Raw genomic sequence first — 54,610 nt, forward strand, 5'->3', positions numbered from 1 at the left:
CGCGATGCTGGTGCTCGTCCTGCATCTGTTCGCATTGCACTGGCTTCTGCAGCATCCGCGCCTGCCTTCCGCGGCCGCCGACCCGGCCCTGCGTTTCGAGCTGCGGCGGCTGCAACCGCAGCCCCGGGAAATCGCCATTGCCGCGCCGACAGCCGCTGCACCGGCAAGCGGGCCGGCGCACGCAACGGCACGGACCGCCACGCCCGCGGCATCCCCGGCCCGGCCTGCGGATGAGGTGGCATCCGGGCCGGCCGGCGAACACCGTCCCCATGGCCAGTCCGCCGCGCTCGATCTGTCGATTCCCGCGGACGTCGCCGCCGGCGAACCCGTCCAGGCGCGCAAGCTGTGGGAGCGGCCGCCACCGATCGAACATCGTTCCACCCGCTTCGACCGCGCCTGGATGCCCGACGGCGGCCCGGTCCAGCAGACCTGGGCGTTCCGCTCGAAGCTCGCCGCCTTCCTGCTCGGCGCGACCGGCGCGCTCGATCTTCCCTGCTCCGAAGAGGAACGGCGGCAGCTGGCCGAACGCCGCGCCGGCCGGCAATACCCGGGCCAGGACCCGCCCGGCGGTCCCGGCCGGCATTGACCCGTGCCGCGGCCGGGTTGGCGCTATGCTGGCCTGCCGATTCCTGGGAGGGAACGATGAACGCCAGTCCCGCCGCGCGGCCGCTCGAGCGCTACTTCGCCAGCTACTCCGACGACCACCGCAATCCGGTGAACCAGGCCATCCACGTGGTCGCGGTGCCGGCCATCCTGTGGTCGGTGGTGGCGCTGCTGTGGTGCATCCCGGTGTTCGGCACCTGGTTCACCTCCGGGGTGTGGGCCGCGTTCGCCATGTTCGTGGCCTGGACCTTCTACAACCGCCTCTCGCGCCCGCTCGGCTACGGCATGCTCGCGTTCTTCTTCTTCTCGGCCTGCCTGTGCCGGCTGCTGGAGGCGCACATCGGCATCGGCGGCGTGGCGATGCTGGGCGCCGGCGTGTTCGTGGCGGCCTGGATCGCGCAGTTCCTCGGCCACCACCTGGAGGGAAGGCGGCCGAGCTTCCTCACCGACCTGACCTACCTGCTGATCGGCCCGGCCTGGGTGCTGGCCAAGGCCTACCGGGCGCTGGGCTGGCGCTACTAGCGCGGCGCGGGGCTCGCGTGTCGGGCGCCCGGGACCGGCCGGCACGCGGCCACGTCCCGACCGACCGGCCGCGCCTGGCCTGTATCCGCCAAGATCCACCGGCGAGTGGCACACGACACGGGGCACCGGCCACGGTGCCGGGGATCCGGGCCGTGGCCGCGGACCGGAGCCTTCACTGTTGCGCTTCCCGTTGTCCCTCCCGCGCGACGGGCGCCACGGAGACGGCGCCTGCGCGATCGCGGCCGGCGCTTCCCGCCGGCGGACCCGCCGCCGCCCGTGGCCGGGCCGCAAGGGCCGGGCGGCCTCATCCTCCTCCGGTCGTACCGGCACGCGGCACCGCGTCGGCGGCGACGAAGGCGCGCGGGGCATAGCCGAAGTCGGTGCGGGCCGGCGCCAGGTCGAACACCAGGTCCTGGCGCATCCGCGCCAGTGCCGCCCGGTTGAGGCCGCGCAGGCGGCCGCCGGCATGGGCGCCCGCCAGCAGCAGCGCGAACAGCGCGTCGGGCAGCAGGTGCAGCCGCGCCGGCGGCGCCAGGCCGTCCAGCACCCGCGCCACCATCTCGCGGTAGGCCAGCACCTCGCCACCGCCGAGTTCATAGCGGCGCCCGCCGGTGACGGGCGCATCGAGCACCGCCAGCGCCGCCCGCGCCAGGTCCTGCACGTGCACCGGCTGGCGCCGCCCGGTGGCCGAGCGCGGCAGCGCGAAATGCCCGGTGCGCCTCGCCAGCGCCGCGATCGCCGCCAGGGTGCGGTCGCGGCCGGCACCGTACACCAGCGTGGGCCGCAGCACCGTGGCCGCCGCACCGCGCCCGCCGGCCACGCGCAGCACGGTGGCCTCGGCCTCGCCCAGGCGCGCGGCCACGTCGCGCTCGCCGGCATCGGCCGAGCCGGCCTTGACCGTCACGCTGGTGGAGCCGAACGCCACCACCCGCGCCGTGCCGGTGGCCGCCCGCGCGTACCAGCGCGCGAAGTGATCCAGCGGGCCGCAGCTGAAGATCGCATCGAACCGCCCCGGCGGTGCCGGCAACGTGGCCAGGTCGCCGGCCAGCCAGTCCAGGCCCGGCAGGGCGGTCCGCGGGTGCCGCGACACCGCGGCCACCGACCAGCCGCCGGCCAGCAGCTCGCCGACCAGCGGCATGCCGATCTGGCCACTGCCGCCGAACACCAGCGCGCGGCGATTGGAAGGCGGGGGCGACGGGCGGTCCATCGCCGCAGCATAGGCGAGCCGGCGGCGCGCGTGAGCGGGCCGCTCAGGAAACGACTGCTAGACTGGCCGCCACTGCTCGCAGATCAACGGATCTCCTGCATGTCCCCACTCGATCTCCTGCTGGCGTTGCCGTTCCTGGCGGCGCTGCTCGTGGCCCTCGCCCATCGCCTGCCGCGCACGGCCTGTGCGTGGCTGGCCGCGCTCGCGCCGCTGGGCGGGCTGGCGCTGCTGGCCGCGCTCACCCCGCAGGTGCTGGCCGGCGCGGTGCCGCGCAGCAGCCATGCCTGGGTGCCGCAGATTGGCCTGGCATTCACGTTGCGCCTGGACGGGCTGGCGTGGATGTTCGCCGGCCTGGTGCTGGCGATCGGTGCGCTGGTGGTGCTGTACGCGCGCTACTACCTGGCCGCGCGCGATTCGATGTCGCGCTTCTACGCCTACCTGCTGCTGTTCATGGGCGCGATGCTCGGCGTGGTGCTGGCCGGCAACCTGCTGCTGATGGTGGTGTTCTGGGAGCTGACCAGCCTCAGCTCGTTCCTGCTGATCGGGTTCTGGACGCATCGCCGCGACGCGCGCGAGGGCGCGCGCATGGCGCTGGTGATCACCGGCGCCGGCGGCCTGGCGCTGCTCGGCGGGGTATTGCTGATCGGCCGCATCGTCGGCAGCTACGAGCTGGGCGCGGTGCTGGCCGCCGGCGATGCGATCCGCGCCAGTGCGCTGTACCCGGCGGTGCTGGCGCTGGTGCTGGCCGGCGTGTTCACCAAGAGCGCGCAGGTGCCGTTCCAGTTCTGGCTACCGCACGCGATGGCCGCGCCGACGCCGGTATCGGCCTACCTGCACTCGGCGACGATGGTGAAGGCCGGCGTGTTCCTGCTGGCGCGGCTGTACCCGGCGCTGTCGGGCACCGACCTGTTCCTGTACACGGTCACCGGCGTCGGCGCGGCCACGCTGCTGTTCGGCGCCTGGCAGGCGTTCTTCCAGCAGGACCTGAAGGGACTGCTGGCCTATTCGACCATCTCCAACCTCGGCCTGATCACCCTGCTGTTCGGCCTGTCCACGCCGATGGCGGTGGTGGCCGGCGTGTTCCACGTGCTCAACCACGCCGTGTTCAAGTGCTCGCTGTTCATGGCCGCCGGCATCATCGACCACGAATGCGGCACGCGCGACATGCGCCGGCTCGGCAACCTGCGCCGGCTGATGCCCTACACCAGCGCGCTGGCGATCGTCGCCTCGCTGGCGATGGCCGGGATCCCGCTGCTCAACGGCTTCCTGTCCAAGGAGATGTTCTTCACCAGCGCGCTGGACACGGACGCGCCGAAGCTGCGCTTCGTCATCGCCTGCGTGGCGCTGGCCTACGGCGCGCTGGCGGTGGCCTACAGCCTGCGCTTCGTCTACGAGACCTTCTTCGGCACCGGCCCGCGCGGGCTGCGCCACACCCCGCACGAACCGGCGCGCTGGATGCGCGTACCGGTGGAGGTGCTGGTGGTGGTGTGCGTGGCGGTCGGCGTGGCCCCGGCCTGGACCATCGCCCCGGCACTGCATGCCGGCGCCGGGGCCATCCTCGGCCAGGCGCTGCCCGACTACAGCCTGGCGGTGTGGCACGGCTGGAACGCGCCGCTGGCGATGAGCCTGGCCGGCATCGCCCTGGGCGTGGCGCTGTACCTGGGACTGCGGCGCTGGTTCGACCTGCGCGCGGTGGAATACCACTCGCAGGGCAAGGCCGCCTTCACCGCGTTGCTCGATGCCGGCTACCTGGCCGCGACCCGGCTGACGCGCCTGATCGCAGGGCGCGGCCTGCAGCGCATGCTGCTGGCCCTGGTCGCCACCGCGCTGATGGTCGCCGCGCTGCCATTGCTGGGCAGCGACGGCTGGCAGGCCTGGCGCGCGCCGCAGCCGATGCCGCCGCTGGGCTGGGCGCTGTGGGGGCTGATGCTGGCGTGCGCGCTGGCCAGCCTGTTCCTGTACCGGCTGCGCCTGCTGGCGGTGCTGGTGCTGGGCGGCACCGGCCTGGCGGTGAGCCTGACCTTCGTGTTCCTGTCGGCCCCGGACCTGGCGCTGACCCAGCTGCTGGTGGAGATGGTCACCCTGGCGCTGATGCTGCTGGCGCTGAACTACCTGCCCGAGGACTCCCCGCCCGAACCCTCGCGCGCGCGGCGCGGCCGCGACGCGGTGCTGGCGGTGGCGGTCGGCGCCGGCCTGGCGGCGCTGGCCTACGCGATGATGACCCGCCCCGCGCACGACGCCCTGGCCGGCGAGCTGCTGGCGCGCGCCCTGCCGCAGGCCTGGGGCCACAACGTGGTCAACGTGATCCTGGTGGACTTCCGCGGTTTCGACACCTTCGGCGAGATCACCGTGTTCGCCATCGCCGGGCTGGTCGTGCACGCGCTGCTGCGGCGCGCGCGGCTGGCGCCGGAGAAGATCATGCCGGGCCCGCCGGTGAAGCTGCCGGTGCCGGCCGACCTGGCCCAGATCATGTTCCCGCTCACCCTCACCGTGTCGATCTTCCTGTTCCTGCGCGGGCATAACGCGCCCGGCGGCGGCTTCATCGCCGGCCTGGTGCTGGCGGTGCCGCTGCTGACCCAGTACGTGATCCAGGGCGCGGCCTCGGTGGAGTCGCGCTTCGGCTTCGACTACATCCGCCTGGTCGGCACCGGGCTGCTGGTCGCCCTGGGCAGCGGCGCGGCCTCGATGCTGTTCGGGGTGCCGTTCCTGACCAGCGGCCACCTCGCGCTGCACCTGCCGCTGGTCGGCGAGGTGGACCTGGCCAGCGCCCTGGGCTTCGACACCGGCGTGTCCTTGGTGGTGTTCGGCGCGACCATGCTGATGCTGTCCATGCTCGGCACGATCAAGCCCTCGCGCACGCGCAGCTCGCAACGCGGCACGATCGACCCGCGGCAGCGCTCGGCGCGGACCGGGGAGGTGCACTGATGGAGCTGGCGCTGGCCTCGGCGATCGGCGTACTCGCCGCGATCGGCATCTACCTGCTGCTGCGCGCGCGCAGTTTCGACGTCATCCTCGGCATGACCTTCCTGTCCTACGCCACCAACCTGCTGATCTTCGCCGGCGGGCGCCTGCGCGTGGGCGCCGCGCCGGTGCTGCGCGAAGGGGTGGCCAGCGACCTGGCCCACCATGTCGACCCGGTGCCGCAGGCGCTGGTGCTCACCGCGATCGTGATCTCCTTCGCCATGACCGCGGTATGCCTGGTGCTGGCCATGCGCTCGCGCGCGGACAACCGCAGCGACGAGGTCGATGCGCGCGCCAGCGGCGAGGAGGCGCCGCCGCCGGAGGATGGCGACGCGGCGGCGGAGGCGCGGCGATGAACCACCTGCCGATCCTGCCGGTGCTGATCCCGATGCTGGGCGCGGCGGCATCGCTGTTCGTCGAGCACCGCCGCTACGGGCGGCGCACGCGCCGCACCGTGGCCTGGCTGGCGCTGGCCGCGCTGGCCGCGGCGGTGGCCGCGCTGTTCGCCGCCACCGCCGACGGCAGCGTGCACGTGTACCTGCTCGGCGACTGGCCGGCGCGCCTGGGCATCGCCCTGACCGCCGACCGCCTGTCGGCGTGGATGCTGGCGACCACGGTGCTGCTCGCCGCGCCCTGCCTGCTGGCCGCCTGCGCCGGCTGGGACCGGCGCGCACCGCACTTCCACGCCCTGTTCCAGTTCCAGCTGATGGGCCTGAACGGCGCGTTCCTGACCGGCGACATCTTCAACCTGTTCGTGTTCTTCGAGGTGATGCTGATCGCCTCCTACGGGCTGCTGCTGAGTGGCGGGCGCGGCCTGCGCATGCGCATCGGCCTGCACTACGTGGTGGTCAACGTCGCCGCCTCGACCCTGTTCCTGGTCGCGCTGGGCCTGCTGTACGGGCTGTTCGGCTCGCTCAACATGGCCGAGCTGGCGCTGCGCCTGGCGCAGCTGCCGGCCAGCGAGGTGCCGCTGGCGCGGGCGACGCTGGGCCTGCTGCTGCTGGTGTTCTGCGCCAAGGCCGCGCTGGTGCCGCTGCACCTGTGGCTGCCGGAGGCCTATGCGCGCGCGCCGGCACCGGTGGCCGCGCTGTTCGTGATCATGACCAAGGTCGGCCTGTACGCGGTGCTGCGCATCACCACGCTGTGGCTGGGCGCGCAGGCCGGGGCGCTGGCCGGCTTCGGCCGCCAGGCGCTGCTGTGGGCCGGCGTCGCCACGCTGGCGCTGGCCGCGCTGGGGGCATTGGCGGCGGTGCGCCTGCGCGTGCTGGTGGCGTGGCTGGTGGTGTTCTCGGCGGGCACGCTGTTCGTGGCCTTCGCCGTCGGCAACGCCGCCAGCGTGGCCGCCGGCCTGTACTACCTGCCGCACAGCTGCTTCGCCGCGGCGGCGCTGTTCCTGGTCGCCGACCTGGTGCGCCGCCGCCGCGGCGCGGCCGGCGACGACAAGGCCATCGTCGCCGCGCTGCCCGGCCGCGCGCTGCCGGGCGCGCTGTTCATGGTCGGCGCCATCGCCATCGCCGGCCTGCCGCCGCTGTCGGGCTTCATCGGCAAGGCCGCGCTGCTGGCGGCCATACCGTCGCCGTGGACCGCCGCGACGTGGACTGCGCTGCTGGGCGGCAGCCTGCTGCTGGTGGTGGCGCTGACCCGCGGCGGCATCCGCCTGTTCTGGCGCATGCCCGAAGGCTACGACCCCGACGCCCTGCCGCCCGCGCCGGTGCGCACCACCGAGACCGTGGCCACGGTGTGGCTGCTGGGCTACCTGCTGGCGATGACCCTGGCCGCCGGCCCGCTGATGCGCCAGGCCGGGCAGGTGGCGCAGCAGCTGCTGCAGCCGCAGGCCTACGTCGAACAGGTGCGCCAGGCCGCGCAGCAATGGAGGCAGCCATGAGCCGGGCCAGGCCACGCTACCGCCGCCTGCTGCCGTCGCCGCCGCTGAGCATCACCGTGTTCGTGTTCTGGCTGCTGCTCAGCGACAGCTTCGGCCCCGGCGCCTGGCTGCTGGGCGCGGCGCTGGGGGTGGCGCTGCCGCTGTTCGCCGCGCGCCTGGACCGCGAGTTCGCCCGCATCGGCACGCTGCGCCCGCTGCCGCGCCTGGCCTGCATCACCGCCTGGGACATCGTGCGTTCCAACGTGCGCGTGGCGCTGCAGGTGCTGGGCCCGGAGAAGCGGCTGCACCCGGGCTTCATCTGGATCCCGCTGGACATCGCCAACATCCACGGCATCGCCGCGCTGACCAGCATGATCACCCTGACCCCCGGCACGGTGTCGGCGGCGCTGTCGGACGACCGCCGCTACCTGCTGGTGCACGTGCTGCACCTGGACGACCCCGACGCCCTGGTGCGCGAGATCAAGACGCGCTACGAGGCCCCGCTGATGGAGATCTTCCCGTGACCGGCCACCTGTTCATGGAAACCACCATCGTGGCGTGCATGCACGCCGTCGGCCTGGCCATGCTGATGGCGCTGTGGCGGCTGCTGCGCGGGCCCACGGTGCCCGACCGCATCCTCGCCCTGGACACGCTCTCGACCACCGCCATCGCCGAGCTGATGCTGTTCGGCATGCACCTGGACTCGCCGATCTACTTCGAGGCCGCGCTGGTGATCGCCATGCTCGGCTTCGTCAGTACCGTGGTGCTGAGCAAGTACGTCATGCGCCGGGACATCATCGAATGATCGCGCTGATCGAATACCTGCTGGGCGCGCTGCTGATCGCCGGCACCTGCTTCATCGTGCTCGGCGCGTTCGGCCTGGTGAAGCTGGGCGAGTTCTTCAAGCGCCTGCACGCGCCGACCAAGGCCAGTACGCTGGGGGTGGGCTGCGTGCTGCTGGCCTCGGTCGGCTACCACCTGCTGCTGGGCGAGGATGCGCAGCCGCGCGAGCTGCTGATCACCGCCTTCCTGTTCATCACCGCCCCGATCAGCGCGCACCTGATGTCCAAGGCCGCGCTGGCGCTGTACCTGCAACGGCGCCCGCGCCTGCCGCCCGGCCACGAGGCGCGCGAGGGCGGGATGCCGCCGCCGGACCTGCGCGAGAAGCTCGAGGGCGCGCGCGAACGCAATTGAGCGGTCAATCGCAGCCGCTGCGCGCATCCACCTGCGGCACCAGGCCGACTCGCCAGCCGGCCACGCGCCCGTCGGCGCCGACCTCGAACACCAGCGTGCCGTCGTCGGGGCCGCGGCCGGGCACCCGCAGCCGGGCCGCGCCGGTGCCGGCCGGATCGGCGATCCACTGCGCCTGCGGGTAGCGCGCGCGCAACGCCACCACCGCCATGCCGACGCGACCGCCGCCCGGGGCCGGCTCGCGGGCGTCGGCGACCTCGTAGCGCACGAAGTGCCCGGCCTCGACCACGAAGGCCAGCGCCGGCGGCAGGCCGGCCCAGGTCGGTGCCAGCCGCAGGCAGCCATCGGCCGCCGGCCCGTCGCCGGCCAGCGGGCCGCCCCAGGCCGCGCGCAGCTCGGCCTCGGCCATGCCCAGGCGCAACGGCCCGTAGCCGCCGGCATCGGCCAGCGGGGTGGCCGGCGCGGCCAGGAATGCGGGCAGGCTGCCCGGCGGGGCGGTCGCCGGCGGCACCGGCCCGGCCGGCGCGGCGACGGCCGGCGGCGGCGCGGGCGGGACCGGCGCGGAACAGCCGCCGGCCAGCCCCGCCACCACCGCCCACGCCCAAGCCTTCCTCATCGCCGTGCCCCCGCTGCCGATGCCGCAGCCTAGCGGCCGCACGCGTGAACCGGCCGTGGTCACCGCCCTGTCATCGACCTGCGCCAGCGTATGCGCATCGCGCCGCCGTCCCCCGAGCATGCCCCCGCGCAAGACCCCTCTGGCCGTGGATGCCCTGCAGGCCCACCGCGGCCCGCTCGACCTGCGCCAGCGGCGCCTGCTGATCCTGGCCGACGGCCACCGCGAGGTGGCCGAGCTGACCGCCCTGCTCGGCCCGGACACGCCCGCGCGCATCGCCGCGCTGTGCCAGGCCGGCTACCTGGCGCTGGATGTCCCGTCGCCATCCCCGTCGCCCTCCCCCGCGCCGCTCGCCACGGCGTCCGCCCCGCCGGCCTCGGCCGCGCCGGGCACCCCGGGCCGCCGCTCGCTGGTGGCCGCGCGCCTGTACGTGCTGGGCATGCTGGAGCTGCTGCGCCAGTCGCAGGCGCAGGCGTTGCACCGGCAGCTGCAGGCCTGCCGCGACGAGGACGCCACCGTGGCCGTCCTTGCCCAGGTGCTGGCGCAGCTGCCGGCGATGACCTCGGCCGGCTACGCCGACCGCGTGCGCCAGCGCGTGGCCGAGGTGCTGCCGCCGGCGTGCCTGCCGCGGCTGGCGCTGGCCTGAACGCTCAGGCCGGCGGTGCGAAACGGCGGCCGAGCCCGTCCCAGCAGCGCGCGTAGTCGCGCTGGCGGTGCGGCGCCTGCCAGGCCTGGGCGCTGGGCCGCAGCACCGCGCGCGTCTCGAACATGAAGGCCAGGGTGTCGGCGACCACGTCCGGCCGCGACAGGTCGGCATTGCTGGCCCGGGCGAAGGTGGCCGCGTCCGGGCCGTGGCCGGCCATGGCGTTGTGCAGCGACGCCCCGCCGGGGGCGAAGCCCTCGGCCTTGGCGTCGTAGGCGCCGTGCACCAGGCCCATGAACTCGCTGGCCACGTTGCGGTGGAACCACGGCGGCCGGAACGTGTGCTGGGCCACCAGCCAGCGCGGCGGGAAGATGGCGAAGTCCACGTTGGCCGTGCCCGGCACCGCGCCGGGCGAGGTGAGCACGGTGAAGATCGACGGGTCGGGATGGTCGAAGCTGATCGAGCCGATCGCGTTGAAGCGGCGCAGGTCGTAGCGGTACGGCACGCAGTTGCCGTGCCAGGCGACCACGTCCAGCGGACTGTGGTCGATCGGCGCGCGCCACAGCCGGCCCTGGAACTTGGCCAGCAGCTCGAACCCGCCGGCGACGTCCTCGAACGCGGCCACCGGGGTCTCGAAGTCGCGCGCGTTGGCCAGGCCGTTGGCGCCGATCGGCCCCAGCTCGGGCAGGCGCAGCGGTGCGCCGAAGTTCTCCAGCACGTAGCCGCGGGCCGGCCCGTCCGGCAGCGCCACCGCGAAGCGCAGCCCGCGCGGGACCACCGCCACCTGCCACGGCGCCACCTCAAGCACGCCCAGCTCGGTGGCGATGCGCAGCGCGCCCTGCTGCGGCACCAGCAGCAGCTCGGCGTCGGCGTCGAAGAACCAGCGCCCGGCCATGTCGCGGTCGGCGGCGTACAGGTGCACCGCCGCCCCGTCCATGGCCTGCGCCGAGCCGTTGCCGGCCATCGTGTACAGCCCTTCGACGAAATCGGCCGGTGCCTGCGGCAGCGGCAGCGGATCCCAGCGCAGCGGGTCGGGTGGCACCGGCACCTGGTCGAAGTCGTTGTGGAAGCCGGGCGCGCCGGCGAACGCGGCGAACCCGCCGTGTGCCAGCGCCGGGCGGATCCGGTACAGCCAGCTGCGCCGGTTGTGCCCGCGCGGCGCGGTGAAGGCGGTGCCGGAGAGCTGCTCGGCGTACAGGCCGAAGGCGACCTGCTGCGGCGAGTTCTGCCCGACCGGCAGCGCGCCGGCGATGGCCTCGCTGGCGAACTCGTTGCCGAAACCGGTCATGTAGCCGCGTGCGTTGTCCATGGGACACCTCGTTAGCATGGCCCCGCCCGGGGACAGCGGAGGCGGCGCGCTCAGAGCACGCCGCGCTTGATCTGGTCGCGCTCGATGCTCTCGAACAGCGCCTGGAAGTTGCCCTCGCCGAAGCCCTCGTTGCCCTTGCGCTGGATGATCTCGAAGAAGATCGGCCCGACCGCGTTCTGGGTGAAGATCTGCAGCAGCTTGCGCCGGCCGGTCTCGCGGTCGGCGTCGATCAGGATGCGGTTGCGCGCCAGCCGCGGCACGTCCTCGCCGTGGTCGGGGATGCGCTGGTCGATCACCTCGAAGTAGGCCTCCGGCGTGTCCAGGAACGCCACCCCCGCCGCGCGCATGCGTTCCACCGTGGCGTAGATGTCGTCGGTGAACAGCGCCACGTGCTGGATGCCCTCGCCCTTGTAGGCGTCCAGGTATTCGTTGATCTGGCTCTTGGGATCGGAGGACTCGTTGAGCGGGATGCGCACGATGCCGTCGGGCGCGGTCATCGCCTTGGACACCAGCCCGGTGCGCGCGCCCTTGATGTCGAAGTAGCGGATCTCGCGGAAGTTGAACAGGCGCTCGTAGTAGTCGGCCCACTGCGCCATGTGGCCGGGGTAGAGGTTGTGGGTGAGGTGGTCGATGAAGGTCAGGCCGAAGCCCGGCGGCCGCTTCTCCGCGCCCGGCAGGAACGCGTAGTCCGGATCGGCGATGGTGCCGTCCGCGTCGTAGCGGTCCACCAGGTAGAGCATGCAGCCGCCGATGCCGCGGATCACTGGGGCCGCCACCGCCTTGGTCAGCTCGCGCGGGCCGATCGCCTCGGCGCCGTTGTTCAGCGCCTGCACGCGCACCCACTCGGCCGGCTTGCTGACGCGGATGGCGAAGCCGCAGGCGCACGGGCCGTGCGCGGCGGCGAAGTCGGCGGCGAAGGAATCCGGGTCCTCGTTGACCAGGAAGGTGCAGTCGTTCTGCCGCCAGGTGCTGATCGGGCGGCGGCGGTGGCGCGCCACCTCCACGAAGCCCATGCGGGCGAAGCAGTCCTTCAGCCGGTCGCCCTGGCCGGCGGGTGCGGCGAATTCGACGAACTCGAAGCCGTCGATGCCCATGGGATTGTCGAAGGTGGCCGGGGCCATGCCCGGGTCGTGGCGCGGGCCGGTGGCGCGGGGTCGTGCGTTCATTGCGGTGTCCCTCCGGATGGCGGCCGCCCGCATCCCGGCGAGGGGACTAGGCGGGACGGCGCGTGAACCGCCAGAATGGCGGCTCACGTCCGCTTTGTAGTTTCATACGAAACCACCATCAAGCCGCGCCGCAGCATGAGCGAATCCGAGACGACCGCCGTACGCCATCCCGTCCTGATCAACCTGGAACAGTTCCTGCCGTTCCGGATCAGCGTCCTGTCCAACCGCGTCAGCGGCAACATCGCGAAGATCTACGGCGAGCGCTACGGCATGGCGATCCCGGAGTGGCGGGTGATCACCATCCTGGCGCTGTACCCGAACTCCTCGGCCAGCGAAGTCTCCGACCACTCGGCGATGGACAAGGTCGCCGTCAGCCGCGCGGTGGCGCGGCTGCTGGAGCGCGGCTTCATCCGCCGCGAGACCCATGGCGACGACCGCCGCCGCTCGATGCTCACGCTCACCGCCGCCGGGCGCCAGGTCTACGAGACCGTGGCGCCGCTGGTCAACGAGATGGAAGGCCGGCTGATGTCGGTGCTCAGCCCGGCCGAACAGGAGCAGCTCGGCCGGCTGGTGGACAAGCTGGCCCGCGAAGGCGTGCCGAAGATGATCGCGCGCGACTAGGGCACGCACGCCCCGGGCCGCCGGGGCCGTTCATCCCTGCGCCGGCGGCGCCCACTGCTTGAGGAAGGCGGCGAACTTGGCCTCGTCGTAGCTCTTGCCCTTCTCCAGGTCGCCGGTGAACTGCGAGTGCAGCAGCTTGCCGTCGGCATCGAGCACGAACAGGTGCGGGTAACCCTTGATCGGCGGGAACTGGGCGAGGAACGCCTGGTTCTCGTTGTCCTCGCTGTAGTTCACCTTGACCCACACGTAGTTGGCGTCGCGCAGGCGGCGGATGTCGGCGTGGTCGGCGATGAACTGGTCCATGGCATGGCACCACGAGCACCACTCCCCGCCCACGTCCAGCAGGATGTGCTTGCCGCCGCGCTTGGCCTCGACCTCGGCCGTGGCCAGGTCGGCGGCCGGGTCGCGCGCCGGGTCGAAGCTGGCGCTGAGCGCGGCGATGGCGGCGATGTCCGCCGCCGCCGGGGTGTTGCCCGAGGCCACCGGCTCGCTCGGGTCGGCCACCGGCGGCTTCTGCTCGGTGGTGTCCAGCGGCCGCGCCGGTTCCTCGTCGGCGGGCTTGCAGGCGGCCAGCGCCGCGCACAGGGCGATCGTCAGGGACAGGCGGGAATGGGCAGGCTTCATCACTTCACTCCATGCATCAGGCGGTTGACCAGGGGCGCGATCAGCAGCAGCAGCACGCCCGCGCCGATCAGCGACCAGAAGCCGAAGGTATAGCCCTTCAGCGCCGACGCCACGGTCATGCCGCTGTCGCCGCTGATCAGCGCGGCGAAGATGCCCGAGAGGTTGTTGCCGATCGCCGTGGACAGGAACCAGCCGCCCATCGCGAAGCCCACCACCTTGGCCGGCGCCAGCTTGGTGGTCATCGACAGGCCGATCGGCGACAGGCACAGCTCGCCCACCGTCTGGATGACGTAGACCATGAACAGCGTCCAGAACGGGATCTTGCCGGCGTCGTCGACCAGCGAGGACAGCGCGAACATCAGCAGCGCGAAGGCCAGGCCGTTGAACACCAGGCCCAGGCCGAACTTGCGCGGGATCGACGGGTTGGCCGACTTCAGCGCCACCCACAGCCACACGAACACCGGGCCCAGGGTCAGGATGGCGATGGAGTTGACCGACTGGAACCAGCCCACCGGGAAGTTCCAGCCCCACAGGTCGCGATCGACGATGTTCTGGGCGAGGAAGTTGAACGAGCTGCCGGCCTGCTCGAAGAACATGAAGAACAGCACGTTGAACACGAAGATGATCAGCATGGCCAGCGCGCGGTCGCGCTGCACCCGGCCCTCGCGGATGCCTTCCACCAGGATCATCGCGCACAGCGCCACGAACAGCGCCACCAGGATCCAGCCGAGCACGCCGGCATCGATCAGCAGCAGGCCGTAGGCCACCGGGATGGCCACCAGGGTGCCGACCAGCACCGCCAGGGTGCGGCCGAGCCCGGCGCCGCCGGCCGGCGGCTGGCCGATCGCGCCGAGCTGGCGGCGGCCGAACCAGAACCACACCAGGCCGATCAGCATGCCGATGCCCGAGGCGATGAACACGGTCTTGTAGGCCGGCATGGCCTCGCTGCCGAAGATGCTGTCGGAGAGGATGCCGGTCAGGATCGGCGCGATGAACGCGCCGGCGTTGATGCCCATGTAGAAGATGGTGAAGCCCGAATCCCGGCGCGGGTCGTCCAGGCCGTAGAGCTGGCCGACCATGGTGGAGATGTTGGGCTTGAACAGGCCATTGCCGGCGATGATCGTGGCCAGGCCGATCTTGAACACCTCCGGGTGCGGCACCGCGATCAGGAACAGGCCCACCGACATCACCGCCGCGCCGACCAGGATCGAGCGCTGGTAGCCGATCAGGCGGTCGGCGACGAAGCCGCCGAACAGCGCCGAGGCGTACACCAGCGCCAGGTAGGCGCCGTAGAGCTTGTTGGCCGGCGCCTCGCCGGCACCGGAGCCGCCGAAGAACTGCGCCACGATGTACAGGGTCAGCGCCCAGCGGATGCCGTAGAACGCGAAGCGCTCCCAGAACTCGGTCATGAACAGCATCCACAACGGCTTGGGATGGCCGAGCAGCGTGTCGTGGGCGGGCGGAACGGCGGTGGGAGGCGCGGAAACGTCGGCGCTCATGCGGGTGATTCCCTGTGGCAGTGCGTGGAGGCATGGAAGGCGCCGGCAGGCGCCGGCGCGACAGGCGAGGATCACCGAGAGCCGGCATTCACGTCAAATTGACCCGAATTTCCCTCTATGGCGCCCATTGGCAGCGTATGCCGGCCAACGTCGCCGATCAATCGCGCGCGGACGCGACCCCGACCGAGGTCCGCACCTCGAACAGCTCGGGAAAGAAGGTCAGTTCCAGCGCCTGCCTGAGGAAATCCACGCCGCTGGAGCCGCCGGTGCCGCGCTTGAAGCCGATCACCCGCATCACCGTGCGCATGTGGCGGAAGCGCCACAGCTGGAACTGGGTCTCCAGGTCCACCAGGTCCTCGGCCAGCGAATACTCGCGCCAGTAGCGGTCGGTGTTCTCGTAGATGCGCTCGAACACCGGCCGCAGCGCCGGGTCGGACACGTGCGCGGCGCGCCAGTCGCGCTGCAGCTGGGCGGCCGGGATCGCGTGCCCCCAGCGCGCCAGGTAGAGCAGGAATTCGTCGTACAGGCTCGGCGCCTCCAGCACCACGCGCAGCCGCGCCTGCCCGTCCGGGTCGTAGGCGAACACCTTGAGCATCTGCGCGTTCTTGTTGCCGAGCAGGAACTCGATGTAGCGGTACTGCAGCGACTGGAAGCCCGAGGCCGGGCCCAGGGTGTCGCGGAAGCCCATGTACTCGCTCGGGGTGAGCGTCTCCAGCACCGACCACTGCTCGGTGAGCAGGCGCAGCACCTGCTTGGCCCGCGCCAGCACCTTGCGGCACTGCCACACCTGGTCGCGCTGCAGGTGCGCCAGCGCGGCGTGCAACTCGTGCGCCAGCAGCTTGAGCCACAGCTCCGAGGTCTGGTGCTGGATGATGAACATCATCTCGTCGTGGTGCGGCGGATCGGACAACGGCTGCTGCGCGGACAGCAGCCGGTCCAGGCGCAGGTAGCCGCCGTAGGTCAGCCGCCCCTGCAGGTCGGTGTGGATGCCCGCTTCGAGCGGGCGCTGGTTCTTTTCGACGGGCATGGCGGCAGGTCGGCGTCGGGAGTCGGCAAAGGTACCGCAGTGCCGCTGTCACACGGGCGTCAGCAATGCTGACAAGACTCCGGCAGAATGCCGCCAGGTGCTGTCCATCCGCTGCGCGGTGGGCACAGGGGGCGCCGTCACTGCAGTGCCATCCATCGAAAAGACTGGGGAGTCTTCCATGCGATCCATGCAGCTTCGCGCCGCATTGCTGGCCTGTGCGCTGGCAACCGCCGGCCAGGCCCCGGCCCAGGTCGTCGTCAGCCAGATCTACGGCGGCGGCGGCAACAGCGGTGCCGCCTACAAGAGCGATTTCATCGAACTGCACAACAACGGCACCGAGGCGGTCGACCTGTCCGGCTGGTCGGTGCAGTACGCCTCGGCCGCCGGCACCAGCTGGCAGGTCACCGCGCTGGGCGGTAGCATCGCCGGCGGCGGCTACTACCTGGTCAAGCAGGCCGACGGCGCCGCCGGCAGCGCCGACCTGCCCGCGCCCGACGCCACCGGCACCATCGCCATGAGCGCCACCGCCGGCAAGGTGGCCCTGAGCCGCTCCAGTGCCGCGCTGAGCGGGGCCTGCCCGACCGGCAACGCCGACTTCGTCGGTTTCGGCGGCACCGCCAGTTGCGCCGAGGGCAGCAACCGCGCGCCCGCGCCCGGCAACACCCTGGCCATCGCGCGCGGCGACGGCGGTTGCCAGGACGGCGACGACAACGCCGCCGACTTCGCCACCGCCGCGCCGGCCCCGCGCAATGCCGCCAGCACCGCCCGCTACTGCGCCGGTGCCGGCACGATCGTGGCCTCGCTGGCCGACGTGCGCCAGGCCGAGGGCGATGCCGGCACCACGGCGTTCGTCTTCACCCTGCGCCTGAGCGCGCCGGCACCGGCGGGCGGCATCGGCTTCACCGTGGCCACCGCCGACGGCAGTGCCCGCGCCGGCAGCGACTACGGGGCGATCGCCCCGACCGCGCGGACCATCGCGGCCGGGCAGGACAGCGCCGAGATCGTGGTGCAGGTGGTCGGCGACACCGTGGCCGAGGACGACGAGACCTTCGCCCTGCGCGTGACCGGCATCGCCGGCGCGCTGCCGGCCAGCCTGGAAGCCACCGGCACCATCGTCAACGACGACTTCCAGCTGCTGGCCATCCACGACATCCAGGGCCCCGGCGCACGCTCCCCGTACGAGGGCCAGGTGGTGGCCACCCGCGGCATCGTCACCGCGCGCCGCGGCAACGGCTTCTTCCTGCAGGCCCCGGACGCGGAGGCCGACGCCGACCCGCTCACTTCCGAGGGCGTGTTCGTCTACCTGGGCAGCGCGCCGCCCGCCGAGGCCGCGGTGGGCAACCGCGTCAAGGTGCGCGGCACCGTGCTCGAATACGTGCCCAGCACCGATCCGGCGCAACCGCCGCTCACCGAGATCGGCGGGGCGCCGGTGGTGATCCTGGAATCCACCGGCCATGCCTTGCCCGCGCCGGTGGCGCTGACCGCCACGTTCCCGGCCGCCGACGGCGCCTACGACCAGCTCGAACGGCTGGAGGGCATGCGCGTCACCGCCGCCAGCCTGACCGTGAACACGCCCACCGCCGGTACCGTCAGCGAGACCACGGCCACCGCGACCAGCAACGGCGTGTTCCATGCCGTGGTCACCGGCCAGCCACGGGCGTGGCGCGGGCCGGGCGTGCAGCAGCCGGACCCGCTGCCGGCCGGTGCGCCCGGGGCGGTGCCGCGCTGGAACACCAGCCCGCAGGTGATCGCCGTGTCCAGCGCCGCGCTGGGCGGCGAGCGCCTGGACCTGGCCGCCGGTTGCGTCGTCACCGGCGTGACCGGGCCGCTGGACTATGGCTACCGCCGCTACACGCTCTACCCGGAGACCACCCCGGCGGTGACCTGCGGCGAGGACACCCGGCCGCGCCCGGCCCCGCTCCCGCAGGCCGACGACGCCAGCGTGGCCACCTACAACCTGGAGCGCTTCTTCGACGACCAGAACGATCCGGCGGTGGGCGAGGCGGTGCTCGGCACGGCCGCCTACCAGGGCCGCCTGGCCAAGGCTTCGCTGGCGATCCGCGACTACCTGCACGCGCCGGACATCCTCGGCGTGGTGGAGATGGAGAACCTGCAGGTCCTGCAGGCGCTGGCCGAGCGCATCCGCACCGACGCGCTGGCCGCCGGCCAGGCCGATCCGGGCTATGCCGCCTACCTGCTCGAGGGCAACGACGTGGGCGGCATCGACGTCGGCTTCCTGGTGAAAACCGCCGAGGTCGGCGCCGGGCTGCCGCGGGTGTCGGTGGAGGAGGTGCAGCAGATCGGCAAGGACACCACCTGGACCGAGCCGGGCGGCGCCAGCAGCCTGCTCAACGACCGGCCGCCGCTGCTGCTCAGGGCCCGGGTGAACTTCGCCGACGGCCGCCGGCTGCCGCTCACCGCGATCGTCGTGCACCAGCGCTCGCTCAACGGCGCCGAGGCCGACGACGCCTCCGGTGCCCGCATCCGCGCCAAGCGCCAGGCGCAGGCCGAGTTCCTGGCCGGCCTGCTGCAGCAGCGCCAGCTCGCCGACCCGGACGAGCAGGTGCTGGTGATGGGCGACTTCAACGCCTTCGAGTTCAACGACGGCTACGTCGATGCGATGGGCACGGTCACCGGCCGGCCGGCGCCGGACGCGGCCACGGTGGTCGCCGGCGACGGCGCCGACCTGGTCGAGCCGGACTACGCGGACCTGGCCTGGCTGCTGCCGCCGGACCAGAGCTACTCCTACGCCTACGACGGCAACGTGCAGTCGCTGGACCACATCCTCGCCAGCCAGGCGCTGCTGCGCTCCCCGCAGCTGGCCACGCTGGTGTACGGCCACGCGCGCATCAACGCCGATTTCCCGGAGATCGCGCGCAACGACACCGCCGTGGCCACGCGCCTGTCCGACCACGACCCGACCCTGGTGCTGCTGCGGCTGAAGCCACAGACCTTCGCCGACCTGGGCCTGGCCGCCAATGCCGATGCCGACCACGTCCTCGCCGGCGGCACCGTCGCCTACACCGTGGTGGTGGACAACCACGGCCCCGGCGCGGCGGCGCAGGCCGCAGTGGCTTTCGCCTTCGACGCCGCGGTGAGCCCGCAACTGCAGGCCCCGCCCGGCTGGGACTGCGCGCCGGCCGCGGCCGCGGCCGCCTCGAGCTGCACCGTGGCCGAGCTCGCCGCCGGCGGCAGCGCGCGCTTCGTGCTGCAGGTGCCGGTCGCCGCCGACCTGGCCGGCCGCACCCTGTCGATGGCCGCCTCGGTCAAGTCGCAGACGGCCGATCCGCAGCCCGGCAACGACAATGCCGCGGTCAGCGTGGCGGTGGAACCGGCCACCGCCGCCAACCTGGCGGTGCAGCTGCAGGCACCGGCGAGCCTGCCCTGGTACGCGACCGGCGCGGACGTCGCCGTGCGCGTGTCCAACCTCGGCGCGCGCAGCGCCGAGGACACCCAGGTGCGCATCGACGGCAATGTCGCCGCGCTGATGGGCACGCTGCAGGCGCCCAGCGGCTGGCGCTGCGTCAAAGCGTCACTGTCGCTGCTCGCACCGCTTGGCTACGTTTGCCATGCGGCCACCGCGCTGGCTCCGGGCAGTACGACGACTTTCGGGGTGAGGGTCAATCGCCTCCCGTTGCCAGCCGGTGGCTCCCTCCAGGTACGGGCACAGGCCAGTTCGGCCACGCCCGAACAGGACGCGTCCGACAACGCCGGCCAGGCGACCACCCGGGTGTGTTCCTGGCGGGGTTGCTGAACGGGCGGCTGCCGCCGCAAGTGACTGATCGACAAGGACGCGGCTTCGGCCGCGTCCTTTTTTCTTGGTGCGCGCCTGCTGCATTGCAGGAAGGCTTTTGCCGGCGACGGGGCTAGCATCCGATCGTTATCAGTTGAAACTTCTTGCCGGAGACAGGCCATGGATACCGTCGCGCGGTTCCGGATCGACTACCTGCAGTACCTGGACGCGCAGGGCGCGCGCACCGCCGAGCCGCTGCCGCCCGCCTGGGCCGATCCGGCCGCGCTGGTGCCGCTGTTCGAGCAGATGCTGCTGGTGCGCACCTTCGACACCAAGGCCATCGCCCTGCAGCGCACCGGCAAGCTCGGCACCTACGCGCCCAGCCTGGGCCACGAGGCCACCCACGTGGGCATCGGCGCGGCGCTGGCCGACGGCGACGTGTACGCGCCCAGCTACCGCGAGTACGGCACGCTGTTCATGCGCGGCGTGCGCCCGCGCGACGTGCTGATGTACTGGGGCGGCGACGAGCGCGGCAACGACTTCCCGCGCGACACCGCCGCCGTGCGCGACTTCCCGTTCTGCGTGCCGATCTCCACCCAGTGCCTGCATGCGGCCGGCGCGGCGCTGTCGTTCAAGCTGCGCGGCCTGGCGCAGGTGGCGATGGCCACCTGCGGCGACGGCGGCAGCTCCAAGACCGACTTCTACGCCGCGCTCAATGCCGCCGGGGCCTACCGGCTGCCGCTGATCCTCGGCGTGATCAACAACGGCTGGGCGATCTCGGTGCCGCGCGCGGCGCAGACCGGCGCGCAGACCCTGGCGCAGAAGGGCATCGCCGGCGGCCTGCATTGCCTGCAGGTGGACGGCAACGACCTGGTCGCGGTGCTGGAGGCGATGCGCCAGGCGCGCGAGCGCGCGCTCGCCGGCGACGGCGGCACGGTGATCGAGTTCATGACCTACCGCCTGTCCGACCACACCACCGCCGACGACGCGCGCCGCTACCGCGACGGCGCCGAGGTCGAGGCCGCGCGCGCGCGCGAACCGATGCTGCGCCTGCGCCGCTACCTGACCGCGCAAGGCGCGTGGGACCAGGCCCGCGAGGCCGCGTGGCTGGCCGAATGCGAGCGCCGCGTCGCCGCCGAGGTCGATGCCTACCTGGCCACCGCGCCGCAGCCGGTGGAAGCCATGTTCGACTACCTCTACGCCGACCCGCCGCCGGAGCTGCTGGCCCAGCGCGCGGCGGCCCTCGCCCTGGAGCCGCGCCATGGATAAGAGCCTGGACCCGAACCCCGGCCACGACGAGCCGGCCGTGCCGGCCGCGCACGAGGCGCTGCCGACGCCCCCGTCGGCGCTGCCGCTGACCCTGATCGAGGCGATCACCGCCGCCCTGGCACGCGCCCTGGCCGACGATCCGTCGGTGCTGGTGCTGGGCGAGGACGTGGGCATCAACGGCGGCGTGTTCCGCGCCACCGCCGGGCTGCAGCAGCGCTTCGGCAGCGCGCGCGTGCTCGACACCCCGCTGGACGAGACCACCATCGCCGGCCTGGCCGTCGGCCTGGCCGCGCAGGGCATGAAGCCGGTGGCCGAGGCGCAGTTCGACGGCTTCGTCTACCCGATGGTGGACCACCTCGTCAGCCATGCCGCGCGCATGCGCAACCGCACCCGCGGCCGCCTGCACTGCCCGATGGTGCTGCGGGTGCCGTGGGGCGGCGGCATCCGCGCGCCCGAGCACCACAGCGAGGCCAACGAGGCGATCTTCACCAACGTGCCGGGCCTGCGCGTGGTCATGCCGTCCTCGCCGCAGCGCGCCTACGGCCTGCTGCTGGCGGCGATCGCCGATCCCGACCCGGTGGTGTACATGGAGCCCAAGCGCCTGTACCGCCAGTACAAGGAAGTGGTCGTCGACGACGGCGAGGCGCTGCCGCTGGACGTGTGCTTCGTGCTGCGCGACGGCCGCGACGTGACCCTGGTGGCCTGGGGCGCGCAGGTGAAGGAGGCGCTGGAAGCCGCCGACGCGCTGGCCGCCGAGGGCATCAGCGCCGAGGTCATCGACGTGGCCACGCTGCGCCCGCTGGATTTCCCCACCATCGCCGAATCGGTGGCGCGCACCGGCCGCTGCGTGATCGTGCAGGAGGCGCCGAAGACCGCCGGCTTCGGCGCCGAGATCGCCGCGCGCCTGGCCGAGCAGTCCATGTACGACCTGCGCGCGCCGGTCGAGCGCGTGACCGGCTGGGATACCCACGTCCCGCTGTTCCGCCTGGAAATGAAGTACCTGCCGAGCGTGGAGCGCATCGTCGCCGCGGCCCGCCGCGCCGTCGCCCATGGCTGAGCCCGGCATCTCCCGCAGCGGGAGGTGCACACGCCGGCAATGGCCGCCGCGCCGCAGGCCGCCTCCCGGGCAACGGCGAGGCCCGCATGCGGGCACGCCCCGCGCCCGGCTGCGCGGCGATGCCGGTGCGGCCGCCAGCGCCCGCCCGGAGCGCTGCCCCGGCTTCTGCCATCGGCCCGGCGGCCATGCCGCACCGGGCACACCCTGACCGATACCGATACGGAACCGACATGAGCGATACCCGCGACTTCCTGCTGCCCGACCTCGGCGAAGGCCTGCCCGACGCCACCATCGTGGAATGGTTCGTCCAGGAGGGCCAGGACATCCTCCTCGACGCGCCGCTGGTGGCGATGGAGACCGCCAAGGCGGTGGTGGAAGTGCCCTCGCCGGTATCCGGCAAGGTGCTCGCGCTGGCCGGCGGCCCGGGCGAGGTGATTCCCACCGGCAGCCTGCTGGCCCGGTTCGAGGCCGATCCGGCGCTGCCGCAGCGTGCCGAGGCCCACGACAGCGGCCACGGCCATGGCGCACCGGCGCGCGCCACCGAAGCCGCGCCCCCGCCACCGCCCCCGGCCGCCAGGGAGGACGCGGCCGACGCCGGCACCGTGGTCGGCGCGATGCAGAGCTCCGATGCGATCCGCCAGCAGGCGGCGGTGGCGGTGGGCGGCGTGCGCGCCATGCCGGCGGTGCGCGCGCTGGCGCGCAAGCTCGGCGTGGACCTGGCCGCGGTGCCCGCCACCGGCCCGGACGGCACCGTGAGCCTGGCCGACGTGAAGCGCGCGGCCCAGGCCGGTCCCGGCGCGACGTGAAGCGCGCGGCCCAGGCCGGTCCCGGCGCCGCGATCGCAGCGGCCCCGCCCGTTCCCGCTGCCGCGTCCGCGCCGTCACCGCCGGCGTCCGCCGGCGCGGTGGCCGGGCGCCCGGCGGCGGCCACGCCGCTGTCGGCCAGCGGCCGGCCGATGCGCACCCAGCCGCCGGGCGTGGCCGCCCACGGCCAGCCCGAGCCGCTCAAGGGCGTGCGCCGCAACATGGCGCGGGTGATGGCCGACGCGCATGCGCAGGTGGTGGCCACCACGCTCAACGACGACGCCGACATCCACGCCTGGACGCCGGGCAACGACGTCACCGCGCGGCTGGTGCGCGCGATCGTCGCCGCCGCGCGCGCGGTGCCGGCGCTCAACGCCTGGTTCGACGGCGCCGCGCTGACCCGCACCCTGCATGCGCAGGTGGACATCGGCATCGCCGTGGACACCGACGACGGCCTGTTCGTGCCGGCGCTGCGCAACGCGGACATGCTCGACGCGCGCGGCGTGCGCGAGGGCATCGAGCGCCTGCGCCGGCAGGTGGCCGAGCGCAGCATCGCCGCCTCCGAGCTGACCGGCTACACCCTCTCGCTGAGCAACTTCGGCATGTTCGCCGGCCGCTACGCCACCCCGATCGTGGTGCCGCCGTGCGTGGCCATCGTCGCCGCCGGCCGCGCCCGCCACCAGATGACCCCGGTGATGGGCGGGGTGGAGGCGCACAAGGTGATCCCGCTGTCGCTGACCTTCGACCATCGCGCCGCCACCGGCGGCGAGGCGGCGCGCTTCCTGCGCGCGCTGCTCGACGACCTGGCACTGCCGCAGTAGCCCGCGGCGGCGTACCGCCGGCACCGGCCCGGGCGGCGTCGCGCTGCCCGGGCCCTTTAGTTTCAGCAGGGCGCAAGCGAAGAGGCCGGCAAGGCGGCGGCGAGCGGCATCGGGCCCGGATGCTTCAACAGGCGGCGATGCGACGAGGGCATCGCCACCGGCGAAGCGATATCGAAACCAAGGCGTTCGTTCAGCGTGTCGCGTCCGCGGCCAGCGGCGCACCCAACTCCAGCCGCATGTGCTCGAAATCCAGCGTCCACGCGTCGAAGGCGTTGAGCACGTCGCCGCCGAGCACGCCCTGGCTGCGCATGCGCACGTCGTCGGAGTCGCGCAGCGCGACCGGCAGCGCCGGCAGCACGGTGGTGCGTCCACCCGCCTCCACTTCGACCTGCGGCCAGGTGACGACCGCGCGCTCGGTGGCGCCGCCGGCGCCGGCCAGGCGCTGGCGCGATTCGGCCAGGCCGTGCAGCAGCTGCGGGTGCGCCTCGGCAAAGCGCGGCGACAGCGACGTCGCGCCGGCGCCGCTGTCCAGGTGCAGCGGCACCGCGACCCCGCCCACGCGCGCATCGACGAACAGGTCGCTGCCGGCCAGGGCGAGATTGCGCGGCGCGTCGGCATCGCCGGCGCCGGGCTCGGGCACCAGCCGGCCGTCGTGGCCGAAGCGCACGCGCCGCATCGCGCGGAACACCGGGAAGCCGACGATCGCCTCGATGCGGTAGCCGCCGGGCAGCGGCATCTCCAGCTGCGCATCGTCGAGCACCAGGAAGGCGACATGCTCGAGCGCCAGCCCGGCCAGTTCGAGCCGGTCGGCCATCGCCACCCGCACCGCCACCTGCTGGCGGCTGGAGGAGCCGACGCCGGCCTCGCCCAGCATGCGCAGGCCCAGCCGCGCGGCGGTGCTGGCCGAGACCACCGAGAGGTTGGCGCCGGTATCGAGCACCACCTGCTGCGCGTGCCCGTTGATCCTCGCCTGCGCCCGCGGCAGCCCGGCCCGGTCGCGCGCATAGGCCACCGCGGCAGGCAGGAAGCCGGCCACGCGCTGCGCCGGCGCGGTGGCCAGGCGCGCGGCCAGGGTCGCCATCATCGTCGCGCCCTCGATCTCCTCGGCGCTGCCGTCGCAGCGGGCCAGCCGCGTCGCGCGCGCCTGCGCCGCGGTGGCCGCGCGGGCGTAGCGGGCGGAGGCGAAGGCGGCATCGGCGATCACCGACTGCGCCAGCGCGGCATCGCAGTCGGCCTGGCCATGCTCGGCCAGGAAGGTCCCGGCCAGCGCGAGGGCGCGGTCCTCGTCCAGCCGGGCGGCGGCGATGCGCGCCTGCGCCAGCGTCGTCCACGGCGGCGGCAGGCCGGGCAGCGCCGCGACCAGGCCGGCGACGTCGCCATCGGCCGCGGCCTCCAGCCGCTGGCGCGCCTGCGCCGCGGAATCGGAGGGCGGCGCAGCCAGCGCCGGCAGCGCGGCCAGCGCCAGCAGCACGAGCGCGAAACGGCCGCGACGGGCCGGGGAGGTGGAGCAAACGTTCATCTGCAGGTATCCTGATCCAGGAAAATTGTTTTCTGTAAAACAGAAATTAATATGCACAATACGGAAAAGTCAATGCGGCTCGCCCGGGCCGCGCGGCGGTTGCGCTGGGTGCTGTGGCTGGGCGTGGCGCTGGCCCTGCTGCTGACCGCCAGCGGCGTGGCCGGTGCCTGGCGCGGCGGCGGCGGCCCCGGCGGCACGATCCTGGATACCGGCGGCCTGCCGCTGGCCTGGGCCAGCGCACTGGCAATCGCGCAGGGATTGCTGGTGGCCGCCGCGCTGCATCCGCTGGCGGTGCTGCTGGGGCAGGTGCGCGCCGAGCGGCTGTTCCCGCCGCAGGCCAGCCGCCGCTTCGGCCGCTTCGCCACGCTGCTGTTGCTGGCGATGCTGGTCCACGGCGTGGTGCCGGCGCTGCTCGCCGCCGTGCTGGCCCCGCACGGCGATGCCCTCGTGGTGCACTTCGATGCCGCCGACCTGCTGGCGCTGCTGGTCGGCGCCGTGCTGTGGCTGGTGGCACGCTTCTTCGCCGAGGCCGAACGCCTCGAAGAAGACCAGCACGCGATCGTCTGAGGCGCGCATGGCCATCGTCGTACGCCTGGATGTGATGCTCGCGCTGCGCAAGGTGCGCTCGCGCGAACTGGCCCAGCACGTGGGCATCACCGAATCGAACCTGTCCCTGCTCAAGTCCGGGCGGGTGCGCGGCATCCGCTTCGAGACGCTGTCGAAGATCTGCCAGTACCTGCAGTGCCAGCCCGGCGACCTGCTGGCCTACGAACCCGACGACGACGGGCCGGGGGCCGATGTCCCGTGACCGGCGATCCGGCTACCGCGGCGGGGCTTCCAGGCAGGCCGCCCTCGCCGATGCCGGATGACGCCACGTGACGCCGTGGACTTCGTCCGGCTTCCCCGCCTGTTCTTGCGCTGTTCCCGGATCACGGGCGGGCGCTGCGTCGCGGCAAGGGGGCCGGCACGGCGGCGCTACACTCGGCCACGCCTTCGACGGAGCACCGCCATGAGCCACCGCAGCCGCCTGGCCGGTTTCATCATCGACTGCCAGGGCGAGGACCACGAGACCGCCGCCGCGTTCTGGAGCCAGGCGCTGGGCCTGCCGCGCGGGGAAACCTACGCCGAGGGCGCGGCCCGCTACACGGAGCTGAGCGGCGCGCCGGCGGCGCTGAACATCGAGGTGCAGCAGGTCGAGCACCCCTCGCGCGTGCACCTGGACATCGAGGCCGACGACATCGACGCCGAGGCCGCGCGGCTGGAGGCCCTCGGCGCCCGGCGCATCGGCTTCGTCAAGCGCTGGTGGGTGATGGAAGCGCCCAGCGGCCAGCGTTTCTGCGTGGTGCGGATGAAGCACCCCGAGCGCGGCGCCGAGCCCAACACCTGGGAATAGGGACACCGCCATGTCCCTGCCGGCCAGGCGCGGCCGCGACGCGGGCATCTAGCCTCGGCCGGGCACCGGCGGCGTCCGGTTCCACGGAATGAAGGGGCGTGCGGCCGATCGGCACGCCGTGACGATATGTCGGCCGGATCGCACGTTCGACGGCTACGACGCACCCACGCCCGCCCGGAAGCGTCGCCGGGCTGGACCGCGCAAGCCGACGCGCGTTGGCGGACGACCTGCGCCGGCGCAGGATCCGGCCATGCCCCGTCGCGGGGTACGGCATGCCGGCCGCCGCGCGGCGGCGCGTTTCCCGCGGCAGCCAACGCACTTCCGGCAGGGGCCGCGACGGCCCGGCTCAGCGCCCCGGGGCGATCCACAGCCGGTCGCCGGACCGGCGTGTCCTCGCACGCCGACCGCATGTGGCCAGGACGCGGGCGGCCCAGCCACGATCAGGCGGGCGCGGGCGCGCGCCCGAAGGTCCTGCAGCCGGTCCGGACGACGGGGACGATCCGTTCGGACGAACGCAACACGACCGGCTGCCGCGATGCGCCCACCTGCTGTCCGAAGCGCGCCATCCGCATGCGCGCGAGCGCCGGCCCGCCGGCGCAGGCGCAGGGGATCGGCGCGGGAAACCCCGCATCCGCTACGGCCTCCCGGACGTCCGATCCCACCGCGGCCCTTCAGTCCTCCTCGCCGTCGTCCTCACCGTCGTCCTCGACGTCCTGGCTCACCGCGTCCGCCGCCGGGCGCGGCCGGCGCTTGGCGGGGCGGCTGAGGATCTCGACGTAGAACCGGTCGTGGGCCGCGGCCACCAGCGCATCCACGGCCGGGATCAGCCCGGCCACGTCCACCGCACGGGCATCGGCCTCGTCGGCCCCGACGCGCACGTCGAAATCCCAGAAGTCGGCGCCGGCGGGCAGGGCCTTGCGCCGCTCGCGCCGCAGGTACCGGCGGATGTCGTGCTTGCTGGCCTCGAGCAGGCGGTCGCGGTGCTTGCCCTCGATGTCGAGCTGGTAGGTCTTTCTCACGGGATTTCGTCCAGGCAGGAAGTGAAGTGGCCGGTCCGGCGGCGGGCGGCATCGCCGGCCTCGCGGTCCGCATGCGCGCCATGATGAGGCCGGGGCCGCCGGATTGCGCGCCAGTGTCGATCGAACGCTGCTGCCGCACCGCCGCCGGCGCAGAGGACGCGCCCATCCCCGCGGACACGGGATGGATGCCGCGGCGACAGGCCGCGCTGACGAAAACGCGCCGGCACCTCGGGGCGCCCGGACGGCCCGGCCGGGCCGGCGGAGGCCACTACAATCGCGGCTTCCCGGCCGCCGAGGCATCCCATGACCGCGTCTTCCCCGATCCCCGGCGCCTTCGCCGGCCGCCGCGTCCTCGTCGCCGGCGCCAGCCGCGGCATCGGCTACGCCATCGCCGAGGCCTTCGTCCGCGCCGGCGCGCGGGTGTCGATCTGCGCGCGCGGCCGCGACCGGCTCGAACAGGCCGCCGACGCGCTGTCCGCCCACGGGCATCCCGTCCATCGCCTGGCCTGCGACCTGTCCGACCCGGCGCAGATCCAGGCCTATGTCGAGGCCGCCGCCGGCGCGCTCGGCGGCCTCGACGTGGTGGTGAACAACGCTTCCGGCTACGGCAACGGCCGCGACGACGCCAGCTGGCGCGCCGGCTTCGAGGTCGACCTGATGGCCGCGGTGCGCTGCAACCGCGCCGCGCTGGCGCACCTGCGCGGCGGCACCGATCCGGCGATCGTCAACATCAGCTCGATCAACGGCACGCGTCCCACCCCGCGCGCGATGGCCTATTCCACTGCCAAGGCCGCGCTGAACTACTACACGGTGACCCTGGCCGCCGAACTGGCGCGCGAGCGCATCCGCGTCAACGCCGTCGCGCCGGGCTCGATCGAGTTCCCCGGCGGGCTGTGGGAGCGCCGCCGCGACGAGGCGCCGGCGCTGTACGCCGGCATCCGCGCGAGCATCCCGTTCGGCGGCTTCGGCGCGGTGGAGGACGTCGCCCATGCCGTGCTGTTCCTGGCCTCGCCGCAGGCATGCTGGATCACCGGGCAGGTGCTGGCGGTGGACGGCGGGCAGTCGCTGGGCGCCTGACCCTCAACCGGCCAGCTGCGCCGCATCGACCACGTGCACGCCGTCGCGCGGCGCCAGCACCGCCTGCACCAGCGCGGCGGCGACGTGGGCGGCCGGATCGATGCGCAAGCCGCGCGGCAGCAGCGGCCCCAGCGCGCGCAGCAGCGCCGCCGCGGCACGCTCGGCGCGCCGCCGCTCGTGGCGCTCGCCGCCGATCAGCCCCGGGCGCACCAGCGTCAGCGAAGGGAACCCGAGCAGGCACAGGTCGCGTTCGAGCTCGCCCTTGACCCGGCTGTAGAAGAACCGCGACTGCGTATCGGCACCCTTGGCCGAATTCAGGGCGAAGATGCGCGCACCGTGGCGCAGCGCGATCTGCGCACAGGCCAGCGGATAGTCGTGGTCGACATGGCGGAAGGCGGCGCGGCTGCCGGCCTTGGCCCGGGTGGTACCCAGCGCGCAGACCACCGCATCGACCGCCCACCAGGCCGCCTCGGCGGGCAGCGCCTCGAAATCGACCACGGGCGCCAGCAGCTTCGCCTCCGCCTGCGCCAGCGCATGCCGCACCGGCGCCACCACCTGCGTGCAGCGCGGATCGTCCAGCAACTGGCGCAGCACATGGCTGCCGACCAGGCCGGTGGCGCCCAGTAGCATGACCTTCATCGAATGTTCCCGCGTTGTCCCTGGCCCGATGATGCCGCGTATGGCCGTGGCGTCAATGCCCGCGCGCGCCGGCCATGATCACCGCCATGCCGGCCAGGCACAGCCCCATGCCCAGCCAGTCGGTGGCGGCCGGACGCACGCCGTCCACCGCCCACAGCCACAGCAGCGCCACGCAGATGTAGATGCCGCCATAGGCGGCATAGGTGCGGCCGGAGGCGGTGGGATGCAGGGTCAGCAACCAGGCGAACAGCGCCAGGCTCGCCGCCACCGGCAGCAGCAGCCAGGCCGAGCGGCCCTGGCGCAGCCACAGCCAGGGCAGGTAGCAACCGAGGATCTCGGCCAGCGCGGTGGCCAGGAACAGGCCGAGGGTCTTGACCAGCCCGGGCAACAGGACCGTCATCGTTCAATGGCCCCCGCCGGCGCGGCCACGCAGCCATTGCCAGGCCTGCACCGCCAGCAGGACGACGGTGCCGACCGCCAGGCCCACCATCACCGCGCCCAGCGCATCGGCGATGCCGCCCGCGAGCACCCGGCCGAGCGTGTCGCCGATGGCGTGGTGGACCGCCGGCACGCCGTGCACCACGATGCCGCCGCCGACCAGGAACATCGCCACGGTACCGGCCACCGACAGGCCCTTCATCAGCCACGGCACCGCGCGCAGGATGCCGCGCCCCAGCCGTGCCGAGGCCCGCCCCTTGTCCAGCAGCCAGGCGCCGAGGTCGTCCAGCTTCACGATCGCCGCCACCACGCCGTAGACGCCGACGGTCATCGCCAGGGCCACCGCCACCAGCACCGCCAGGCGCTCCACGAACGCGGTGCCGGCCGGGATCACGCCCAGCGCCAGCACGATGATCTCCGCCGAGAGGACGAAATCGGTGCGGATCGCGCCGGCCACCTTGGTCTTCTCCATCGCGACCAGGTCGGTGCCGGCATCGGCCAGCGCCTGCAGGCGTTCGGCGCGGCGGGCCGCCTCGTCCTGCGCCGGGTGCAGGAAGCGGTGCGCCAGCTTTTCCACGCCCTCGAAACACAGGTAGGCACCGCCGACCATCATCAACGGCATCACCAGCCACGGCAGCCAGGCGCTGATCGCCAGCGCCAGCGGCACCAGGATGGCCTTGTTGCGCAGCGAACCCTTGGCCACCGCCCACACCACCGGCAGCTCGCGGTCGGCGCGCACCCCGGTGACCTGCTGGGCATTGAGCGCCAGATCGTCGCCCAGCACGCCCACGGTCTTCTTGGCCGCGACCTTGGTCAGGACCGAGATGTCGTCGAGCAGCGAGGCGATGTCGTCGAGCAGGGTGAACAGGCTGGCGCCGGCCATGGACGAACGTTCCGCGAGGGTGGGGGCCGCGCATTGTCGCCCATCGGCCCGTCCGCCAGGCGCGCAGCGCGCGGACCGGGAACGCGATACCCGTCACGGAAAACATTTCAGTCAGCTTCGTGCAGGCATGCTGCTGTCACGTGATTGTCATGGTGTTGCACACCGTGGCGGCCCCATCCGGCAGGTGACGTGCTCGTGCACGCCTGCCCTTCCCTAACCGGATAGGCGACCGACATGAACTGGATACTGGTTGTTGCATTGCTGGCCCTGCTGGGCCTGACGCTGGCCTCGCGGCGCTGGATCTGGCCCAAGGCCGCGGCCCTCTCGCTGCTGCTGGTGGCGCTGAACTCGTGGTGGCTGCTGGACCGGCTCAGCGGCGACGGCCTGAACGCCGCCACCCTCTACCACCTGAGCGCGGACATGGAGGGCACCGGCCTGGCCGACTTCCGCGGCGTGATCGCCGCCTACGTGGCGCTCCTGGCCGCCTCGCTGCTGCCGCTGCTGGCGCCGCTGCTGCGCCGGCGCCTGCCGCCGGGCCGCGGCGCGCCGGTGGCGGCCGGCTTCGCCCTCTCGCTCCTGGCCGCGATCGGCTGCAGCCCGCTGTACGGCGACGGCAAGCGCCTGTACCACCAGCTGCAGCCGGTGGACTACGCCCCCATCGCGGCCGACTACGTGCAGCCGGTGCAGCCCCTGTCGCGCCGGCCCAACATCGTGTGGATCTACGGCGAGAGCCTGGAACGCACCTACCTGGACGAGGCCACCTTCCCCGGGCTGATGCCCAACCTCACGCGGCTGGCCGCGCAGGCGCTGGATTTCCGCGGCATCGGTTCGGCCGAGGGCAGCGGCTGGACCATCGCCGGGCTGGTCTCCTCGATGTGCGGGGTGCCCTTGACCACCGCGCGCGGCGACGAGAACAGCATGGGCCGCATGGGCCGCTTCCTGCCCGAGGCCCGGTGCCTGGGCGACTACCTGCACGAGCAGGGCTACCGCAACCACTACCTGGGCGGCGCCGCCGGCGAATTCGCCGGCAAGGGCGCCTTCCTCGCCAGCCACGGCTTCGACGAGGTCGACGACGTGGCCTGGTTCCGGCGCCAGGGCGTGGGCCGCACCCATTTCTCGGCCTGGGGCGTGCACGACGACGTGCTGCTCGATGCCGCCTGGCGGCGCTTCCAGCAGCTCTCGCGCCGGGGCGAGCCGTTCATGCTCACCACGCTGACCATGGACACCCACCATCCGGCCGGGCACCTGCCGGTGGCGTGCAAGGGCACGCACTACCGCAGCCGCCACGGCGACATCGGCCTGCTCAACGCGCTCAACTGCAGCGACCGGCTGGTATCGCGCCTGGTGGAGCGCATCCGCAGCAGCCCGTGGGCGGACAACACCGTGATCGTGGTCGCCTCCGACCACCTGGCCATGCCCAACGACCTCAGCGAGGTACTCGCCGGCATGCAGCGCGAGAACCTGCTGCTGTTCCTGGCGCCGGGCGTCGCCCCGCACCAGCAGCGCATCGCGCAGGGCACCACCCTGGACTCGGGCGCGACCTTGCTGGGCCTGATCGACCCGCAGGTCACCGCGCTCGGCTTCGGCCGCTCGCTGCTGCTGCCCGACGCGCAGCGCACCGGCATCAGCGCCGCCGCCTACGCCGCCGACGACATCGGCTACCGCCGCTACCTCGCCTTCGCCCGCAGCCTGTGGACCGGCCCGCCCGACCCCGTGCTGCGCCTGGACGAGAAACAGCGCATCGTCGTCGGCCGCCAGCAGGTACGCCCGCCCGTGCTGCTGGAATACGACGAGCGCGGCGCCATCCGCTCGATGACCCTGGAAGACGCACTCGGCCGCTTCAATCGCGCCGACCACCGGCGACCGCTGGCCTATGTCGACCGCTGCACCGCCTTCGACGACGCCAACGACACCGACGAATGGTGCGCGCTGCTCGCCGACGCGCGGCACGGCACGCGCCTGGTGCACGACGCCGCGCTGCGCCAGGGCGTGCGCGTGGACGCCAATGCGGGCGATGCGGTCAACGTGCCCGCCAACGAGCGCATCCGCCGCGCCCTGGTCGTGGCCCGGCGCGAGAAGAGCATGCGTGCCGGCCAGTACGTGCTGCGCGTGCAGGCACGCGACCGTCCCGCGCGGGCCTTCTGGCTGGAGGCCGTATCCGGCCGCGACCGCGCCGTGCTCGCACGCCAATGGGTCTATCCCGACACCGAGGGCCGCATCGTCATGCCGCTGTCGCTGGACCGCGACGTGGACGACCTGGAAATCCAGGCCTGGCTCGATCTCAACGAACAACTGGCCGTGGACGACTATGCGCTGGTGCGTACCGGCAGCCGTCCGCGCGGGCCGTTGTCGTGATCTTGCGGGCGGCCCGGATCCGGCCGGGCCGCCCGATCGAGCGGCGCTCTACCACCGCCAGGATCGATCCGTCACACCGGTGTTGCTGGCGCCGGGCGAGCGCTCGTCAGGCTTCGCTGGCGAATGCAGGCGCGCACGGTCCCTGCGCATCCCGGCGGCCCACCTCCACCCAGGGACACGTGCGCTGTCGCCGGTTCATCGGGGCGCGCAGGCCGCCTGAATCCCGGGGCGTACCTCAGAGATCGTAGGCTTCCGGGCCCGGCGGTTCCTTCGGCAGCGGCTTGTCGTTGCCGTAGCCGCGGTTGCCGTCCGGGCCGATCACCCCGGCACCCGGGCCGATCGCTTCGGCGTCGATGTTGTTCTCGTTGCAGGAGTATTCGCCCAGGCCGCGGTCGTCGCCGCCGAAGTTCCAGGTGCGGTCGAAATGGATCGGCTCGCGGTAGTACTTCGGGTCGGTGACCGTGACCTGCACGTTCAGATGGTGGTAGTCCGGGCGCGACCAGCGCTCGACCACGGTGGTGGTGCCGCTGGTCGGGTTGCCGTTCTCGTCCAGCCAGATCCTGTCGATGCTGGAATCGCGCAGGCCCTCGGTCTGGACCACCAGGGTGTCGCCGTCCCAGTAGGCGACGTTGGTGCCGAAATAGCTCGGTGCCGGATTCGCGGGCAGCGCGCGCTTCGGGCCGACCACCGCGGTGCGGTGGGTGGTGTAGTGGTAGAACGTGACGAAGCGCTCGGGCGTGGCCAGGATCTCGAACGGCAGGCCGCTGGCATCGTGGCGGGGAATGCCGCCGGGGGTGCAGATCGCCTCCGGGTCGGGCGTGTGGTTCTGGCTGTAGAGCAGCGCGCGCTTGCCCAGTTCGCTGTACGGCAGGATGAAGCCGGGATAGTCCTTGCCGAAGTTGCCGCCGGGCTTGCTCTTGTCACGCTGCCCCTGCCAGTAGCCGCTCAGGTCGGGATGGCCGTCGGCCAGGCGCGGCGCCGGCAGCGGCGGGCCCTTGTAGTCCAGCGGCTTGAACAGGTCCTCGTCGGACGCGTCCGCCGGCGCGCGGCTGCCGCGACCGCTGGTGTCCTTTTCCTGCGCGAGGCCGTTGCCGCCGAGCACGGCGAGCACGGCGAAGGCGAGAACGTTCCGGGTCGTGGTCTTCATCGCCTCGTCCTCACTTGGTCTGCGCGTCGGCCGGCAGGTCCGACGGCTTCGGCTTGTTCTTGCGGTACAGCCAGTAGCCGGTCGCGCGGGTCGGGTCGTACACAGAGCCGATCGGCCAGTCCGGCACGTCCTGCCGGTCCGGGCCGAAATAACGGTTGCCGTCGGCGGCGATCTTCCCGGGGCCGGGCTCGAGGCTGGTCACGACCCACTCGGTGTTCCATTCGCACGACACCTGCGGCAGGGCCTCGCCTTCCGGGGCCAGCACGTAGTGGCGCGTGTAGCGCACCGGTTCGCGGTAGTACACCGGGTCGGTATAGGTCAGCTCCAGGTCCAGGTGGTGCTTGTCCGGCCGCGTGTACTTCTCCACCAGCACCGCGCCGGCGGAAATCGGGTTGGCGTTGTCGTCCAGCCATGCCCGCCCCTCGCTGCTGTCGTGGAAGGCGCTGGAGCGGACCACGAAGGTGTCCCCTTCCCAGTGCCCGACGGCGTTGCCGGTGTAGCGCGGATCGGGATCGACCGGCGGCTCGCGCCCGTCCGTCCAGATCCAGCGGTGCCAGCCGAACAGGTTCAGCGTGGCGACCCGGCGCGGGGTCTGCACGATCTCGAACGGGAACACCTGGGTCAGCGCGCGCGGCAGGCCGGTGATGATGCAGCGGGCCTCCGGGTCGATCTGCGCGTAGTTCGCATCCCGCTGGGCCTTTCCCTTGGCGGTGTACGGCAGCTGCAGCCCGGGCAGGTCCTTGGCGAGGTTGCCGTCGGGCTTGCCGTCCTCGTGCAGCAGCTTCCACACGCCGTTGAGCGAGGGATGGCCATCGGCCAGCCGCGGCGTCGGTTCCGCGGCGCCGGTGTACGGCTGGCCGAGCAGGATCTTCCTGGACTGCGCGGTGATGCCGTCGGGCCTGGCTTCGTCGCGGTATTGCGCCTGCGCGCTGAACGCGAGGGCCAGCAGCACGCCCGCCACGAGCGGCGACCGGGGGGATTTGCACGACATGGGATGCCTCGGCGTGGGTCGGGAGGGAGGGCGCGGGCTCACTTCTGCGCCAGCAACGCCTGGATCTGGTCCTCGAATTCCTTGTGGACGTCGCTGTTGAAGCGGCCCGTGGCCTTGGCCGAGAAGCCGCTGTGCACGTGCGCGACCTTGCCCTGGCGGTTGATGAAGAACGTGGTCGGCCAGGAATCGAGGTTCACCGCCTGCGGCAGCTTCTCCTGCGCCTGGTCGGTGGTGCCGGCCAGCAGGACCGGGAACGGCGGCTTGTAGCGGGCCACGAAGGCGCGCAGCCGCGCCGGGTCGGCATATTCGTCCTCGTCCTCGAAATCGAGGGTGACGATCTCCAGGCCCTGCGCGTGGTACTTGCGGTACAGCTCGTCGAGGAACGGCGCTTCGTCGTGGCAATTCGGGCACCAGCTGCCGCTCACGTCGACCAGGAGCACCTTGTGCCTGAAACGCGCGTCGGTATTGGAGACGAGGTTGCCCTGCAGGTCCTTGAAGCTGAAGGCGAACACCTCGTCCGGGTCGCGCACGCCCGTATGCGCGGCCAGGTCCGGCACGTCGGGCAGGCCGAGCTTCCTGGCGACGTCGGGACGGTAGGCGACGTAATGGACGAACCCGGTGCGGTCCGACAGCGCCACGTCCAGCGTCGCGTTGCCCTGGTCGTCGTGCGCGGGCCTGACCGTGGCCAGCGCCGCGCGGGTGCCGGAGAAATTGGCCAGCTCGAACTGGCCGTCCTTCCATGTGCCGGTGAGCGCGCCGGTATCGCCGCCGACCCGCAACACCGATGCGCTCAGCTTGCCGCCTTCCTGGTGGGCGATGAAGCGCCAGGCGTATTCGTTGGCCTTCCTGGACTGGGCCGGGATCACCCACAGGCCGTCGATGTCCGGCGCACCGCTGTCGGCGGCGACCTCGGCGCCGGCCCGCTTGGCGGCGATCTTCCAGCGCGGCGCCTTGGAATTCGCGTTCACCGCGGCATAGGTGCCGTCCAGGCTGCCGTCCGGGCGGTGGACCAGGTCGAGCACCCGGTCGAAGGCGTCGTAGCGCAGCTGCAGGTGGTCGCCGTCGAGCCTTGCCGCGGTCGAGGCGATCGGCTCGTCGCCGTTGTAGAAGTTGCCGACCAGGCCGTCCTTGCCGTCGACGATCTCGTAGCGGAACGGAATGTGGACGCTGCCGTTGTCGGCCGTGGCCTGCCACCGGCCCACCCAGTCGGCGGCGCCCGGCGTGGCCGCAAAGGCGAGTGTCGGCAGGGCCAGCAGCAACGATGCGAGCGAAACCAGGCGCATGGGGGAGGATCCGGTGTGAACGAAGCTGCAATGCTGGGTACAGGCGCGAGCGGCGACAAATGTCATGCGCTCATGTGCTCATGCCTTCCGGCGGCAGCGGCGGCCGGTGATGGGCAACGCCCCGGAGCGGCGGAAGGCAGGCGGCTGGCCCGGTGCCGCCATGCCGTGGCGCGTGGGATAGGTCCCCGGATCCGCTCGGCCATCGCTGCGGGCAATGCCCCGGCGCCCGGGCCGCCGTACCGGCGCCGGTCGCGCATGCCGGGAGGGCGGCCGGGATCGCGTGCCGACCGCGGGCGGGTAGCCGCAGGAGAGAGCGGCCGCGCGGGGCCGCAGGCGATCACGGCGCCGGCGGGTTCGCCGGTGGATCGGGCACCACCTCGTGCGGGTACCAGTTGGCCTTGTGGCAGGCCTCGCAGGCGCTGTCCATGTCGTTTCCCAGCGCGAACAGCCTGTCCGCGTCGTGCCTGTCGATCGCCTCCAGCTCCTGCCGGGCGACCGCGCGCAGGGCGAGCGCGTAGGCATTGAACTGGATGCGATTGGCATCGATCTGGCGCTGGATCTCCTCGGAGCTGTTCACCCCCGGCCCGTCCGACGGGAACGGTACCGCGGCGACCTTCCGGTTCGGGATCACCAGCAGGTTGGTCGCCTCCAGCAGGACCACCGCGTGGTGGCGCAGCTGCGCCCATTCGGCATCCGTCCTGGGGCGCAGGTCGCGGCTGCCGTGGGCATCGATCACCTGCCCGCTCGCGTCCCAGATGCGGTCGGCCGAGTAGTCCACCTCGTTCACCATCAGGTCCTGCAACGTCACCAGCGGTTCGACCGGCAACGCGGCCGGCGCGGGCGGACGGACCGCGGCCGGCCCCTCCGCCGCCGGCGCAGGCGCCTGCCCGGTCGAGGACGGCGCGGGCGGCGCGGTGCACCCGCCCGCGGACAGGACGAGGCCGAGGCCGGCAAGCACGAAACGATGTCTGGCGCTCAAGCGGGAATCATCCGTTGCGGCGCAGCCCGGCTGCGCTTCGGGGGCGATTCTCCGGGCCGCGATCGGCGGGCAAAAGTTCCGCCGCGACATGAGCACACAACCGGCGGTTATTGGCTGGCGTTTTGCCCGCTGTCCACCATGTGCACCGTCCTTCCCTCCCCGCCACGGCTTCGTTCGCCATGAAGAAAGCTCTGTCCAGCGTCGTGCTGCTCGGCCTGCTGCTGTCGTCCGTCCCGGCCCTCGCGCACCATTCCTTCGCCGCGCTGTACGACGCCAACAAGCCGGTGCGGCTGAAGGGCAAGCTGACCAAGATCGACTGGACCAACCCGCACACCTATTTCCATATCGACGTGGTCAGCCGCGACGGCAGCGTGCACAACTGGTCGGTGGAAGGCGCCGGTCCCGGTGCCCTGTCGCGGCGCGGCTTCCAGAACGGCGACGTCAAGATCGGCGACACCCTGATCGTCGATGGCTACCTGACCAAGAAGCCCGGCACCTACCTGGTGGACGGCCGCCTCGTCACCCTGCCCGACGGCCGCGTCATCAATGGGGGCACCCCCGGCGACGGCGGCCCCGGCGACAAGGGCAAGGGCGCCGAGGCGGAATCGCAGAAGCCGGGCAAGGCCTCCTGAGCCGCCGCCGCGATGACGACCCCGGCCCTGTTCGAGTGGCTCTACGCCCTGCCGCTGAGCACGTACGTGCGCGAGTCGCTGTACCTGTATCCGGCACTGGACGTGACCCACGTGGTCGGGGTGATCCTGCTGCTCGGCAGCATCGCCGTCGTCGATCTGCGCCTGCTCGGCAAGGTGTTCCCCGAAGTGCCCATCGGCCGGCTGAGCCATTCGATCCTGCCGCTGACCTTCGTCGGCGCGGCGCTGGCGTTCACCAGCGGCATCCTGCTGTTCCTGTCCGAGGCCGAGACGATCTGGAGCAACCCGATGCTGGTGGCGAAGTTCGCCCTGCTGGTCCTGGCCGCGATCAACATCGGCACCTGGCACCTCGCGTTCGCCCGGCACCGGCCGCAATGGGACACGCTGGCGGTACCGCCGCTGCGCGCGCGGATCGCCGGGGGAACCTCGCTGGCGCTGTGGGCGTCGATCCTGGTCTGCGGGCGCCTGATCGCCTTCATCTTCTGAGCCGGTCCCGATGATCTCCCCCCGCCCCTTCGTCGAGTGGCTCGCGCACACCTCGCTCTCGCAATCCTTCAACGAGGCCAACTACCTGTGGTTCGGCGCCTTCATGGCGGCGCACCTGATCGGCATCGCCCTGCTCGCCGGCACGTCGCTGCTGGTGGACCTGCGGGTGCTGGGCGTGGGCATCCGCGCCGCGGGCCAGCACCGCGTCGCCCGCGCATTGCGGCCATGGCTGCTGGCCGGGCTGGCCATCGCCGTGGCCACCGGTACCTGGCTGTTCGTGGCCGATCCGCTGAAGTACTACGTCAACCCCGCGTTCCAGCTGAAGGCCCTGTTGCTGCTGCTGGCGGTACTCACCCAGTTCGTCGTGCAGCGGCGGCCGCTGAAGTCCTTCGCCCTGGTCGCCCTGCTGCTGTGGTTCGGCACCGCGATCTGCGGGCGCGCGGTCGGACTGCTCTGACCGGACCTGAAAGGAAGGGCCGCGCGGTACGCCGGCGTGCTGCTGGGCCTGGCGGCACTGGACGCCCATGCCGGCAGGCGGCCTGCCGATGCCGATATCGACAAGGCCCCACCGGATAACCCACCGCGCTCGACCGGCTCAAGGGGGCCGGCCACCCGGCCCACCTGGTCGGCATCGCCGTCTCCGCATCCGAACGCGTGTCCGCGCACAGCACGTCGCCGACTGGCCAGGGCTGTGTACCGGCGAGCCGATGGCATCCGTGCCCGGCATGGTCGCCACCCCGCATGCCGCGGCGGCAAGGCCAACCGGTATTTCCTGCGTGGCTTCAACCTGGACCAAGGCGGCGACTTCGCCACCCGCATCGATGCCGTGCCGGTCAACATGCCCTCCCACGGTTGCGGCCATACCGACCTCGACTTCCTCGTTTCCGAACTGGTCGAGAAAAAGCCCGCACTGGCGCAAGGGCACCTACGATGTGGGACGTCGGTGACTTTCTAGGTTCGGCCGCTTTCGACCTCGCCGACCCGCTCGATGCCGGCCTGCCGGAAACCAGCGTCGGCAGCCATGGATTTCAGGCGCAGGATGCCGGCCGATTCGTGACAGATGGCGGGCCACGAGCTGCATCCACTGCCGGCATGCCTCGCGCCTGCCCGGCGAACCCGACGAAGGCGTCGATGGCGATCATTTCCATCCTGGCTCGTCGCGCGCGGTCCGCCGAACCTTCGTTGGACACCTGTAGTCAGGACACGCCCGCAGTGATGGCTGCGCACGCTGGCGGCAGGAATCGAGGCCGCACCTGCAGGGCCGCGGCGCGATCGGGCTCTCGGTGGAATGCCTCGTGCCCGGCGTGCATTCCCGCAATGCGGCTCCCTGTGCAGCCGGCCACCGTCTTCGCGGCGGCGATGTCGATGCTTCTTGCGGCACACGTGCACCGGACCGGGACACGCTCGCGACCGGCACGAGGCCGTGGGCGCCCGTTTCGCACGGAATGGTTCGCCATCCGGTGATGCCGGTGCCATTGGCGATCTTCCGCGCCGGCGTGGGTGTCGATGTCGGCACTAGCACTGGCACTGGCGCCGGTGGCCGCATGGACGCGCGGCGCGGATCGCGGGTCGCAACCGGCTTCGCACCTTTCGTCCGGCCCTTCGCCGGGCCGCCGACCCAGCCCGGCGATGCCGGGGGACACGCGCCCGGTGCCGTCGTATCGCACCCCTCGGCCACGGCGGATCCGGTCGGCCCACCATGGCGGGACTGCACCGGCCAGGCGGGCCGGCGTACGCAGGTCGCGACCGGCCTCGCACCTTTCGTCCGGCACTTCGCCGGGCCGCCAGCCCAGCCCGGCGATGCCGGGGGACGCGCGCCCGGCACCGTCGTATCGCCCCCCCTCGGCCACGGCGGATCCGGTCGGCCCGCCGTGCCGGCACTGCATCGAGCCAGGCAGGCCGGCGTACGCGGGTCGCAACCAGCCTCGCACCTTTCGTCCGGCACTTCGCCGGGCCGCCGCCCCAGCCCGGCGATGCCGGGGGACACGCGCCCAGTGCCGTCGTATCGCACCCCCTCGGCCACGGCGGATCCGGTCGGCCCGCCGTGCCGGCACTGCACCGGGCCCGGCGGGCCAATGCAGTGCCGGTCCTCAGAACGTGTAGGTGGCGCGCAGGTAGTAGTAGCCGCCGACGTTCGAGACCGGCCCGGTGTTGTCGTAGGCGTATCCGTACTGCGCCAGGGTCGCCGCGCTGGTGGCCCAGGCCGGGATCCTGTCCGGCTTGGTATCGAACAGGTCGTTGGCGCCGACGTCGATGCTCAGGTGGTCGCCGAACTCGCGGCCGAGGCTCAGGTCGGTCACCGCCACGGAACCGACCTTGTAGGGCACCGTGCCGATGCGCTGCAGCGGGCCATACAGCGTCTCCTTCAGGTTCGCGTGCCAGGCCTCGAGGTTCCAGCCGACGCTGGCGATGAACTTGCGTTTCGGCGCCAGGTCCAGCAGGCGGTTGATCGTCGAGGCGCCGAGCAGGCTGATGTTCGGGAATTCCTGCAGCGCCTCGGACAGCGGCGCCTGGCGGGTCAGCCGGTTGGTGTTGAAGTTGGCCGCGAAGGTGTAGCGGAAGTTCCCCAGCGCGGTGTCGCGCTGGTAGGCGGTGGCATTGATGTCCACGCCGCGGGTACGCAGGTCGCCGACGTTGGTGAGGTAGCTGATGAAGTAGCCGGTCTGCATGATGCCCGGATCGACGCCGAACGAGGCCAGCCGTCCGGTCACGTAGGCGATCTGCGCCGCGCTCAGCACGTTGCCGTTGGCGTCCGTGCCGGTGCTGGTGTTGACCCCTACGGTCGGCGACGAGCCGAGCTGGTCGCGCACGTCGATCTGGTAGGCGTCCACCGTCACGTCCAGCCAGTCGGCCGGATCCCACACCAGGCCCACGCTGTAGTTGCGCGCCTTCTCCGCCCGCAGCGGCGTCGCGCCCAGGGCCTGGCCGATGGCCGACGCCGGCCGCACGACCGCGTAGGTCGCGCCCTGGCGGTCGTTGGTGTTGGTGTAGGACTGGGTCACCAGGCTCGGGGCCTTGAAGCCGCTGCTGACCGAGCCGCGCAGGGCGAACGCGGGTGTGAAGTCGAAGCGCGTGGCCAGGCCGAAGTTCGGCACGCCGCCAAAGTCGGAGTACTTCTGGAAGCGCGCGGAGGCATCCAGTTCCCAGCGCGCGGTCGGGCGCGAGGACAGGCCGAGGTAGGCCGCCTCGTTGTGGCGCCCGGTGCGCGCCTGGTCCTCGGGCTTGTTGCCGACCTCCGAGGCCGCGCCCACGCCGTAGTACGAATCCGGGTCGCCCGGCAGGTAGCGGTACTGGTCGTTCTCGTACTCCAGGCCGAAGGCCAGCTCGAGCGGGCGCGCCCAGCCGATGTCGAACGCGCGCCTGAAATCCAGGTTGTTGTTCAACTGGCGGTAGCCGATGTGGCCGTCGTAGAAATCGGTCGGCCCGCCCGGGTAGTCCAGCGAGAAGTTCAGCGAATGCAGGGTGTAGGTGTTGACGTCGTCCCGGCTGTAGGTGGTGGAGAAGTTCCAGTCCCAGCCGGCCGCCACGCCGCGGGCGCCGGCGTTGAGCGTCCAGTCGTTCTCGATCGCCGCCTCCCAGGGCGTGAAGCCGTCCGGGTACAGCGCCAGCGCGCCCGGGTTGCTGGTCCATACGGTGTAGGCGGTGCGGAAGTTCTCCGCGGACTGGGCCTTGCGGTGGGCGAAGGTGGCGAATCCGTAGAACTGCAGGCCGGGGCTGGCGTCGTAGCCGAAGTTGGCCGCGAAGGTCTGCAGCGTGTAGGGGTTGATGCCCTGGTTGATCCACGGCCGGTTGTCGCGCGTGGCTTCCTTCGGGTTCGGCGAGGCGCCGGCGGGCAGCGCGTTGTTGGTCCCCAGCGCCTGGTAGGCGCCGGTCGCATCGTTGATCGCCGGATAGGTCAGGTAGGTCGGCGCCAGCGCCGCGGTGGTGACGGCGATGTTCTGGCGGATGGATTCCAGCGAGAGGTTCGCCCAGCCGCCATGGCCGAAGCCGAACCCGTAGTTGGCGCGCACGATTCCCCGGCTGCCGTCGCCCTGGTAGGCCTGCCCGCCCTCGACCGACACCGACCCGCCCTGCGCGTCCTTCTTCAGGATGATGTTGATGACCCCGGCGACGGCATCGGCCCCGTACAGCGACGAGGCGCCGTCGCGCAGCACTTCGATGTGGTCGATCGCGGTGATCGGGATCAGCGACAGGTCCACGTAGACGTCGCCGGCGTAGTTGCCCGCGTACACCGCGGTGCTGTTGCGGCGCACGCCGTTGACCAGCACCAGCGTGTACGCCGGGGACAGGTTGCGCAGCTGCGCGCCGCGGATGATGCTGCCCAGGTCCGGCTGGATGTTGGTCGGCAGGTTGAACGAGGGCAGCAGCGTCTGCAGCGCCTCGAGCAGGTTGGCCTTGCCGGCATCGACGATGTCCTGCGCCTCCAGCACGGTGATCGGCGCCGCGCTCTCGCGTGCCTTGCGGTTCTCGGTCCGGGTGCCGGTGACGACGACCTGGTCGAGCGTGGCGGTGCCGTGCCTGTCGTCCTTGCGCTCGGCCGCCTCTTCGGCCGATCCGGCCGCCTGCGCCGGGCAGGCCAGCACGGCCGAGACGGCCAGGGCCAGCGGGGCAACTAGCTTGCGGATCGGGTATGGATGCATCGTTCTTCGTCCGGTGTGGGCCGGCCGGATTCTCGCGGCGGCGCAATCCTCCACACCAATAAGGGCGCTGCATGAGCTGATGCGGCATCAGCTCATCCCCACCTGCTCCGTACCGATGACGAGCCGCGTGCGTGCCGCGCGTTTCGCCGGCGCGAAACGGCGCAGGTGCAGGAGCGCGATGATGCGCACGAAGATGCGCGGCGGGTCGCCCGTTGGGCGGTTTTCGAGCCACCCGATCGGCCGGCGGGCACAGCGCGCGGCGCGGCGATCGCTTCGCCGGGCCTTGCCCCCGGCAATCCGGAACACGGCACGGGCATCGCGGGCCTGTCGGACCCAGCCGGGCGGCATCTCGCCCGATACCGCGGACGAATGTCGCGGGAGGTTCCGGCGCACGCCACTGGTCGAAGCCGGCTCGCCCACCGGCTACGCGTCAGGTTCCGCTGCGGCGAACGCGTCCATCCGTCATGGCGAGGACGGACGCATCCGGTGCGGCCTGCGATTGGACTCCGGCGAGGCAGGCCGCAACGAGGGCCACGCGGAACGGGGGCGTGCCCGCCACGGTGCGGGCACCCGCTCCCTCGCCCCGGCCCGACCTCAGGCGGCCGAGGCGGTCGCGCCCGCGGGAGCCACGAGCGCGACAGCCGCTTCGGTCGTCAGCAGGCGGAAGGTAAAGCTCTCCTGCAGGTACAGCTCGACCTCGGTCTCGGAGTGGCCCAGGTAGCCGATGGACAGGTCCTGGCCGATATCCAGCTCGAAGTCGCCACCGCGCGTGGTCAGCACCAGGCCGCCGGCGATGGCCGGGGCCCAGACGATCTCGCCGTCGACGAGGCGCTGGATGTGCTGGACGACCGGATAGCCTTCCTCGCTGCCGCCGCTGATCGCGGTATAGGTATCGGCGCCCAGCACCAGTTTGTACGGTCCTTCGACGCCGGCCAGACGCAAGCGGTTGACCGCCTGCGCCACCGCGGCGGGGTAGCCCATCGCGGCGGCCGGCAGCGTCAGGGCGGGGTTGCTGGCGCCGGGGCGGATGCCGCCGATGCCCGCAGCCGCATAGCCGTCGAAGACCGCGCGGTCCTCGGCGTAGGCGATCTTGCGCGCGGCGTCCTTCAGCGGCTGCCAGTCCGAGTCCAGGGAGCCGCGCTCCACGTCGTCGATCGCCTGCCGCGACAGCGTGAACGGGATGCGCAGCTCCACCACCGCGTTCGCCGCGCGCCGTACGGCCTGCACGCCCTCGCCCGGGCCCTCGATCTTCTCGACGTGGCCGGTGCCGACCGCTGCGAGCGTCGGCCCCTTCGGCTCGGGCACATCGACCACGCGGCGCGCCGCCAGGTAGCGCTTGAGGGTGCGGGTGGCCTCCTCGTCGATCTGTGCCCACGCCGCCGTGGAGATGGGGGCGAGTTCGCGATGCAGGTTATTCATGGGGAGCCTCATTCTTCAGGGAGCCAATGCGCAGCGAACCGTCCGGCGAAGACGCCCGCGGTTCCGGTCCGGCCTTGCCTGCACTGGCGTCGGGGGAAACGGTCGATGCAGGCGTGGCCTGCGGCGCGACATCGTCGAGGAACGTGGAGGATGGCACGAAGAACAGCGATCCGGTCACCGCACGGCTGACGTCGAGCAGCCGGTCGTAGTTGCCGGGCGGCTTGCCGATGAACATGTTCTCCAGCATCTGCTCCGTGCGCGCCGGCGAGCGCGCGTAGCCGATGAAGTAGGTGCCGAACTCGCCCTTGCCGACATCGCCGAACGGCATGTTGTCGCGCACGATGTCCAGCTCCTCGCCGTCTTCCTCGATGGTGGTGAGGACGTTGTGCGCGAAGCTGGGCTTGGCCGCATCGTCCAGCTCGATGTCCGAGAGCTTCTCCCGGCCGACGATCTTCTCCTGCTGCTCGACCGGGATCGCGTTCCACTTGCCGAGGTCGTGCAGGTACTTCTGCACGATCACGTAGCTGCCGCCGGCGAAGGCGGCGTCTTCCTCGCCGACCAGGGTGGCGTCGATGGCGGCCTGCGCCACCGGGTTCTCGGTCCCGTCGACGAAGCCCAGCAGGTCGCGGTCGTCGAAATACTTGAAGCCCTGCACCGAGTCGGCCACCGAGACGGCGCCCTCGAGCCGCGCCATGATCCGCGAGGCCAGCTCGAAACACAGGTCCATGCGCGCGGCACGGATGTGGAACAGCAGGTCGCCGGGCGTGGCCGGGGCATGGTGGACCCCGGCCAGTTCACGGAACGGATGCAGATCCTTCGGCCGCGGCGCGCCGAACAGGCGGTCCCAGGCCTGGGAACCGATGCCCGTCACGCAGGACAGTCCGCCATCGAGCGCCCGGAAGCCGACGCCCCGGACCAGCGAGGAAAGGTCGGCGCACAGCCCGCGCACGGTGGCTTCGGCGTCCGCGCCGGCATCGATCGTCACCACCAGGAAGATGGCGGCGCGCGTCAGCCGGGCATCGACGGCTTGTGGCAGTGGGGAAGACAAACCAGTTCCTCGGTAACAGCGCGACGATGCTGGGATGAAACCCCTGCCAGGTCAAGGAACGGGGACGGCCGACGAGCAGAACCGCCCTTTCGGGAGATGAGGAGGGAGGGGCCCTGGACCCTTGCGGTCCAGGGCCGAACGGGAGCGAATCCGGATAGACGGCAACGATTCCGCGATTCGCCCGCATGGGCCGGCCCGGCTGGCCCAGGCCTTGCCTCGGTGCGCGCAATGCGCCGGGCCGCTCAGTCGCCGGGGTAGTGGCCCGCGGCGATGTCCTCCAGCAGCGTCGCCTGCCGCGGCTCCCAACCCAGCAGCGCACGCGTGCGTGCGCTGGAGGCCGGCGCGTCGGCGGCGAAGAACATGCCCAGCCAGCCGAAGTGCAGCTGCGCGCGTTCGGGCGGGATCGATTCCACCGGCACGCCCAGGAAGCGGCCCAGCGCGACCGCGATGTCGCGCGTGGCGATGCCCTCTTCGGCCACCGCGTGCAGCACGCTGCCCGGGGGCGCCTTGTCGATGGCCAGCTGCACCAGCTTGGCGGCATCGAGCCGGTGCACCGCCGGCCAGCGGTTGCGGCCCTCGCCGATGTAGCCCGAGACGCCCTTCTCGCGCGCGATGCGCGCCAGCACCGCGACGAAGCCGTGGTCGCCGCCGGCGCCATGCACCGTCGGGGCGAAACGCACCACCATCGAGCGGATGCCGCGCTCGGCCAGGCCCAGCGTGTAGGCCGCGTTGGCGGTGCGCGGATGGCTCTGCGCCTGCGGCATGTCGGCCTCGGTGCCCACGCGCCCCGGCGCCAATCCCACCGTGCCGCCGGCGATCAGCAGCGGGCCGCCCGTGCCCTGCAGCACGTCGGCGAACGCCTCGATGGCGGCGCGGTCGGTCTGCGCCGCGGCCGCCATCTGCGAGAAGTCGTGGTTGTAGCCCAGATGCACGACGCCCTCGGCCTGCGCCGCGGCACTGCGCAGGCTGGCCGGATCGTCCAGGCTGCCGCGCACCGCCTCGGCGCCCAGCGCGGCGATCCGCTCGGCGGACGCGTCGCTGCGGGCCAGGCCGAGGACGTGGTGTCCGGCGGCCATGAGTTCCTTGACGCTGGCCGAGCCGATCCAGCCCGAGGCGCCGGTGACGAGAATGCGCATGCCTGCTCCAGTGATGTCATCGAGTGACTTCACTATACGCCTATGATGTCACTCAGTGTCAACACTCAGGGGAACGCATGGCTCGCTGGAAGCCCGATGCCGAGAGCCGCTTCCGCGCCGCGGCGCTCGAACTGTTCGCGGAGATCGGCTACGAGCAGACCACCGTGGCCGCCATCGCCGAGCGCGCGGGGCTGACCGCGCGCACGTTCTTCCGTTATTTCAGCGACAAGCGCGAAGTGCTGTTCAACGGCTCCGAGCGGCTGCAGCGGACGATGGTCGACGCGCTGGCCCAGGCCCCGGCCGGGGCGTCAGCGGTGGAGGCGGTCGCCACCGCCCTGGTCCGCGCCGGCGACTTCTTCGACGACGAACGCCGCCCCTACGCGCGCCTGCGCAGCACCGTGATCGCGGCCAACGCGGAGCTGCGCGAGCGCGAGCTGATCAAGCTGGCCACGCTGTCGGCCGCGCTTGCGCAGGCGCTGCGCGAGCGCGGCGTCGGCGAACCGGACGCGAGTCTCGTTGCGGAAGTTGGCATCGTCGTGTTCCGGATCGCGTTCGCGCAATGGGTCGGCGAATCCGAGCGACGCAGCTACGACGAGATCGTGAGCGGATCGCTGGCGCGGCTGCGGGCGCTCGCGGCCTGAGTCGCCCCGGCACGGCCGGAACATCCCGGGCGCAGGTCATGCCATGAGCCTCGTGGCGGGACCGGCGCTCACCAGTTGGCCGCCGCATGCCAGGCCTGCGTTCGCGGAAAAGCATTCCGGCCCGGTTTCGCTCTAGCCGGCGATGCCGTCGAGTTCGGTCACCACCTCGGCCGGCAGCACCAGGTCGGCCGCGGCCAGGTTCTCGCGCAGGTGCGCCACCGACGAGGTGCCGGGGATCAGCAGCAGGTTGGGCGAACGCTGCAGCAGCCAGGCCAGCGCCACCTGCATCGGCGTGGCGCCGAGGCGGCCGGCCGCCGCCGAAAGCACCGACGACTGCAGCGGCGAGAATCCGCCCAGCGGGAAGAACGGCACGTAGGCGATGCCGTCGCGGGCAAGGGCGTCGATCAGCGCCTCGTCCTGGCGATGGGCGATGTTGTACATGTTCTGCACGCACACGATCTCGGTGATGGCGCGCGCCTCGGCCACCTGCGCGGCGGTGACGTTGCTCACACCGATGTGCCGCACCAGTCCCTGCCGGCGCAGCTCGGCCAGCGCCTGCACCTGTTCGGCGATCGGGCCCTCGGTGGGTCCGTCCATCTTGAACATGATGCGCAGGTTGACCACGTCCAGCGCGTCCAGGCCGAGGTGGCGCAGGTTGTCGTGCACCGCCTGCACCAGGTCCTGCGGCGCATACGCCGGCAGCCACGACCCGTCCTCGCCGCGGCGGGCGCCGATCTTGGTGACCAGGGTCAGCCCGTCCGGGTACGGATGCAGCGCCTCGCGGATCAGCTGGTTGGTCACGTGCGGACCGTAGAAATCGCTGGTGTCGATATGGTCCACGCCCAGCGCGACCGCCTCGCGCAGCACCGCCAGGGCGGCGCCGCGATCCCTCGGCGGCCCGAACACACCGGGGCCCGCCAGTTGCATGGCGCCGTAGCCCAGCCGCTTCACGGTGCGGCCGCCGAGGGCGAAGCTGCCCGCCTTGTCGATGCTCGTCATGTCGTCGCGCTCCACTGTAGTTGTGTCCGTCCACGATATGAAGGATTCTTCAGGTTGTGAATTCGCATTCGGTGCGCCGCATGGCAATCGCCCTGACTCCCCGCAAATCGCCGGTGCAGGCCCGCTCGGCCGCGACCGTCGAGGCGCTGCACATCGCGGTGATTCAGGTTTTGACCGCCGAGGGCCTGAGCCGCTGCACCACCACCCGCGTGGCCGAGCGCGCCGGCATCTCGGTCGGCAGCCTCTACCAGTACTACCCGAACCGCGATGCGCTGCTGGCCGCGGTGCTCGAGCAGCACCTGGAGGGCATCGCCGTGGCGGTCGAGCGGGTCTGCGACGAACACCGCGGTCAGCCGGTGGCCGCGATGGCCGCGGCGCTGGTGCATGCGTTCCTGGCCGCCAAGCTGCGCGACCCGCAGGAGTCGAAGGCGCTGTACGCGGTAGCGGCCGAACGCGGCGGCCCGGCGCTGGTGGCGCGGGTCAACGCGCGTCTGCTGGCGGCGGTCGCCGCGATGCTGGGCAGCGCATCCGACGCCCGCTTCGATGCACCGCACATGGCCGCCGCCACCGCACTCGGTGCGCTGGTCGGGCCGGTGCGCGCCGTGGTCGAGGGCCTCGCCCCGGCCGGCTTCGAACGCTGCCTGGAAGCCCAGCTGGTGCGCCTGCTGGACGCCTACCTGCATACGTACCACCTGCACGCCTAGCGTTGCCACGTCCTCTCATCGAGCCAGGACGACAGGCAGCGTGCACTTCCCCGCTGCGCCCGGCTCGCCTCGGCTTGGCCCTCGTCCTTGAATGCCGATGCGCGGCGGCGACTTGTCGCCGCCGCTGGACCCAGGCGCCGGCGCGTATCGCCCACTTCCGGCTATCGGGGCCTATCGGAATGGGCGCCGTGGCCGGGCCGCGTCAGGCCGCCACACGCCAGGCTTGCGTAGGTGGAAAGTGCATCCTGGCCCCGAGGCGCTGGCCTGGAAATCGCAGATGCCTGGTTCCCGGCGAACCCGGGACGATCGCCGTGCCATCACTGGCGGCACTGAACTTCATGCCGCCGCCAATGCCTTACCTATGGGGGCCAGCCTCAGATCGCCTGGCCGCCGGAGACCTCGATCCGCTGCGCGTTGACCCAGCGGTTGGCCTCGCCGAGCAGGCTGGCGATCATCGGCCCGATGTCGTCGGGCACGCCGACGCGGCCCAGCGCGGTGATGCTGGCGATGTGCTGGTTGATCTGCGGGTTGTCGCGCACCGCGCCGCCGCCGAAGTCGGTTTCGATCGCGCCCGGCGCCACCGTGTTGACGGCGATGCCCCGGCTGCCCAGCTCCTTGGCGAGGTAGACGGTCAGCACTTCGACCGCGGCCTTGGCCGACGCGTACGCCGCGTAACCGGGATAGGCGAAGCGGGTCAACCCGCTGGACAGGTTGACGATCCGGCCACCGTCGGCGAGCAACGGCAACAGTGCCTGGGTCAGGAAGAACACGCCCTTGAAATGCACGTTCACCAGGCGATCGAACTGCGCCTCGGTGGTGTCGGCGAACGGCGCCATGTCGCCATGGCCGGCGTTGTTGACCAGATGGTCGAAGCGATCGCGCTGCCAGGTGTCCGCCAGCGCGGCACGCACCCGCTCGACGAAGGCCGGGAAGGCGGACACCTCGCTGGTATCCAGCTGCAGGGCGGCCGCCTTGCGGCCCAGTGCCTGGATCTCGGCGACGACGGCGTGCGCCTCCTCGGCATTGCTGCGGTAGGTCAGCAGCACGTCGCCGCCGGCGCGCGCGACATGGAGGGCGGTATTGCGGCCCAGGCCGCGGCTGGCGCCGGTGATCAGAGTGATGGTGGACATGTCGGGTTCCTTTTCCAGGGTGTGGGAAGCGGCGGACAGGATCGGCCGCGCGCCGGCCGGCAGGTTGCCGGAACCTCGCCAGCTCTTGCCCGATCCTCCACGCCGTCTCTGCGCCAACCGCCGAAGCGCTACGCTGGCCGCATGACCGACTTGCTCGATGCTGTCCGCCGCCACGCCGATACCCATGCCCATGCCGACCACCCCGTGGCCATACCCACGGCGATCCCGGGACTGATGGTGGTGCGTGCCGCCGTCCCCAGCGCCCTGATGCACGACCTGCAGCGGCCGATGGCCTGCCTGGTACTGCAGGGAGCCAAGCGCGTGACCATGGGCACGCGGGTGTTCGACTTCGCGGCCGGCGATTCGCTGCTGGTCACCGCCGACGTGCCCACCATCGGCCAGGTCACCCGCGCCAGCCTCGCCCAGCCGTACTACTCGCTGGTGCTGGAACTGGACCCGGCGGTGATCACCGACCTGGTCGCGCAGATGGCGCCGGATGCCGTCGCCGACCCGACCCCGGTGCGCGTGGATCCCACCGAGCACGAAACCGCCGATGCCGCACTGCGGCTGATGAAACTGCTCGACCGGCCCGCATCGCTGCCGGTGCTGCAGGCGCAGCTGGTGCGCGAGATGCACTACTGGCTGCTGGCCGGCCGGCACGGCGACGCCATCCGCAAGCTGGGCTGGCCCGAGGGCCCCGTCCAGCGCATCACGCGCGCAGTGAAACTGCTGCGCCGCGACTACGCCCAGCCGATCCCGATCGAACGGCTGGCCGCCGAAGCCGGCATGAGCGTCTCGTCCCTCCACCAGCACTTCAAGGCCATCACCTCGCTGTCGCCGTTGCAGTTCCAGAAGCACCTGCGCCTGCTCGAAGCGCGCCGGCTGATGCAATCCCACGGCAGCAACGCCAGCACTGCCGCCTACGCCGTCGGCTACCAGAGCGTGCCGCAGTTCACCCGCGAATACGGGCGCCTGTTCGGCCGCCCGCCCGTGGCGGATACCCGTGCGGCAATGGCGAAAACGGAGGTTGGAGCCGAGTTATAGGGAGGTTCTGCTCCGAACCACTCCCGTTACTCCGGGGGACATTGCTCCATCGCCTCATCGATGCCCTCGACCGGAAACTAGCGAGGAGCTGTAGTCAAAGACGAGGCCTTGAGCTTCGCCTGTGAGAAGTTAACTCTGACCCCGTTTTTGGCTTCGCGGTCGGGGACGCCTTGCAGGTGACGGCCGGGCATGGGCTGTTGCTGATCAGTCGCAGCAAGTAGTTGTCCCGACATTTCCATAGGTCAGGCAGTCGAATTAAACGGCGCCGGCGCGTGACGCTCGGCGCCGCCCCTACGGCGCGGTAAAAAAGTGAACGCTGCCCCTGTTTCGGTGTCGAGCCGTCGGCAAGACCATCGGGGCGCCAGCCTTCCTGTGCGGCCATGCCGATGAAGCCGGCGTCCGTCGCGCCTTCAGGCGCGCCGGCGGCAAGGCGCCGGGCGCATACCGGGGCAAATCGGCGAAGGAAGCCGGTTACCGAAGGCGGGCACCCGCCGGAAGGCCGCCGCGCGCGCACCGCCCTGCGGCGATGCGTGCGGGCCGCCCGCCGTCACCCGGCAATCAACAGGCTCACGTCGATGTTGCCGCGCGTGGCGTTGGAGTACGGACAGACGATGTGGGCCTGCTCGACCAGCGCCTGCAGCACGTCGCGGGCGATGCCCGGCGCGGCGATGCTCAGCTGCGCCTGGATGCCAAAACCGGTGGGAATCTGGCCGATGCCGACCTGCCCGGTGACGGTGGTGGCGGCCGGCAAGGCGACCTTCTGCTTGGCGGCCACGAACTTCAGTGCGCCGAGGAAGCAGGCCGAGTAGCCGGCGGCGAACAGCTGCTCCGGGTTCGTGCCTGGGCCGCCCGCACCGCCCAGCTCGCGCGGGGTGGACAGCTGGACGTCGAGCACCTTGTCGGACGAAGTGGCGTGGCCTTCACGGCCGCCCGTGGCGGTGGCCGTGGCGGTATAGAGGATCTTTTCGATGGACATGGCAGAGGTTCCTTGGAGATGGGCGTGTTGCGGGCGGACATCGCCCGGCGAGTGGCACTTTGCCCGCCGCGCCAAGACTTTTTGTCGCATAGAATCCTGAAAACTTGATCTGGAGTACGGGCTATGGTCGATCGGCTGCAGGCGTTGATGGGGCACTTCCCGGTGCGCGCGCAGGTGTTCAATGCCGGCCCGCTGTGCGGGATCAACACCCTCGACGGCGATGGCCGGCACGGCCAGCTGCACCTGGTGCGGCGCGGCCCGGTGGAGGTCCGCTACGGCAAGACCTCGCTGCACATCCGGCGCCCCAGCCTGCTGCTGTTCCCGCGGCCGCTGGGCCACCGCTTCGTCACCGACCCGGTGCGCGGCGCGGACATGGTGTGCGCGCATCTGGATTTCGAAGGCGGCCCGCACAACCCCGTCGCCGCCGCCCTGCCGGAGGCGGCCTGCGTGCCGCTGGACGACATCGGCGGTGCGGAACCGGTGCTGGCCCTGCTGTTCGAGGAGGCGTTCGGGCAGCGCTGCGGGCGCATGGCCGTGGTGGAGCGCCTGTTCGAAGTGGTGATGATCCAGCTGCTGCGCCAGCTGATGGAGAGCGGCGAGACGAAGGGCAGCATGCTGGCCGGCCTGTCGCACCCGCGCCTGCGCAACGCGCTGGTGGCCATGCACGAGGCACCCGCCCGGCCGTGGACCCTGGACGGCCTGGCCGCCGTGGCCGGCATGTCGCGCAGCGTGTTTGCCGCCACCTTCCGCGCCACGCTCGGCACCACGCCCGGGCACTACCTGCAGGGCTGGCGCGTGCAGCTTGCGCAGAAGGCCCTGCAGCGCGGCCGCCCGCTGAAGGCCGTTGCCGCCGAAACCGGCTACGGCAGCGAAGCCGCCCTCTCCCGCGCGTTCAAGGCCCACACCGGCCAATCCCCGCGCGCGTGGAAACGCGGCCTGCCGGCCACGATGCCCTGAGCACGACGGACGCGAACCATCGGCTCCGCCACGCTGTCCGAATGCCCACACCGCTTCATTCCGGCCAGCTTGTCGGCACGCGCCGCATCCGCTTGCCGACAATGGGCTGACAAGCCCCGTTGCCCGCACTAATGTCCCCCTACGAGGATTTCGCGAGCCGCCTGCGGCAGATGCTGGACCGCGCCCCTTTCGTGCCAGGCCTCGGAAGAACGAGCGCCCTGGCGCACCGCTACGCGGTATCGCGCGAGACAGCCCGCAAATGGCTCACCGGCCTCGCATTGCCCGAGCTGCCGCGCATCATCGAGCTGGCCCGGGACTTCGACGCCAGCTTCGAATGGCTCGCCACCGGCCGCGGGCACGTCAACCTGAGCGTGAAGGAACCCTCCGCCACCTACCGGCGCCTCACCGAAAGCGAGAGCCGCATGCTCGACGCCTTCCACAACCTGTCCGAGGACAAGCGGCAGTTGCTGGTGGAGTTTCTGTCCTAGGCCACCTCCTCGACCCGTCTCCGGTTCACCGGCCGCACTACGCCGGATTGAGGCATTGTTCCATCGGAACCGGTGGAACCTGGGCCAGAGACGAACTCCTTGAACCTCGTCCGTAGAGCGAACCCTGGCCCAAGTTTCTTGGTGATTTGCGCGCAGTCAGCACCGCGCCGCTGACTCCCCCATCAGCCGGGCCGGCTGCCTGCCGCGTACCCGGGCGCGCTCGGATCGACGGTCACCACCAACTCGCCTTCGCGTACGACGAGGCGCAGCTTGCTGCCGATGGCGAAGCCCAACCGTTCCAGCCAGTACCCACGCAGGCGCAGCGTGGGCACGCGCTGCGCGCTGGTGGCGTAGTAGCCGTAGCCAACGGTGCAGTGCTGCGGCGGACGCGGGCGGTGCGGCTTGCGTGGCGTGCGAACGCGCTCGGCAACTTCGAGCGCAGCAACCTGATCGGCCGTGGGCATCGGTGTGGGCGGCGGTTCGACATAGGCCCAGGTCAGATCGTGGGGCGGCGCGTGCTTGCACGGCGTGGGAGTGATTCTGAATTTCGGTTTACGCATGGCAAAGCCCTCCTGCAGACAGAAAGTCGTTGTTCGATCAGCCGCGCGAGGCGTGCGGCTGGCTGTCGTGCGACTCGCTGGCGGGCGGTGGCGAGCGATGGGGCTTCGATTCAAGCCGCTGCTCGCCGACCTGATCGACAAGACTGCGCGCCGTGCGGGCGGCTTCGTACATGACACCGCCGAGTGTCGGCAGGGTCTTTTCGTCCAGCAGCACGGAACGCCCGAGCGACATGACGTCGCTCACAGCGATGAGCGTGGCGATCGTGCGGTCGAGCGCGTCGATCTGGTCGAGCGTGATACCGAAGGCGAAATGGGCGTGGGACAGCGGCGCGGATTGCGCAGACGTGGCTTGGGTTTCGTGGGACATGGTGGACTCCTGTTTGATGGAGTCCGTCACCCCTGACGCCAATCAGAGGTGGCGGACGGTGCGGGTTGGCGTACCGGCAACAGGCATCCGGCGCCCCGAAGGGCCCACG

General features: G+C 71.9%; 53 protein-coding genes and 1 pseudogene. 28 read left to right on the plus strand and 26 right to left on the minus strand.

Annotated features, from left to right (window positions below):
• Positions 1-4 precede the first annotated feature (4 nt).
• Positions 5-586 (plus strand): hypothetical protein, encoded by a 582-nt coding sequence (locus BN3794_RS14400; protein WP_066098371.1) that lies wholly within the window; start codon positions 5-7, stop codon positions 584-586.
• Between the two features lie 56 nt (positions 587-642).
• A complete protein-coding gene (locus BN3794_RS14405; protein ID WP_066098373.1) occupies positions 643-1,125 on the plus strand; it encodes an Mpo1 family 2-hydroxy fatty acid dioxygenase in 483 nt (160 codons plus the stop codon).
• Positions 1,126-1,429: 304 nt separating this feature from the next.
• On the opposite strand, the gene BN3794_RS14410 is transcribed toward BN3794_RS14405, so the two are convergent.
• Positions 1,430-2,332, minus strand: coding sequence for an SDR family oxidoreductase (locus tag BN3794_RS14410; protein ID WP_066098375.1), 903 nt, complete (start codon positions 2,330-2,332; stop codon positions 1,430-1,432).
• 99 nt (positions 2,333-2,431) lie between these two features.
• On the opposite strand from BN3794_RS14410, the gene BN3794_RS14415 reads away from it, so the two are divergent.
• The 6 genes from BN3794_RS14415 to BN3794_RS14440 are packed head-to-tail and all read left to right on the plus strand — an operon-like array spanning position 2,432 to position 8,351.
• Positions 2,432-5,257, plus strand: a complete 2,826-nt coding sequence (locus BN3794_RS14415; protein ID WP_066098377.1) for a monovalent cation/H+ antiporter subunit A — start codon at positions 2,432-2,434, stop codon at positions 5,255-5,257.
• Positions 5,257-5,649, plus strand: coding sequence for a Na+/H+ antiporter subunit C (locus tag BN3794_RS14420; protein WP_066098379.1), 393 nt, complete (start codon positions 5,257-5,259; stop codon positions 5,647-5,649). Before BN3794_RS14415 ends, BN3794_RS14420 begins: the two co-directional genes overlap by 1 nt.
• Positions 5,646-7,178 carry a monovalent cation/H+ antiporter subunit D gene (locus tag BN3794_RS14425; protein WP_066098381.1) on the plus strand — a complete coding sequence of 511 codons (1,533 nt, stop codon included), beginning with the start codon at positions 5,646-5,648 and terminating at the stop codon, positions 7,176-7,178. The genes BN3794_RS14420 and BN3794_RS14425 overlap by 4 nt, the downstream gene beginning before the upstream one ends.
• Positions 7,175-7,681: a Na+/H+ antiporter subunit E gene (locus BN3794_RS14430; protein WP_066098383.1), complete on the plus strand. Its 507-nt coding sequence runs from the start codon at positions 7,175-7,177 to the stop codon at positions 7,679-7,681. The genes BN3794_RS14425 and BN3794_RS14430 overlap by 4 nt, the downstream gene beginning before the upstream one ends.
• The gene (locus BN3794_RS14435) at positions 7,678-7,962 is read left to right on the plus strand and encodes a K+/H+ antiporter subunit F (RefSeq protein ID WP_066098385.1); all 285 of its coding nucleotides are present in this window, start codon (positions 7,678-7,680) and stop codon (positions 7,960-7,962) included. The genes BN3794_RS14430 and BN3794_RS14435 overlap by 4 nt, the downstream gene beginning before the upstream one ends.
• Positions 7,959-8,351 (plus strand): Na+/H+ antiporter subunit G, encoded by a 393-nt coding sequence (locus tag BN3794_RS14440; RefSeq protein WP_066098386.1) that lies wholly within the window; start codon positions 7,959-7,961, stop codon positions 8,349-8,351. The genes BN3794_RS14435 and BN3794_RS14440 overlap by 4 nt, the downstream gene beginning before the upstream one ends.
• 4 nt (positions 8,352-8,355) lie before the next feature.
• On the opposite strand, the gene BN3794_RS14445 is transcribed toward BN3794_RS14440, so the two are convergent.
• A complete protein-coding gene (locus tag BN3794_RS14445) occupies positions 8,356-8,964 on the minus strand; it encodes a lectin (RefSeq protein WP_147675791.1) in 609 nt (202 codons plus the stop codon).
• Positions 8,965-9,082: 118 nt separating this feature from the next.
• Between BN3794_RS14445 and BN3794_RS14450 the strand changes: the two genes are divergently transcribed.
• Positions 9,083-9,607 (plus strand): hypothetical protein, encoded by a 525-nt coding sequence (locus BN3794_RS14450; RefSeq protein WP_066098390.1) that lies wholly within the window; start codon positions 9,083-9,085, stop codon positions 9,605-9,607.
• Positions 9,608-9,611: 4 nt separating this feature from the next.
• Here BN3794_RS14450 and hmgA read toward each other — a convergent pair whose 3' ends face one another.
• Together hmgA and hppD are read right to left on the minus strand one after the other, a co-directional pair.
• Positions 9,612-10,913: a homogentisate 1,2-dioxygenase gene (gene hmgA / locus BN3794_RS14455; RefSeq protein WP_066098392.1), complete on the minus strand. Its 1,302-nt coding sequence runs from the start codon at positions 10,911-10,913 to the stop codon at positions 9,612-9,614.
• Between the two features lie 50 nt (positions 10,914-10,963).
• Positions 10,964-12,079, minus strand: a complete 1,116-nt coding sequence (hppD, locus tag BN3794_RS14460; protein ID WP_066098394.1) for a 4-hydroxyphenylpyruvate dioxygenase — start codon at positions 12,077-12,079, stop codon at positions 10,964-10,966.
• A 135-nt stretch (positions 12,080-12,214) separates the two neighbouring features.
• Between hppD and BN3794_RS14465 the strand changes: the two genes are divergently transcribed.
• Positions 12,215-12,700: a MarR family winged helix-turn-helix transcriptional regulator gene (locus tag BN3794_RS14465; RefSeq protein WP_066098396.1), complete on the plus strand. Its 486-nt coding sequence runs from the start codon at positions 12,215-12,217 to the stop codon at positions 12,698-12,700.
• Between the two features lie 30 nt (positions 12,701-12,730).
• On the opposite strand, the gene BN3794_RS14470 is transcribed toward BN3794_RS14465, so the two are convergent.
• The 3 genes from BN3794_RS14470 to BN3794_RS14480 all read right to left on the minus strand — a co-directional run bounded on the left by BN3794_RS14470 (position 12,731) and on the right by BN3794_RS14480 (position 15,850).
• Positions 12,731-13,324: a thioredoxin family protein gene (locus BN3794_RS14470; RefSeq protein WP_066098398.1), complete on the minus strand. Its 594-nt coding sequence runs from the start codon at positions 13,322-13,324 to the stop codon at positions 12,731-12,733.
• Positions 13,324-14,823 carry a peptide MFS transporter gene (locus BN3794_RS14475; protein ID WP_066098400.1) on the minus strand — a complete coding sequence of 500 codons (1,500 nt, stop codon included), beginning with the start codon at positions 14,821-14,823 and terminating at the stop codon, positions 13,324-13,326. The genes BN3794_RS14470 and BN3794_RS14475 overlap by 1 nt, the downstream gene beginning before the upstream one ends.
• A 157-nt stretch (positions 14,824-14,980) precedes the next feature.
• Complete coding sequence (locus BN3794_RS14480) at positions 14,981-15,850, minus strand: tryptophan 2,3-dioxygenase (protein WP_066098402.1); 870 nt, start codon at positions 15,848-15,850, stop codon at positions 14,981-14,983.
• Positions 15,851-16,028: 178 nt separating this feature from the next.
• Here BN3794_RS14480 and BN3794_RS14485 point away from each other — a divergent pair, with 178 nt between their 5' ends.
• The 4 genes and pseudogenes from BN3794_RS14485 (at position 16,029) to BN3794_RS14500 (ending at position 23,533) form a co-directional block, all read left to right on the plus strand.
• Positions 16,029-19,604 (plus strand): lamin tail domain-containing protein, encoded by a 3,576-nt coding sequence (locus BN3794_RS14485; RefSeq protein WP_066098404.1) that lies wholly within the window; start codon positions 16,029-16,031, stop codon positions 19,602-19,604.
• A gap of 159 nt (positions 19,605-19,763) precedes the next feature.
• Positions 19,764-20,852: a pyruvate dehydrogenase (acetyl-transferring) E1 component subunit alpha gene (gene pdhA, locus BN3794_RS14490; protein ID WP_066098406.1), complete on the plus strand. Its 1,089-nt coding sequence runs from the start codon at positions 19,764-19,766 to the stop codon at positions 20,850-20,852.
• Complete coding sequence (locus BN3794_RS14495) at positions 20,845-21,909, plus strand: alpha-ketoacid dehydrogenase subunit beta (RefSeq protein ID WP_078059783.1); 1,065 nt, start codon at positions 20,845-20,847, stop codon at positions 21,907-21,909. The genes pdhA and BN3794_RS14495 overlap by 8 nt, the downstream gene beginning before the upstream one ends.
• 230 nt (positions 21,910-22,139) lie before the next feature.
• Positions 22,140-23,533 (plus strand): annotated as a pseudogene (locus tag BN3794_RS14500) (dihydrolipoamide acetyltransferase family protein).
• Positions 23,534-23,723: 190 nt separating this feature from the next.
• On the opposite strand, the gene BN3794_RS14505 reads toward BN3794_RS14500, so the two are convergent.
• Positions 23,724-25,052, minus strand: coding sequence for a retropepsin-like aspartic protease (locus tag BN3794_RS14505; protein WP_066098408.1), 1,329 nt, complete (start codon positions 25,050-25,052; stop codon positions 23,724-23,726).
• Between the two features lie 72 nt (positions 25,053-25,124).
• On the opposite strand from BN3794_RS14505, the gene BN3794_RS14510 reads away from it, so the two are divergent.
• The 3 genes from BN3794_RS14510 (at position 25,125) to BN3794_RS14520 (ending at position 26,445) form a co-directional block, all read left to right on the plus strand.
• Complete coding sequence (locus BN3794_RS14510) at positions 25,125-25,619, plus strand: DUF2975 domain-containing protein (protein WP_160330934.1); 495 nt, start codon at positions 25,125-25,127, stop codon at positions 25,617-25,619.
• A 7-nt stretch (positions 25,620-25,626) separates the two neighbouring features.
• On the plus strand, positions 25,627-25,860 hold the full coding sequence (locus BN3794_RS14515; RefSeq protein ID WP_066098411.1) for a helix-turn-helix domain-containing protein: 234 nt from the start codon (positions 25,627-25,629) through the stop codon (positions 25,858-25,860).
• Positions 25,861-26,061: 201 nt separating this feature from the next.
• Positions 26,062-26,445 carry a VOC family protein gene (locus tag BN3794_RS14520; RefSeq protein WP_066098413.1) on the plus strand — a complete coding sequence of 128 codons (384 nt, stop codon included), beginning with the start codon at positions 26,062-26,064 and terminating at the stop codon, positions 26,443-26,445.
• 671 nt (positions 26,446-27,116) lie between these two features.
• On the opposite strand, the gene BN3794_RS14525 is transcribed toward BN3794_RS14520, so the two are convergent.
• A complete protein-coding gene (locus BN3794_RS14525) occupies positions 27,117-27,464 on the minus strand; it encodes a DUF6172 family protein (RefSeq protein WP_066098416.1) in 348 nt (115 codons plus the stop codon).
• Positions 27,465-27,767: 303 nt separating this feature from the next.
• On the opposite strand from BN3794_RS14525, the gene BN3794_RS14530 reads away from it, so the two are divergent.
• Positions 27,768-28,541, plus strand: coding sequence for an SDR family NAD(P)-dependent oxidoreductase (locus tag BN3794_RS14530; protein WP_066098418.1), 774 nt, complete (start codon positions 27,768-27,770; stop codon positions 28,539-28,541).
• Between the two features lie 3 nt (positions 28,542-28,544).
• On the opposite strand, the gene BN3794_RS14535 is transcribed toward BN3794_RS14530, so the two are convergent.
• Genes BN3794_RS14535 through BN3794_RS14545 form a run of 3 tightly spaced genes read right to left on the minus strand, consistent with a single transcriptional unit; the run spans position 28,545 to position 30,501 of the window.
• A complete protein-coding gene (locus tag BN3794_RS14535; RefSeq protein ID WP_066098420.1) occupies positions 28,545-29,180 on the minus strand; it encodes an NAD(P)H-binding protein in 636 nt (211 codons plus the stop codon).
• 52 nt (positions 29,181-29,232) lie between these two features.
• A complete protein-coding gene (locus BN3794_RS14540) occupies positions 29,233-29,580 on the minus strand; it encodes a YnfA family protein (RefSeq protein WP_066098422.1) in 348 nt (115 codons plus the stop codon).
• Between the two features lie 3 nt (positions 29,581-29,583).
• Positions 29,584-30,501, minus strand: coding sequence for a DUF808 domain-containing protein (locus tag BN3794_RS14545; protein ID WP_066098425.1), 918 nt, complete (start codon positions 30,499-30,501; stop codon positions 29,584-29,586).
• Positions 30,502-30,735: 234 nt separating this feature from the next.
• Between BN3794_RS14545 and BN3794_RS14550 the strand changes: the two genes are divergently transcribed.
• Positions 30,736-32,856, plus strand: coding sequence for a phosphoglycerol transferase I (locus tag BN3794_RS14550; protein WP_066098427.1), 2,121 nt, complete (start codon positions 30,736-30,738; stop codon positions 32,854-32,856).
• Between the two features lie 235 nt (positions 32,857-33,091).
• Here the strand turns inward: BN3794_RS14550 and BN3794_RS14555 are convergent, their stop codons facing one another.
• The 4 genes from BN3794_RS14555 to BN3794_RS14570 form a co-directional block, all read right to left on the minus strand.
• Positions 33,092-34,003, minus strand: coding sequence for a hypothetical protein (locus BN3794_RS14555; RefSeq protein WP_147675794.1), 912 nt, complete (start codon positions 34,001-34,003; stop codon positions 33,092-33,094).
• A gap of 10 nt (positions 34,004-34,013) precedes the next feature.
• Complete coding sequence (locus tag BN3794_RS14560) at positions 34,014-34,955, minus strand: hypothetical protein (protein WP_147675795.1); 942 nt, start codon at positions 34,953-34,955, stop codon at positions 34,014-34,016.
• Between the two features lie 77 nt (positions 34,956-35,032).
• A complete protein-coding gene (locus tag BN3794_RS14565; RefSeq protein WP_066098433.1) occupies positions 35,033-36,277 on the minus strand; it encodes a TlpA family protein disulfide reductase in 1,245 nt (414 codons plus the stop codon).
• Between the two features lie 337 nt (positions 36,278-36,614).
• Positions 36,615-37,085 carry a hypothetical protein gene (locus BN3794_RS14570; protein WP_147675796.1) on the minus strand — a complete coding sequence of 157 codons (471 nt, stop codon included), beginning with the start codon at positions 37,083-37,085 and terminating at the stop codon, positions 36,615-36,617.
• Positions 37,086-37,435: 350 nt separating this feature from the next.
• On the opposite strand from BN3794_RS14570, the gene BN3794_RS14575 reads away from it, so the two are divergent.
• From BN3794_RS14575 to BN3794_RS16485, 4 genes are read left to right on the plus strand one after another with little or no spacing between them, the layout of a single operon-like run.
• The gene (locus BN3794_RS14575; RefSeq protein WP_066098437.1) at positions 37,436-37,888 is read left to right on the plus strand and encodes a DUF6152 family protein; all 453 of its coding nucleotides are present in this window, start codon (positions 37,436-37,438) and stop codon (positions 37,886-37,888) included.
• Positions 37,889-37,900: 12 nt separating this feature from the next.
• Positions 37,901-38,392, plus strand: coding sequence for a hypothetical protein (locus BN3794_RS14580; protein WP_066098439.1), 492 nt, complete (start codon positions 37,901-37,903; stop codon positions 38,390-38,392).
• Positions 38,393-38,402: 10 nt separating this feature from the next.
• Entirely contained in the window at positions 38,403-38,849 is a 447-nt protein-coding gene (locus tag BN3794_RS14585) for a DUF6644 family protein (protein WP_066098441.1), read from the plus strand.
• Positions 38,850-38,885: 36 nt separating this feature from the next.
• Positions 38,886-39,347: a hypothetical protein gene (locus BN3794_RS16485; RefSeq protein ID WP_147675797.1), complete on the plus strand. Its 462-nt coding sequence runs from the start codon at positions 38,886-38,888 to the stop codon at positions 39,345-39,347.
• 1,135 nt (positions 39,348-40,482) lie between these two features.
• Here the strand turns inward: BN3794_RS16485 and BN3794_RS14590 are convergent.
• From BN3794_RS14590 to BN3794_RS14610, 5 genes are all read right to left on the minus strand, one after another.
• Complete coding sequence (locus BN3794_RS14590; protein ID WP_066098443.1) at positions 40,483-43,032, minus strand: TonB-dependent receptor plug domain-containing protein; 2,550 nt, start codon at positions 43,030-43,032, stop codon at positions 40,483-40,485.
• A gap of 87 nt (positions 43,033-43,119) precedes the next feature.
• A complete protein-coding gene (locus BN3794_RS14595) occupies positions 43,120-43,338 on the minus strand; it encodes a hypothetical protein (RefSeq protein ID WP_147675798.1) in 219 nt (72 codons plus the stop codon).
• Between the two features lie 288 nt (positions 43,339-43,626).
• Entirely contained in the window at positions 43,627-44,451 is an 825-nt protein-coding gene (locus BN3794_RS14600) for a family 1 encapsulin nanocompartment shell protein (RefSeq protein WP_066098447.1), read from the minus strand.
• On the minus strand, positions 44,444-45,499 hold the full coding sequence (locus BN3794_RS14605; protein WP_066098449.1) for a Dyp-type peroxidase: 1,056 nt from the start codon (positions 45,497-45,499) through the stop codon (positions 44,444-44,446). The genes BN3794_RS14600 and BN3794_RS14605 overlap by 8 nt, the downstream gene beginning before the upstream one ends.
• Positions 45,500-45,741: 242 nt before the next feature.
• A complete protein-coding gene (locus tag BN3794_RS14610; protein ID WP_066098451.1) occupies positions 45,742-46,635 on the minus strand; it encodes an SDR family oxidoreductase in 894 nt (297 codons plus the stop codon).
• Between the two features lie 77 nt (positions 46,636-46,712).
• Here BN3794_RS14610 and BN3794_RS14615 point away from each other — a divergent pair, with 77 nt between their 5' ends.
• Entirely contained in the window at positions 46,713-47,276 is a 564-nt protein-coding gene (locus BN3794_RS14615; RefSeq protein ID WP_066098453.1) for a TetR family transcriptional regulator, read from the plus strand.
• A gap of 132 nt (positions 47,277-47,408) precedes the next feature.
• Here BN3794_RS14615 and BN3794_RS14620 read toward each other — a convergent pair whose 3' ends face one another.
• The gene (locus BN3794_RS14620; protein WP_066098943.1) at positions 47,409-48,275 is read right to left on the minus strand and encodes an aldo/keto reductase family oxidoreductase; all 867 of its coding nucleotides are present in this window, start codon (positions 48,273-48,275) and stop codon (positions 47,409-47,411) included.
• Between the two features lie 80 nt (positions 48,276-48,355).
• Between BN3794_RS14620 and BN3794_RS14625 the strand changes: the two genes are divergently transcribed.
• Positions 48,356-48,979 carry a TetR/AcrR family transcriptional regulator gene (locus BN3794_RS14625; protein ID WP_078059828.1) on the plus strand — a complete coding sequence of 208 codons (624 nt, stop codon included), beginning with the start codon at positions 48,356-48,358 and terminating at the stop codon, positions 48,977-48,979.
• A gap of 374 nt (positions 48,980-49,353) precedes the next feature.
• Here BN3794_RS14625 and BN3794_RS14630 read toward each other — a convergent pair whose 3' ends face one another.
• Positions 49,354-50,109: an SDR family NAD(P)-dependent oxidoreductase gene (locus BN3794_RS14630; protein WP_066098454.1), complete on the minus strand. Its 756-nt coding sequence runs from the start codon at positions 50,107-50,109 to the stop codon at positions 49,354-49,356.
• 141 nt (positions 50,110-50,250) lie between these two features.
• Here BN3794_RS14630 and BN3794_RS14635 point away from each other — a divergent pair, with 141 nt between their 5' ends.
• The gene (locus BN3794_RS14635) at positions 50,251-51,153 is read left to right on the plus strand and encodes an AraC family transcriptional regulator (protein WP_066098456.1); all 903 of its coding nucleotides are present in this window, start codon (positions 50,251-50,253) and stop codon (positions 51,151-51,153) included.
• Positions 51,154-51,700: 547 nt separating this feature from the next.
• Here the strand turns inward: BN3794_RS14635 and BN3794_RS14640 are convergent.
• Positions 51,701-52,129 (minus strand): organic hydroperoxide resistance protein, encoded by a 429-nt coding sequence (locus BN3794_RS14640; protein WP_066098458.1) that lies wholly within the window; start codon positions 52,127-52,129, stop codon positions 51,701-51,703.
• A gap of 123 nt (positions 52,130-52,252) precedes the next feature.
• Between BN3794_RS14640 and BN3794_RS14645 the strand changes: the two genes are divergently transcribed.
• Both BN3794_RS14645 and BN3794_RS14650 read left to right on the plus strand, forming a co-directional pair.
• Positions 52,253-53,086, plus strand: coding sequence for an AraC family transcriptional regulator (locus BN3794_RS14645; RefSeq protein ID WP_066098460.1), 834 nt, complete (start codon positions 52,253-52,255; stop codon positions 53,084-53,086).
• A 131-nt stretch (positions 53,087-53,217) separates the two neighbouring features.
• A complete protein-coding gene (locus BN3794_RS14650) occupies positions 53,218-53,574 on the plus strand; it encodes a helix-turn-helix domain-containing protein (RefSeq protein ID WP_066098462.1) in 357 nt (118 codons plus the stop codon).
• Between the two features lie 182 nt (positions 53,575-53,756).
• Here the strand turns inward: BN3794_RS14650 and BN3794_RS14655 are convergent, their stop codons facing one another.
• The gene (locus tag BN3794_RS14655; protein WP_066098463.1) at positions 53,757-54,134 is read right to left on the minus strand and encodes a SymE family type I addiction module toxin; all 378 of its coding nucleotides are present in this window, start codon (positions 54,132-54,134) and stop codon (positions 53,757-53,759) included.
• Between the two features lie 37 nt (positions 54,135-54,171).
• Positions 54,172-54,501, minus strand: a complete 330-nt coding sequence (locus BN3794_RS14660) for a hypothetical protein (RefSeq protein ID WP_187128069.1) — start codon at positions 54,499-54,501, stop codon at positions 54,172-54,174.
• Between the last annotated feature and the right edge of the window lie 109 nt (positions 54,502-54,610).

Source organism: Xanthomonas massiliensis (assembly GCF_900018785.1).
Taxonomy (GTDB): Bacteria; Pseudomonadota; Gammaproteobacteria; order Xanthomonadales; family Xanthomonadaceae; genus Xanthomonas_B; species Xanthomonas_B massiliensis.

Coding starts and splice junctions, on each gene's coding strand:
- BN3794_RS14400 (WP_066098371.1), top strand. CDS start 5: ATGCTGGTGCTCGTCCTGCATCTGTTCGCATTGCACTGGCTTCTGCAG.
- BN3794_RS14405 (WP_066098373.1), top strand. CDS start 643: ATGAACGCCAGTCCCGCCGCGCGGCCGCTCGAGCGCTACTTCGCCAGC.
- BN3794_RS14410 (WP_066098375.1), bottom strand. CDS start 2,332: ATGGACCGCCCGTCGCCCCCGCCTTCCAATCGCCGCGCGCTGGTGTTC.
- BN3794_RS14415 (WP_066098377.1), top strand. CDS start 2,432: ATGTCCCCACTCGATCTCCTGCTGGCGTTGCCGTTCCTGGCGGCGCTG.
- BN3794_RS14420 (WP_066098379.1), top strand. CDS start 5,257: ATGGAGCTGGCGCTGGCCTCGGCGATCGGCGTACTCGCCGCGATCGGC.
- BN3794_RS14425 (WP_066098381.1), top strand. CDS start 5,646: ATGAACCACCTGCCGATCCTGCCGGTGCTGATCCCGATGCTGGGCGCG.
- BN3794_RS14430 (WP_066098383.1), top strand. CDS start 7,175: ATGAGCCGGGCCAGGCCACGCTACCGCCGCCTGCTGCCGTCGCCGCCG.
- BN3794_RS14440 (WP_066098386.1), top strand. CDS start 7,959: ATGATCGCGCTGATCGAATACCTGCTGGGCGCGCTGCTGATCGCCGGC.
- BN3794_RS14445 (WP_147675791.1), bottom strand. CDS start 8,964: ATGAGGAAGGCTTGGGCGTGGGCGGTGGTGGCGGGGCTGGCCGGCGGC.
- BN3794_RS14450 (WP_066098390.1), top strand. CDS start 9,083: ATGCCCCCGCGCAAGACCCCTCTGGCCGTGGATGCCCTGCAGGCCCAC.
- hmgA (WP_066098392.1), bottom strand. CDS start 10,913: ATGGACAACGCACGCGGCTACATGACCGGTTTCGGCAACGAGTTCGCC.
- hppD (WP_066098394.1), bottom strand. CDS start 12,079: ATGAACGCACGACCCCGCGCCACCGGCCCGCGCCACGACCCGGGCATG.
- BN3794_RS14465 (WP_066098396.1), top strand. CDS start 12,215: ATGAGCGAATCCGAGACGACCGCCGTACGCCATCCCGTCCTGATCAAC.
- BN3794_RS14470 (WP_066098398.1), bottom strand. CDS start 13,324: ATGAAGCCTGCCCATTCCCGCCTGTCCCTGACGATCGCCCTGTGCGCG.
- BN3794_RS14475 (WP_066098400.1), bottom strand. CDS start 14,823: ATGAGCGCCGACGTTTCCGCGCCTCCCACCGCCGTTCCGCCCGCCCAC.
- BN3794_RS14480 (WP_066098402.1), bottom strand. CDS start 15,850: ATGCCCGTCGAAAAGAACCAGCGCCCGCTCGAAGCGGGCATCCACACC.
- BN3794_RS14485 (WP_066098404.1), top strand. CDS start 16,029: ATGCGATCCATGCAGCTTCGCGCCGCATTGCTGGCCTGTGCGCTGGCA.
- pdhA (WP_066098406.1), top strand. CDS start 19,764: ATGGATACCGTCGCGCGGTTCCGGATCGACTACCTGCAGTACCTGGAC.
- BN3794_RS14495 (WP_078059783.1), top strand. CDS start 20,845: ATGGATAAGAGCCTGGACCCGAACCCCGGCCACGACGAGCCGGCCGTG.
- BN3794_RS14505 (WP_066098408.1), bottom strand. CDS start 25,052: ATGAACGTTTGCTCCACCTCCCCGGCCCGTCGCGGCCGTTTCGCGCTC.
- BN3794_RS14510 (WP_160330934.1), top strand. CDS start 25,125: ATGCGGCTCGCCCGGGCCGCGCGGCGGTTGCGCTGGGTGCTGTGGCTG.
- BN3794_RS14515 (WP_066098411.1), top strand. CDS start 25,627: ATGGCCATCGTCGTACGCCTGGATGTGATGCTCGCGCTGCGCAAGGTG.
- BN3794_RS14520 (WP_066098413.1), top strand. CDS start 26,062: ATGAGCCACCGCAGCCGCCTGGCCGGTTTCATCATCGACTGCCAGGGC.
- BN3794_RS14530 (WP_066098418.1), top strand. CDS start 27,768: ATGACCGCGTCTTCCCCGATCCCCGGCGCCTTCGCCGGCCGCCGCGTC.
- BN3794_RS14535 (WP_066098420.1), bottom strand. CDS start 29,180: ATGAAGGTCATGCTACTGGGCGCCACCGGCCTGGTCGGCAGCCATGTG.
- BN3794_RS14540 (WP_066098422.1), bottom strand. CDS start 29,580: ATGACGGTCCTGTTGCCCGGGCTGGTCAAGACCCTCGGCCTGTTCCTG.
- BN3794_RS14545 (WP_066098425.1), bottom strand. CDS start 30,501: ATGGCCGGCGCCAGCCTGTTCACCCTGCTCGACGACATCGCCTCGCTG.
- BN3794_RS14550 (WP_066098427.1), top strand. CDS start 30,736: ATGAACTGGATACTGGTTGTTGCATTGCTGGCCCTGCTGGGCCTGACG.
- BN3794_RS14555 (WP_147675794.1), bottom strand. CDS start 34,003: ATGAAGACCACGACCCGGAACGTTCTCGCCTTCGCCGTGCTCGCCGTG.
- BN3794_RS14565 (WP_066098433.1), bottom strand. CDS start 36,277: ATGCGCCTGGTTTCGCTCGCATCGTTGCTGCTGGCCCTGCCGACACTC.
- BN3794_RS14575 (WP_066098437.1), top strand. CDS start 37,436: ATGAAGAAAGCTCTGTCCAGCGTCGTGCTGCTCGGCCTGCTGCTGTCG.
- BN3794_RS14580 (WP_066098439.1), top strand. CDS start 37,901: ATGACGACCCCGGCCCTGTTCGAGTGGCTCTACGCCCTGCCGCTGAGC.
- BN3794_RS14585 (WP_066098441.1), top strand. CDS start 38,403: ATGATCTCCCCCCGCCCCTTCGTCGAGTGGCTCGCGCACACCTCGCTC.
- BN3794_RS14590 (WP_066098443.1), bottom strand. CDS start 43,032: ATGCATCCATACCCGATCCGCAAGCTAGTTGCCCCGCTGGCCCTGGCC.
- BN3794_RS14600 (WP_066098447.1), bottom strand. CDS start 44,451: ATGAATAACCTGCATCGCGAACTCGCCCCCATCTCCACGGCGGCGTGG.
- BN3794_RS14610 (WP_066098451.1), bottom strand. CDS start 46,635: ATGCGCATTCTCGTCACCGGCGCCTCGGGCTGGATCGGCTCGGCCAGC.
- BN3794_RS14615 (WP_066098453.1), top strand. CDS start 46,713: ATGGCTCGCTGGAAGCCCGATGCCGAGAGCCGCTTCCGCGCCGCGGCG.
- BN3794_RS14620 (WP_066098943.1), bottom strand. CDS start 48,275: ATGACGAGCATCGACAAGGCGGGCAGCTTCGCCCTCGGCGGCCGCACC.
- BN3794_RS14625 (WP_078059828.1), top strand. CDS start 48,356: ATGGCAATCGCCCTGACTCCCCGCAAATCGCCGGTGCAGGCCCGCTCG.
- BN3794_RS14630 (WP_066098454.1), bottom strand. CDS start 50,109: ATGTCCACCATCACTCTGATCACCGGCGCCAGCCGCGGCCTGGGCCGC.
- BN3794_RS14635 (WP_066098456.1), top strand. CDS start 50,251: ATGACCGACTTGCTCGATGCTGTCCGCCGCCACGCCGATACCCATGCC.
- BN3794_RS14640 (WP_066098458.1), bottom strand. CDS start 52,129: ATGTCCATCGAAAAGATCCTCTATACCGCCACGGCCACCGCCACGGGC.
- BN3794_RS14645 (WP_066098460.1), top strand. CDS start 52,253: ATGGTCGATCGGCTGCAGGCGTTGATGGGGCACTTCCCGGTGCGCGCG.
- BN3794_RS14650 (WP_066098462.1), top strand. CDS start 53,218: ATGTCCCCCTACGAGGATTTCGCGAGCCGCCTGCGGCAGATGCTGGAC.
- BN3794_RS14655 (WP_066098463.1), bottom strand. CDS start 54,134: ATGCGTAAACCGAAATTCAGAATCACTCCCACGCCGTGCAAGCACGCG.
- BN3794_RS14660 (WP_187128069.1), bottom strand. CDS start 54,501: ATGTCCCACGAAACCCAAGCCACGTCTGCGCAATCCGCGCCGCTGTCC.